Source organism: Halomonas sp. MMH1-48, assembly GCF_022348105.1.
In the GTDB taxonomy this organism is placed as follows: Bacteria; Pseudomonadota; Gammaproteobacteria; order Pseudomonadales; family Halomonadaceae; genus Vreelandella; species Vreelandella piezotolerans.
The window spans coordinates 228,172-284,280 of sequence record NZ_JAKRFL010000001.1 but is presented as its reverse complement, the minus strand read 5'-3'; the positions used below and the strand labels follow the sequence as shown (position 1 = coordinate 284,280).

At 58.4% G+C, this 56,109-nt stretch carries 53 protein-coding genes and 1 pseudogene (2 of these 54 cut by a window edge); 28 read left to right on the top strand and 26 right to left on the bottom strand.

Translation table 11 applies throughout. From position 1 onward, the window contains the following. A protein-coding gene (locus MHM37_RS01355) for a hypothetical protein (RefSeq protein ID WP_139527297.1) crosses the window boundary here: on the top strand, positions 1-279 show its 3' portion. 33 nt of this gene lie to the left of the window's left edge; the window shows 279 of its 312 coding nt (coding positions 34-312); the start codon falls outside the window, past its left edge; its stop codon occupies positions 277-279. A gap of 34 nt (positions 280-313) precedes the next feature. Here the strand turns inward: MHM37_RS01355 and MHM37_RS01350 are convergent, their stop codons facing one another. From MHM37_RS01350 to MHM37_RS01340, 3 genes are read right to left on the bottom strand one after another with little or no spacing between them, the layout of a single operon-like run. Continuing rightward, positions 314-982 carry an aminodeoxychorismate/anthranilate synthase component II gene (locus tag MHM37_RS01350; protein ID WP_239295656.1) on the bottom strand — a complete coding sequence of 223 codons (669 nt, stop codon included), beginning with the start codon at positions 980-982 and terminating at the stop codon, positions 314-316. Then, on the bottom strand, positions 979-2,403 hold the full coding sequence (locus MHM37_RS01345; RefSeq protein ID WP_239295657.1) for an anthranilate synthase component I family protein: 1,425 nt from the start codon (positions 2,401-2,403) through the stop codon (positions 979-981). Before MHM37_RS01345 ends, MHM37_RS01350 begins: the two co-directional genes overlap by 4 nt. Then, positions 2,400-2,666: a Trp family transcriptional regulator gene (locus MHM37_RS01340; RefSeq protein ID WP_139527300.1), complete on the bottom strand. Its 267-nt coding sequence runs from the start codon at positions 2,664-2,666 to the stop codon at positions 2,400-2,402. The genes MHM37_RS01345 and MHM37_RS01340 overlap by 4 nt, the downstream gene beginning before the upstream one ends. Positions 2,667-2,758: 92 nt before the next feature. Here MHM37_RS01340 and MHM37_RS01335 point away from each other — a divergent pair, with 92 nt between their 5' ends. Next, complete coding sequence (locus MHM37_RS01335; RefSeq protein WP_239295658.1) at positions 2,759-4,675, top strand: monovalent cation:proton antiporter-2 (CPA2) family protein; 1,917 nt, start codon at positions 2,759-2,761, stop codon at positions 4,673-4,675. A gap of 15 nt (positions 4,676-4,690) precedes the next feature. On the opposite strand, the gene MHM37_RS01330 is transcribed toward MHM37_RS01335, so the two are convergent. From MHM37_RS01330 to MHM37_RS01290, 9 genes are all read right to left on the bottom strand, one after another. Beyond that, positions 4,691-5,260 carry a hypothetical protein gene (locus MHM37_RS01330; RefSeq protein ID WP_139527302.1) on the bottom strand — a complete coding sequence of 190 codons (570 nt, stop codon included), beginning with the start codon at positions 5,258-5,260 and terminating at the stop codon, positions 4,691-4,693. A gap of 44 nt (positions 5,261-5,304) precedes the next feature. After that, positions 5,305-6,135, bottom strand: coding sequence for a class I SAM-dependent methyltransferase (locus tag MHM37_RS01325; RefSeq protein WP_239295659.1), 831 nt, complete (start codon positions 6,133-6,135; stop codon positions 5,305-5,307). 104 nt (positions 6,136-6,239) lie between these two features. Continuing rightward, entirely contained in the window at positions 6,240-7,949 is a 1,710-nt protein-coding gene (locus MHM37_RS01320; protein ID WP_239295660.1) for an AMP-binding protein, read from the bottom strand. A gap of 58 nt (positions 7,950-8,007) precedes the next feature. Next, entirely contained in the window at positions 8,008-8,919 is a 912-nt protein-coding gene (locus MHM37_RS01315; RefSeq protein ID WP_239295661.1) for a hydroxymethylglutaryl-CoA lyase, read from the bottom strand. A 9-nt stretch (positions 8,920-8,928) separates the two neighbouring features. After that, on the bottom strand, positions 8,929-10,968 hold the full coding sequence (locus MHM37_RS01310) for an acetyl/propionyl/methylcrotonyl-CoA carboxylase subunit alpha (protein WP_239295662.1): 2,040 nt from the start codon (positions 10,966-10,968) through the stop codon (positions 8,929-8,931). Then, on the bottom strand, positions 10,965-11,789 hold the full coding sequence (locus MHM37_RS01305) for an enoyl-CoA hydratase/isomerase family protein (RefSeq protein WP_239295663.1): 825 nt from the start codon (positions 11,787-11,789) through the stop codon (positions 10,965-10,967). The genes MHM37_RS01310 and MHM37_RS01305 overlap by 4 nt, the downstream gene beginning before the upstream one ends. A gap of 11 nt (positions 11,790-11,800) precedes the next feature. Further along, positions 11,801-13,408, bottom strand: a complete 1,608-nt coding sequence (locus tag MHM37_RS01300; RefSeq protein ID WP_239295664.1) for a carboxyl transferase domain-containing protein — start codon at positions 13,406-13,408, stop codon at positions 11,801-11,803. Positions 13,409-13,430: 22 nt separating this feature from the next. Further along, complete coding sequence (locus MHM37_RS01295) at positions 13,431-14,600, bottom strand: isovaleryl-CoA dehydrogenase (protein WP_153843691.1); 1,170 nt, start codon at positions 14,598-14,600, stop codon at positions 13,431-13,433. Between the two features lie 73 nt (positions 14,601-14,673). Beyond that, positions 14,674-15,078 (bottom strand): MerR family DNA-binding transcriptional regulator, encoded by a 405-nt coding sequence (locus tag MHM37_RS01290; RefSeq protein ID WP_139527310.1) that lies wholly within the window; start codon positions 15,076-15,078, stop codon positions 14,674-14,676. A gap of 311 nt (positions 15,079-15,389) precedes the next feature. On the opposite strand from MHM37_RS01290, the gene MHM37_RS01285 reads away from it, so the two are divergent. The 9 genes from MHM37_RS01285 to MHM37_RS01245 all read left to right on the top strand — a co-directional run bounded on the left by MHM37_RS01285 (position 15,390) and on the right by MHM37_RS01245 (position 24,561). Further along, positions 15,390-16,175 carry an ABC transporter ATP-binding protein gene (locus MHM37_RS01285; protein ID WP_153843692.1) on the top strand — a complete coding sequence of 262 codons (786 nt, stop codon included), beginning with the start codon at positions 15,390-15,392 and terminating at the stop codon, positions 16,173-16,175. Further along, the gene (locus tag MHM37_RS01280; protein WP_139527312.1) at positions 16,172-16,921 is read left to right on the top strand and encodes an ABC transporter ATP-binding protein; all 750 of its coding nucleotides are present in this window, start codon (positions 16,172-16,174) and stop codon (positions 16,919-16,921) included. Before MHM37_RS01285 ends, MHM37_RS01280 begins: the two co-directional genes overlap by 4 nt. A 126-nt stretch (positions 16,922-17,047) precedes the next feature. Beyond that, entirely contained in the window at positions 17,048-18,271 is a 1,224-nt protein-coding gene (locus tag MHM37_RS01275) for an ABC transporter substrate-binding protein (protein ID WP_239295665.1), read from the top strand. Positions 18,272-18,417: 146 nt separating this feature from the next. Continuing rightward, on the top strand, positions 18,418-19,305 hold the full coding sequence (locus tag MHM37_RS01270; RefSeq protein ID WP_239295666.1) for a branched-chain amino acid ABC transporter permease: 888 nt from the start codon (positions 18,418-18,420) through the stop codon (positions 19,303-19,305). Positions 19,306-19,307: 2 nt separating this feature from the next. Further along, positions 19,308-20,315 (top strand): branched-chain amino acid ABC transporter permease, encoded by a 1,008-nt coding sequence (locus tag MHM37_RS01265; protein WP_239295667.1) that lies wholly within the window; start codon positions 19,308-19,310, stop codon positions 20,313-20,315. Positions 20,316-20,555: 240 nt separating this feature from the next. Then, positions 20,556-21,710: an acyl-CoA dehydrogenase family protein gene (locus MHM37_RS01260; protein WP_239295668.1), complete on the top strand. Its 1,155-nt coding sequence runs from the start codon at positions 20,556-20,558 to the stop codon at positions 21,708-21,710. 47 nt (positions 21,711-21,757) lie between these two features. Next, positions 21,758-22,873 (top strand): enoyl-CoA hydratase/isomerase family protein, encoded by a 1,116-nt coding sequence (locus tag MHM37_RS01255; RefSeq protein ID WP_153843696.1) that lies wholly within the window; start codon positions 21,758-21,760, stop codon positions 22,871-22,873. A gap of 45 nt (positions 22,874-22,918) precedes the next feature. Next, positions 22,919-23,815, top strand: coding sequence for a 3-hydroxyisobutyrate dehydrogenase (gene mmsB, locus MHM37_RS01250; protein ID WP_239295669.1), 897 nt, complete (start codon positions 22,919-22,921; stop codon positions 23,813-23,815). A 119-nt stretch (positions 23,816-23,934) separates the two neighbouring features. Further along, positions 23,935-24,561, top strand: coding sequence for a glutathione S-transferase family protein (locus MHM37_RS01245; protein ID WP_239295670.1), 627 nt, complete (start codon positions 23,935-23,937; stop codon positions 24,559-24,561). A 123-nt stretch (positions 24,562-24,684) separates the two neighbouring features. Here the strand turns inward: MHM37_RS01245 and MHM37_RS01240 are convergent, their stop codons facing one another. Together MHM37_RS01240 and MHM37_RS01235 are read right to left on the bottom strand one after the other, a co-directional pair. Further along, positions 24,685-25,605: a 2-dehydropantoate 2-reductase gene (locus tag MHM37_RS01240; RefSeq protein ID WP_239295671.1), complete on the bottom strand. Its 921-nt coding sequence runs from the start codon at positions 25,603-25,605 to the stop codon at positions 24,685-24,687. Positions 25,606-25,869: 264 nt separating this feature from the next. Next, on the bottom strand, positions 25,870-27,735 hold the full coding sequence (locus tag MHM37_RS01235; RefSeq protein WP_239295672.1) for an EAL domain-containing protein: 1,866 nt from the start codon (positions 27,733-27,735) through the stop codon (positions 25,870-25,872). 266 nt (positions 27,736-28,001) lie between these two features. On the opposite strand from MHM37_RS01235, the gene MHM37_RS01230 reads away from it, so the two are divergent. Continuing rightward, positions 28,002-28,796 carry a 2OG-Fe dioxygenase family protein gene (locus MHM37_RS01230; RefSeq protein ID WP_239283677.1) on the top strand — a complete coding sequence of 265 codons (795 nt, stop codon included), beginning with the start codon at positions 28,002-28,004 and terminating at the stop codon, positions 28,794-28,796. 77 nt (positions 28,797-28,873) lie between these two features. Here MHM37_RS01230 and MHM37_RS01225 read toward each other — a convergent pair whose 3' ends face one another. Next, positions 28,874-29,401 carry an invasion associated locus B family protein gene (locus MHM37_RS01225; RefSeq protein ID WP_231125638.1) on the bottom strand — a complete coding sequence of 176 codons (528 nt, stop codon included), beginning with the start codon at positions 29,399-29,401 and terminating at the stop codon, positions 28,874-28,876. Between the two features lie 208 nt (positions 29,402-29,609). Here MHM37_RS01225 and MHM37_RS01220 point away from each other — a divergent pair, with 208 nt between their 5' ends. The 8 genes and pseudogenes from MHM37_RS01220 (at position 29,610) to MHM37_RS01185 (ending at position 35,553) form a co-directional block, all read left to right on the top strand. Further along, a complete protein-coding gene (locus MHM37_RS01220; RefSeq protein WP_139527323.1) occupies positions 29,610-30,407 on the top strand; it encodes a M48 family metallopeptidase in 798 nt (265 codons plus the stop codon). A 64-nt stretch (positions 30,408-30,471) separates the two neighbouring features. Continuing rightward, entirely contained in the window at positions 30,472-31,677 is a 1,206-nt protein-coding gene (locus MHM37_RS01215) for a GGDEF domain-containing protein (RefSeq protein WP_153843701.1), read from the top strand. Positions 31,678-31,695: 18 nt separating this feature from the next. Beyond that, positions 31,696-32,106 carry a DUF2784 domain-containing protein gene (locus MHM37_RS01210; RefSeq protein ID WP_239295673.1) on the top strand — a complete coding sequence of 137 codons (411 nt, stop codon included), beginning with the start codon at positions 31,696-31,698 and terminating at the stop codon, positions 32,104-32,106. A gap of 222 nt (positions 32,107-32,328) precedes the next feature. Further along, on the top strand, positions 32,329-32,535 hold the full coding sequence (locus tag MHM37_RS01205) for a ParD-like family protein (protein ID WP_139527326.1): 207 nt from the start codon (positions 32,329-32,331) through the stop codon (positions 32,533-32,535). Then, positions 32,528-33,315 (top strand): annotated as a pseudogene (gene map, locus MHM37_RS01200) (type I methionyl aminopeptidase). The gene MHM37_RS01205 and the pseudogene map overlap by 8 nt, the downstream one beginning before the upstream one ends. A 114-nt stretch (positions 33,316-33,429) precedes the next feature. Beyond that, the gene (locus MHM37_RS01195) at positions 33,430-34,734 is read left to right on the top strand and encodes a S8 family serine peptidase (protein ID WP_239295674.1); all 1,305 of its coding nucleotides are present in this window, start codon (positions 33,430-33,432) and stop codon (positions 34,732-34,734) included. Between the two features lie 64 nt (positions 34,735-34,798). After that, positions 34,799-35,038 (top strand): hypothetical protein, encoded by a 240-nt coding sequence (locus tag MHM37_RS01190; RefSeq protein WP_139527329.1) that lies wholly within the window; start codon positions 34,799-34,801, stop codon positions 35,036-35,038. A gap of 125 nt (positions 35,039-35,163) precedes the next feature. Further along, the gene (locus MHM37_RS01185; protein ID WP_139527330.1) at positions 35,164-35,553 is read left to right on the top strand and encodes a hypothetical protein; all 390 of its coding nucleotides are present in this window, start codon (positions 35,164-35,166) and stop codon (positions 35,551-35,553) included. Between the two features lie 24 nt (positions 35,554-35,577). Here the strand turns inward: MHM37_RS01185 and MHM37_RS01180 are convergent, their stop codons facing one another. Further along, the gene (locus MHM37_RS01180; protein ID WP_239295675.1) at positions 35,578-37,557 is read right to left on the bottom strand and encodes a DNA topoisomerase III; all 1,980 of its coding nucleotides are present in this window, start codon (positions 37,555-37,557) and stop codon (positions 35,578-35,580) included. A gap of 187 nt (positions 37,558-37,744) precedes the next feature. On the opposite strand from MHM37_RS01180, the gene MHM37_RS01175 reads away from it, so the two are divergent. Next, positions 37,745-38,995, top strand: a complete 1,251-nt coding sequence (locus tag MHM37_RS01175) for an AarF/ABC1/UbiB kinase family protein (RefSeq protein WP_139527332.1) — start codon at positions 37,745-37,747, stop codon at positions 38,993-38,995. Between the two features lie 6 nt (positions 38,996-39,001). Here MHM37_RS01175 and MHM37_RS01170 read toward each other — a convergent pair whose 3' ends face one another. Further along, positions 39,002-39,622, bottom strand: a complete 621-nt coding sequence (locus MHM37_RS01170; protein WP_239283639.1) for a GNAT family N-acetyltransferase — start codon at positions 39,620-39,622, stop codon at positions 39,002-39,004. A gap of 119 nt (positions 39,623-39,741) precedes the next feature. Here MHM37_RS01170 and MHM37_RS01165 point away from each other — a divergent pair, with 119 nt between their 5' ends. Beyond that, positions 39,742-41,562, top strand: coding sequence for an SEC-C domain-containing protein (locus MHM37_RS01165; protein WP_239295772.1), 1,821 nt, complete (start codon positions 39,742-39,744; stop codon positions 41,560-41,562). Positions 41,563-41,589: 27 nt separating this feature from the next. Here the strand turns inward: MHM37_RS01165 and MHM37_RS01160 are convergent, their stop codons facing one another. Further along, entirely contained in the window at positions 41,590-42,960 is a 1,371-nt protein-coding gene (locus MHM37_RS01160; protein WP_239295676.1) for an MFS transporter, read from the bottom strand. Positions 42,961-43,092: 132 nt separating this feature from the next. On the opposite strand from MHM37_RS01160, the gene MHM37_RS01155 reads away from it, so the two are divergent. The 4 genes from MHM37_RS01155 to MHM37_RS01145 all read left to right on the top strand — a co-directional run bounded on the left by MHM37_RS01155 (position 43,093) and on the right by MHM37_RS01145 (position 45,806). After that, positions 43,093-43,611, top strand: coding sequence for a peptidylprolyl isomerase (locus MHM37_RS01155; RefSeq protein ID WP_139527334.1), 519 nt, complete (start codon positions 43,093-43,095; stop codon positions 43,609-43,611). A gap of 137 nt (positions 43,612-43,748) precedes the next feature. Beyond that, on the top strand, positions 43,749-43,874 hold the full coding sequence (ccoM, locus tag MHM37_RS17060; protein ID WP_255303935.1) for a cytochrome c oxidase subunit CcoM: 126 nt from the start codon (positions 43,749-43,751) through the stop codon (positions 43,872-43,874). Between the two features lie 292 nt (positions 43,875-44,166). Next, positions 44,167-44,673 (top strand): hypothetical protein, encoded by a 507-nt coding sequence (locus tag MHM37_RS01150; RefSeq protein WP_231125641.1) that lies wholly within the window; start codon positions 44,167-44,169, stop codon positions 44,671-44,673. 29 nt (positions 44,674-44,702) lie between these two features. Further along, positions 44,703-45,806, top strand: a complete 1,104-nt coding sequence (locus MHM37_RS01145; RefSeq protein WP_239295677.1) for a GGDEF domain-containing protein — start codon at positions 44,703-44,705, stop codon at positions 45,804-45,806. Here MHM37_RS01145 and MHM37_RS01140 read toward each other — a convergent pair. From MHM37_RS01140 to MHM37_RS01115, 6 genes are all read right to left on the bottom strand, one after another. Continuing rightward, complete coding sequence (locus MHM37_RS01140; RefSeq protein ID WP_239295678.1) at positions 45,790-46,245, bottom strand: group 1 truncated hemoglobin; 456 nt, start codon at positions 46,243-46,245, stop codon at positions 45,790-45,792. The two genes, MHM37_RS01145 and MHM37_RS01140, sit on opposite strands and share 17 nt — an antisense overlap. Positions 46,246-46,334: 89 nt before the next feature. After that, positions 46,335-47,192 carry a DUF3034 family protein gene (locus MHM37_RS01135; RefSeq protein WP_139527335.1) on the bottom strand — a complete coding sequence of 286 codons (858 nt, stop codon included), beginning with the start codon at positions 47,190-47,192 and terminating at the stop codon, positions 46,335-46,337. A 17-nt stretch (positions 47,193-47,209) separates the two neighbouring features. Continuing rightward, positions 47,210-49,552 carry an EAL domain-containing protein gene (locus MHM37_RS01130; RefSeq protein WP_239295679.1) on the bottom strand — a complete coding sequence of 781 codons (2,343 nt, stop codon included), beginning with the start codon at positions 49,550-49,552 and terminating at the stop codon, positions 47,210-47,212. An 11-nt stretch (positions 49,553-49,563) separates the two neighbouring features. Next, positions 49,564-50,241, bottom strand: a complete 678-nt coding sequence (locus tag MHM37_RS01125) for a Cupredoxin (RefSeq protein WP_239295680.1) — start codon at positions 50,239-50,241, stop codon at positions 49,564-49,566. A 149-nt stretch (positions 50,242-50,390) separates the two neighbouring features. Then, positions 50,391-50,903, bottom strand: coding sequence for a transglycosylase SLT domain-containing protein (locus tag MHM37_RS01120; RefSeq protein ID WP_239283607.1), 513 nt, complete (start codon positions 50,901-50,903; stop codon positions 50,391-50,393). A 78-nt stretch (positions 50,904-50,981) separates the two neighbouring features. Continuing rightward, entirely contained in the window at positions 50,982-52,715 is a 1,734-nt protein-coding gene (locus tag MHM37_RS01115; protein ID WP_239295681.1) for a proline--tRNA ligase, read from the bottom strand. A 251-nt stretch (positions 52,716-52,966) separates the two neighbouring features. On the opposite strand from MHM37_RS01115, the gene MHM37_RS01110 reads away from it, so the two are divergent. Beyond that, entirely contained in the window at positions 52,967-53,401 is a 435-nt protein-coding gene (locus MHM37_RS01110) for a hypothetical protein (RefSeq protein WP_239283583.1), read from the top strand. 90 nt (positions 53,402-53,491) lie between these two features. Here MHM37_RS01110 and MHM37_RS01105 read toward each other — a convergent pair whose 3' ends face one another. Next, a complete protein-coding gene (locus tag MHM37_RS01105) occupies positions 53,492-54,697 on the bottom strand; it encodes a benzoate/H(+) symporter BenE family transporter (protein WP_239295682.1) in 1,206 nt (401 codons plus the stop codon). A gap of 132 nt (positions 54,698-54,829) precedes the next feature. Between MHM37_RS01105 and MHM37_RS01100 the strand changes: the two genes are divergently transcribed. Next, positions 54,830-55,417: a helix-turn-helix domain-containing protein gene (locus MHM37_RS01100; RefSeq protein ID WP_239295683.1), complete on the top strand. Its 588-nt coding sequence runs from the start codon at positions 54,830-54,832 to the stop codon at positions 55,415-55,417. On the opposite strand, the gene nfo is transcribed toward MHM37_RS01100, so the two are convergent. Next, positions 55,387-56,109: the 3' portion of a deoxyribonuclease IV gene (nfo, locus tag MHM37_RS01095; RefSeq protein WP_239295684.1), read on the bottom strand. It continues 138 nt past the right edge of the window; only the last 723 of its 861 coding nucleotides appear in the window; its start codon lies off the right edge, out of view; its stop codon occupies positions 55,387-55,389. The genes MHM37_RS01100 and nfo overlap by 31 nt on opposite strands.

Sequence of the window (56,109 nt, the reverse complement as noted above, 5' to 3'; positions counted from 1 at the left end):
GTCGATCACCACGGCTTGTTAGTTGGGCAGGTGGTCAACATTAGTGAGCGCCAAAATGCCGAGATACGTACACCCTACGGACGCCACTTTTGGGTGAAACCAGAGTCGTTGGCCAAGAGCCAGGGGCAGTGGTGCTTATTGAAGGATTTCAAGGCATATACGGCGGATAACACGGAAACGGTGTGGTCGGAGAGCGACCTGGACGCCGCCGCCGATGACACCTTTCCCGCCAGCGACCCGCCCTCCTTCACGCTGGGCGATGAGGGCAAAGGCCGCTAAAGGGCAGGCACCTGCAGATACAAGGCGGAATTCGTCAGTAGTGGTCAGAAAATAGAAAGTTGGCAATTAACTCTTTGCCGCCTTCGGTGGCAAACGACTCTGGGTGAAACTGAATGCCGTGAATGGGGTAGTCGCGGTGCTTCACGCCCATCAGCTCGAATTCACCCGCCGACTGCCAATGGCTTCGCTCGGCAAACTGCGCGGCGGTCAGCTCACCCACCGTGGCAGTGACTTCCAGGCACTCCGGCAGCGTTGCCGCATCGGCAATCAGCGAGTGGTAACGCATCACCTCGAGCTGGTCAGGCACGCCTTTGAACACCGAGCGATTATTGTGATGGATGGGGCTGATTTTGCCGTGCATCGGCAGCGGTGCTTTGATTACTTTGCCGCCAAACACATGAACGATGCCCTGCATGCCCAAACAGACGCCCAGTAGTGGCGTCGTTTTGCCCAGCTTTTCGATGACTTCGGCGCATACGCCAAAATAGCGAGGGTCATCCGGTGAGCCGGGGCCAGGCGAGATAATGATGCGGTTCGGTGCCATGGCTTCAATCGCCTTGAAATCGACCTGATTGTTGCGCTTCACCACGATCTCGAAGTGAGGCAGCTCGCCGCGATTCTTTTCAGTCGTCAGAATCTCCCCAATGAACTGGTACAGGTTATAGGTGAAGGAGTCGTAGTTATCGATGATCAGCACCTTCATGCGGGGCTCTCCGTTTCCATATCGTCCATAAAGGGGGCCAGGGCCTTGCGGGTGCCGGCAAATTTGCGACGAATCTCCTCGTATTCATCGTCGGCGTTGCTGTCATACACGTTGCCGCCGCAGGTTTGCACGTAGGCGTGCTCGCCGTTGACGAACACCGTGCGAATGGGGATCGCAAAGGTGCAGTCGCCGTTGAAGGAGAACTGGCCCACCGCGCCGCCGTAGGGGCCGCGCCCGTCGGTTTCCAGGTCGTCGATGATTTTCATCGCCTCGATTTTGGGCGCACCGGTGAGCGTGCCTGCCGGGAAGTTGCTGGCCAGCGCGGTAAACATATCTTCGCTCTCGGCAATAATGCCGACGATCTCGCTCGAAATGTGCTGTACGTGGCTGAAGCGCTTGATATCCATCAGGCTGCGCACTTTGACCGTACCAAACTGCGCCACTCGGCCAATATCGTTGCGGTGCAGGTCCACGATCATATTGTGCTCGGCGATCTCTTTGGGGTCGTTGAGCAGCGCGCGGGCAAGCTGGGTATCCTCCTGGGGCGTTTGGCCGCGCAGGGTGGTACCCGCCAGCGGGAACGTCTCCATCTCGCCCTGGCGCAGGCGGAACAGCAGTTCGGGGCTCGCGCCAATCAGCTTCTGCTCGCCAAACTTCACGTAATACATCTGCGGTGAGGGGTTGATGGTGCGTAACTGGTCATACAGTGCTAGAGTATCGCCCTGAATCCGAAAGCGTTTCTTGAAGCCCACTTCGCACTGGAAAACCTTGCCGTCGATGATGTCCTGCTTCACCTTGGCCACGGCCTTGGCGTGCTCGGCCTTACTCATGGTGTCGCCCAGCGCGGTAATGCGCAGCGGGCCTGCTGGCTCGTCGTCGGCGTCGATCAGCGTCTGCAGAAACGCGTAACGGCTATTGTCGTAGTAGAAGTAAGTGACTTCTCCGGTCATCTTGTCGAGAATCAGGCCGTCTTTGTACAGCCCAAAGCGGAACGTATCGAAGTCGTCGCTGGCTTTTAGCGTCAGCGACGGCTCGAAGTACTGCATGGCGTCGTAGCCCAGGTAGCCGCTCAACCCTCCCGCGTATTTACGAGAAATGATGTTTTGCGGAATGAGACTGCGCAGTAGTTCGTAGGGGTTGTCGCTGGGGTAGTGGTTGGCATCGCCGTCGCGGCTTTCGATGGTCAGTGTGTTGCCATTGGCATAGAGCGTGTACTCGGGGTCGAAGCCAATGATCGAGTGGCGCGCCATGTGGCTATCTTCGCCCAGCGACTCCAGCATGTAGCAGGTATCGAAGCGCCGCTCGATTTTCTGAAACAGGGCAAAGAAGTCGCAGTCTGCCGCCAGCGTGACGTAGTGGGGCTTACGTGGCAGTGTGAACGGCTGTGGGCCTGCCGCAGCGCCCGTATCGGTGGTGCTCATAGGTGTTCATTCCGTGAAGAGGCTAACATCGTCAGCGCGCGTGATCCGCGTGACACGGTCGCAATACCCACGCCCAGGGTTTCAGCGATTTTGCGATGGGGCACGCCTTCCCGCAGCAGCTTAAAAATCTGTAGGCGTTTGCTGATTTCTTGGTACTCTGCTGGCGTTAGCAGGCTGGCTAGTGCTTCGTCCATGGCGTCGGGCGTGTCGATCGCAAGCAGGTGGCGCACCAAGTCAGCTTGAAACGTATCGTGTAAGGACATCATGACACCGAGTGGTTACTCATGTACTAGCGTACTAGTACGTTAACTGATTGCTCAGGGAAGTCAAGTCGCAGCAACGTTAAGGAATCGTCATGACCGGCTATTTTATTCAAGCATTCATCTATTTAGTGGCGGCGGTGATTGCCGTGCCGCTGGCCAAGCGGTTCGGGCTCGGCTCGGTGTTGGGCTATTTGGTGGCTGGGGTGGTGATTGGCCCGGTGCTCGGGCTGGTCGGCCAGGAGACCACTATCATTCAGCACTTTGCCGAATTCGGCGTGGTCATGATGCTGTTTTTAGTCGGTATGGAGCTAGATCCAAAAGGCTTATGGGCCATGCGGGTGCGCCTTCTAGGCCTGGGCGGTTTGCAGGTGGTGCTGACCGCAGCGGCAGGCGCTGCGATTGCCTGGTGGCTTGGGCTCGTTTGGCAAACCGCGTTAGCCGTGGGGCTGATTTTTGCGCTTTCCTCCACCGCCATCGTGCTGCAAACCCTGAACGAAAAGGGCCTTTCCAAAACCGAGGGCGGCCGCAGCGCCTTTTCGGTGCTGCTGTTCCAGGACATTGCCGTCATTCCCATGCTGGCGCTCATCCCCTTGCTGGCGCTGCCCGAATTGATGGGCGCCCCCGGCGACGACCACGGACATGCGGGACTAAGCCTAGTGGCGCATTTGCCCGCCTGGGCGCATGCTCTCGTAGTCGTCGCCGCCATTGGCGGTGTGATTGTCGGCGGTTACTACTTGGGGCCGCTGCTGTTTCGCTACGTGATTGGGTCCGGACTGCGGGAAGTGTTTACCGCCTCGGCGTTGATGCTGGTGATTGGTATTGCCGCCTTAATGAGCCTGGTAAACCTATCGCCTGCTTTGGGGGCGTTTCTGGCCGGTATCGTTCTGGCCAATAGCGAGTTCAAGCACGAAATTGAAGCCAACATCGAGCCGTTCAAAGGGCTGCTGCTGGGGCTTTTCTTCATTACCGTGGGCGCAGGGATTAACTTTGACGTGCTGGCGGCGGAGTGGATCACGGTGCTGGGGCTTGGGTTAGCGGTCATCGTCGTGAAAGCGGCCATACTGCTGGCGCTGGCGCTGCTGTTCAAAGTACGCGGCAGCAACGGCTGGCTGTTCACGTTGAGTCTTGCTCAAGCGGGGGAATTCGGCTTCGTGCTGCTGACCTACAGCGTGCAGAACAGCGTGATTCCGGTAGCGCTCTCTCAGGTGCTCTCGCTGGTGGTGGCGCTGTCGATGTTCTTAACGCCGCTGCTGTTTATCGCCTATGACCGCTTGGTGCTGCCGCGCTATCAAACCGCCAAAAATGACCCCCGGGAGGCCGACACCATCGAAGAGCAGGCGCCGGTCATCGTGGCGGGCGTGGGGCGCTTTGGGCAGATCATCTGCCGTCTGCTGCGGGCCAATAACATTCCCATCGTGGCGCTGGATCATGAAATCGAGCAGATCGAGAACCTGCGCAATATCCGTATCAAGAGCTATTTTGGCGATGCAAGCCGCTCGGATCTGCTGGAAACCGCCGGTATCGAGCACGCGCGCTTGCTGGTGGTTGCCATCGACGACCGTGAGCGTGCAGTGGGTATCGTCAAGCACGTCAAACAGTTCTACCCCAATGTATGGGTGCTGGCCCGCGCCTTCGACCGGGGCCACGGCTACCAGCTACGCGAGGCCGGAGCCGACGACGTGATCAGCGAAACCTACCACTCGGCGCTGGAGCTCGGCGGTCATGCGCTTACTGCCATGGGTGTTCACCCCATGCGCGCCAAACAGATGACCTGGGCATTCGTGCAAAACGAAGATGCCCATGCCGACGAACTGTTCGAAGCCTGGAAAGAGATCGACGAAGGCATCAGCTTCAGCCCGCGCTATGGCGAACTCTTCATGAAGCTGGAAGAGGCGCTGAACTCAGCGATGCATCAGGAGTGGCAGCCGCCGCAACAGGAGGAAGTGCCGGTTTGGACGGCCCCCGCTCAGAACCGCGAGCAGTCAGGGGCTCCGGCGAGAAATGCCTAGGCAGGGTAATGTCGTTTAAAACGGTAGATGCAGCGATGCGCTAAGCATATTGAGGTGGCTGAGCGAGGGTGCATCGATACGCTCGTACTCCAAACGGCTGATGAGACGGTTAACGGTCATGGTGGCACCAAACCCTTGCAGTAGGGCAGTGCCGCCCTCTTCCTCGATGGGCTGGTCGGTGTCGCCGCGCCACTCGGTGAGGCCCGATTTGGCGTAAATGCTGAAAGCACCCATACGAATGCCGGCGACGATGGCGCCACCCAGGCTTAACGTATCCATGATGACCGGATTGGCACTGGAGGCGAGAGGGACTTCATCGCTTTCGCGGTAGGCGATTTCAGCGCCAATGTCTAGCTGGGGAAGCTGCCAGGGGCTGAAGCCAGCGGTGAGCCGAAAACCAGAGGTGTAGCTGTCCAAGCTGCTGAGATCGCTGCCTTCCAACACCACGCCGTTATCGAGGCGCATCCATTCGCTATTGGGGGCTGCATAGGAGAGAGCAGGAGCGTCATCATCGGCCAAGGTGGCTTCTAGGGGTAGGAGCATGCCGAACAGACTCAAGAGCAGGGTGCTTGCCAAGCGGTTCATTGGCGTTCCTCTTGTCCTTTCTCGTTGACGTTATCCCTAACAGCCTAGCAACGGGCGCTGATTTCCACCACGTTAATTGCGCCGTTGGCCAAATTTTCTAGCAAATTTTTTCCCATCTGCACAAACCTCTCACCGAACACCCACTGCGGCGAAAGCACAGCGGCATGCGCTGCCTGCTCTTTTTGCCGCTGGCGCTGGCGCCATTCAAGTGCCGTGTCGCTCCAGTCTTCGCAGTGTCGAATATCGAAGCCCGCCGTTTGCAGTCGCTGTGTCAATGCCGCCAACGTCAGCAAATGCGAGTGTGTCGGCTCTTCTGCCCAGGGCACCGGAAAACGCAGTGCCTCGCAGTGAGGGCCGCTGACCACCTCATGCATCACCAGCTGCCCGCCGGGGCGCAGCACGCGGCGACACTCGGCCAGCACGCGGTGGGGGGCAGGCATGTTCATCAGACTGTGTTGAAACAGCACCGCATCGAAGCAGGCATCCCTAAACGGCAGCGCGCGGGCATCGCCCGTCACACAGCGCAGCGTGCCTGCTGATGAAAGGGGAGCCGACGGTTTGGCGGCTAATTGGCTGATAGCGTCGTTAAGGGCGCTGAAGCGGTGGGTAATATCCAGCCCAGTGATATGTAAGCCCAGCGCGGCACCTTGGCGCATTAACCCTCCCAGCCCGGCACCCATATCCAACACCTGTGAGGCGCTCTGATCGAGCAGCCCCAATAGCCGGGCAGACGCCGCGATACCCCCAATATGCAGCTGATCCAGCGGGGCGAGCTGGTGCAGGGTGGGGCCCTCGGGGTAGTGGGCGCGCAGTTGGCGGAGAATATCCTGGTCGCGCAGCCCTTGGTGATAATGGTCAGCTAGGGGATGGGGCATGGGACGTCTCGCGTTGGGTCGACGGCTAATGGGCAGAGCCGCCAAAACGGGGCTTTCGTCATCACTGTCGAAAGCCCCGCGCTCAGGGTAGCTGGGATCGCCTGCTACTTTTCATCGAGCCCCAGTTCTTTGATCGAAATTTCGCGCATCTTGAACTTCTGTATTTTGCCGGTCACGGTCATTGGAAACTCATCCACGAACTTGAAGTAGCGCGGGATCTTGAAGTGGGTGATTTTTCCTTTGCAGTAGTCGCGCAGCTCTTCACCAGTAATCTCGCCCGCGGTGGCGCTGAGCTTCACCCAGGCAATCAGCTCTTCGCCATACTTTTTGTCCGGTACGCCGGTGACCTGTACTTCTGAAATGGCTGGGTGTGCGTACAAGAACTCCTCGATCTCTTTCGGGTAGACGTTCTCGCCGCCGCGTATCACCATGTCTTTGATGCGCCCGACGATCTGGATGTAGCCCTCGTCATCCATGGTGGCCAAGTCGCCGGTGTGCATCCAGCCCGCTTCATCGATGGCCTCGGCAGTGGCTTTGTCGTTGTTCCAGTACTTCAGCATCACGCTATAGCCCCGGGTACACAGCTCACCGATTTCGCCACGGGGCAGAATACCGCCGTTGCCGGGGTCAACGATTTTGGTTTCCAGGTGGGGCTGGGTGCGGCCCACGGTGGAAACACGTTTGTCGATGCTGTCGTTAGCGCCGGTTTGCGTGGAGACCGGGCTGGTTTCGGTCATGCCGTAGGCGATTTGCACGCCCTTCATGTTCATCTTGTCGATGACCTGCTTCATGATCTCCGCCGGGCAAATGGAACCCGCCATGATGCCGGTGCGCAGCGTCGAAAAATCGGTGCTAGCGAAATCCGGGTGTTCTAGCTCGGCGATGAACATGGTGGGCACGCCGTAGAGCGCGGTGGCTTTCTGCTCGTGAACGGCGTTCAGCACTTTACCCGGGTCGAAGCCTTCATCGGGATAGATCATCGCGGCGCCGTGGGTCATGCAGCCCAGGTTACCCATCACCATGCCGAAACAGTGGTAGAGCGGTACGGGAATCACCAAGCGGTCTTCGCTGGTGAAGCCCATGCTCTCCGCCACGAAAAAGCCGTTGTTGAGAATGTTGTGGTGCGAAAGCGTAGCGCCTTTGGGAAAGCCGGTGGTGCCCGAGGTGTACTGGATATTGATCGGGTCATCGAACTGCAGCGTCGCCTGCAGGTCGTCCACGTCGGTTTGGCTCACGTTGTCGGCTTCGGCGATGAAGTCTGACCAGCGCCACATACCGCTGTGCTTGTCGGCACTCAGGTTGATGATGCACTCCAGTTGCGGGAGTGTCTGCGACTGGAGCTGGCCTTCGGCGCAGCTGCTTAGCTCGGGCGCCAGCTCGAACAGCATCGAGGTGTAATCGGACGTTTTGAACCGGTGGGCGGTGACTAAAAAGCGCGCGCCAGACTGATTGAGCGCGTACTCCAGCTCATGGGTGCGATAGGAAGGATTGATGTTGACCAGGATCGCACCGATTTTGGCGGTAGCGAACTGGGTCAGCGTCCATTCGCTACAGTTGGGGGCCCAAATGCCCACGCGGTCGCCTTTTTTGACACCCAGCGCCAGCAGCGCCCGCGCGCAGCGGTTCACTTCCTGCTGTAGCTCGCGGTAGCTCCAGTGAATGTTTTGGTGTAGCGCAATCAGCGCGTCGTTATCGGGGTATTGAGCGGCAATTTGGTCGAACTTGTCGCCAATGGTCATGCCCAGAAGCGGCTTGTCGGCCGTGCTGCTGGTGTAGCTGGGCAAACGGCTAGAAGCGGGTGCAGGTGATACCATGATCGATCTCTCCGATATGTTTTTCTTGTCTGAACGGGAAGTGATGCGTTTCTAATTATTAGGTAGTGCGTGCGCTGCCCAGCGCCAGCGCAACTTTGGCGCTGGGCTGGCGCCCCAACTGCCGCGTGATCCAATCGCCGGTGTCGATCACCGCCTGAAGATCGATCCCCGTCTCGATGCCTAATCCTTCGAGTAAATAGAGGACGTCTTCGGTGGCCACGTTGCCCGACGCTCCCTTGGCGTAGGGGCAGCCGCCCAAGCCCGCCGTGGCGGCATCGATGACGCTGACGCCTTCTTCCATCACGGCATATAGGTTGGCGATGGCCATCCCGTAGGTATCGTGGAAGTGGGCGGCCAGCTTCTCGATCGGTACCTGCTGGCGGGTCGCGTCGATCATTCGCTTGGCGGCCAGCGGCGTGCCTACGCCTATCGTATCGCCCAGCGAAATCTCGTAGCAGCCCATCTCATAAAGCGCCTTGGCCACTTCCGCGACTTTTTCGGGGGCGATGTGCCCCTCATAAGGACAGCCCAGCACGCAGGAGACGTAGCCGCGCACGCGAATGCCTGCCTCGTTGGCGCGGGCAAGCACCGGTTCGAAGCGCGCTAAAGAGTCGGCAATCGAGCAGTTGATGTTCTTCTGTGAGAACGCTTCCGACGCGGCGCCGAACACCGCGACTTCCTCGACGCCTACCGCCAGGGCGCTCTCGAGCCCTTTGAGGTTAGGCGTTAGCGCCGAATACACCACGCCGGACTGGCGCTGGATACCGTGCATGACCTCGGTGGCATCGCCCATTTGCGGTACCCACTTGGGCGACACGAAACTGGCCGCTTCAATATGACGAATGCCCGCCTTCGCCAGCCGCTCGATCAGCTCGATTTTGGTGCCGGTGGGCACCAGGGTGCCCGGTTCGTTTTGCAGCCCGTCGCGGGGGGACATTTCGAATAGCTTGATAGACGTAGGCAGTGTCATGTTCGGCTCCTATTCGCTGGGGGCAAAGTCGAGTAGCACATCGCCCTGGCCGACGGTATCGCCTGCTTGGAAGTGGAACGTCTCGACGCTGCCATCGGCGGGAGCGGTCATGGTGTGCTCCATTTTCATAGCCTCCATCACCATCAGCGGCATGCCTTTCTCTACGGATACACCGGGTTCCACCAGCAGTGCCACTACGGTGCCGTGCATGGGGGCGGTGAGGGTGGATTCCGTTTCGTGGTGCCCGTGATCGATGGCATCGATGCGTCGCCAGAACAGGCGGGTTTCGCCGCTAGGTTCGGCCATTACGACGACGTGGTCGTCTTTGCGCGCCTGCAAACGACGGCGGTGGCCGTCGAGCGTGACGGCGACGGCGTCGCCGTCAAGCGGTTGTAGACTGGCGCTCAGCGTACTGTCGCCAATGGTGAGCTGCCACTGAGCCTCCAGGGGCGCGCGCTTTCCTTCGACGACCACGACGGTAGGGTCGCTATCCGGCGCTTGGGCACTCGACGGGTCACACAGTGCGATGCGGATGGTATGCGGCGCATTCAGCCGGAAACCGTCGTGGCGGTCCCAGGGGGAGTCGCTTTCGCACTCTTGGGCGAGCTGGTGCAGGCCAATCAGTGCGGCGCTGGCGTAGTCTTCCGTGGAGAACTGTCGCGGAGCAAACAGGGTGGCTTCGTTGCGTTCGATGAATCGCGTATCCAGCTCGACGTTCTTGAAGCCCGGGTGGTTGGCCAAGCGCTGCAGGAAGGCGCGATTGGTCACCACACCCTGCACGTCCAGGGCGGCCAGCGCGCGATTGAGCGTTGCCAGCGCCGCGTCGCGATCCACGCCGTGAACGATGAGCTTGGCGAGCATCGGGTCGTAGTGCATCGACACCGTATCGCCGCTCTCTACGCCGCTGTCCAGGCGTACTTGATCCGCGCCTAGCCCGGCACCTTCCAAGTCCAGCGCAAAGCGGGTCAGCAGACCGGTGGCGGGTAGGAAATCCTGCTTCGGGTCTTCGGCGTAAAGGCGTGCTTCGAAACTGTGGCCGGTAATGGTCAGTTCCTCTTGTCGGCAGGGCAGCGGCTCGCCCATGGCGACTCTTAGCTGCCACTCCACCAGGTCTTGGCCGGTAATCATCTCGGTGACCGGGTGTTCGACCTGTAGGCGGGTGTTCATCTCCATGAAGTAGAACGAGCCGTCGGCGTCTAGCAGGAACTCCACCGTGCCCGCGCCCACGTAGCCAATCTCTTTGGCGGCGCGAACGGCGGCGTCGCCCATGGCGGCGCGCAGTTCAGGTGTCATGCCCGGGGCGGGCGCTTCCTCGATCACTTTTTGATGGCGGCGCTGCACGCTGCAGTCCCGCTCGAAGAGGTAGACGCCGTTGCTGTAGCGGTCGCAGAACACTTGTACTTCCACATGGCGAGGCTGTACCAGATACTTTTCGATCAGCATGCGGTCATCGCCAAACGCGGCTTTCGATTCCCGGCGGCAGCCATCCAGCGCCGCTTTGAAGCCCTCGCCGCTTTCGACGACGCGCATGCCTTTACCACCGCCACCGGCACTGGCTTTGAGCATCACCGGATAGCCGATCTTATCGGCCTCGGAACGCAGTAGTGCATCGTCCTGGTCGTCGCCATGGTAGCCGGGCACCAGCGGCACGCCCGCATTCGCCATGCGCGCTTTGGCGGCAGATTTGTCGCCCATGGCGGCAATCGCAGAAGCTGGCGGGCCGACGAAGGTAATGCCCGCTTGCTCCAACGCTTTGACGAAGGTGCCGTTCTCGGAGAGGAAGCCGTAGCCCGGGTGAATGGCGCCGGTACCGGTGCGTTGGGCGGCCTCAATCACCGCGTCAACGTTCAGATAGCTTTCCCGGGCGGCGGCAGGGCCGAGGCGCACGGCTTCATCGGCGTCACGCACGTGGCGGGCGCTGGCGTCCGCATCGGAGTAAACGGCGACGGTCTTCAAGCCCATACGCCGGGCGGTACGCATCACGCGGCAGGCGATTTCGCCGCGGTTAGCCACCAGCAGCGTGTCGAATTTGGTTGGGGTCAACGTCATGAGCGTGGCTCCGCAGCGTGTTTGTGTTCTTCGGGGGACGTCCAGGCGGGGCGGCGCTTGTCGAAAAAGCTGGCGAGGCCCTCTTGGCCCTCGTCGCTCACTCGCAGCTTGGCAATCACCTGGCAGGTGTGCTCACGGGTGGCGTCGCTATCCGGTGCTTGGGCCACGGCGGCCAGCAGCGCTTTCGTTGCCCGCTGCGCTTGGGGAGAGCCCTGCAGCAGCGTGTCGATCATCGCGTCCATGGCGCTATCCAAGGCGTCGGGGTCTACCACTTGGTGGGCTAACCCCAGGGCGAGCGCAGTGGGGGCATCCATGATTTCCGCGCTCAGCGCGTAGCGGCGCGTCTGGCGCGGGCCAAGCGCGCGTTGCACGTAGGGGCTGATCACCGCTGGCGACAGGCCAATCTTGACCTCCGAGAGGCAGAACTTGGCCTTCTTGGAAGCGATGACGATATCGCAGCAGGCGGCCAAGCCCACCGCACCGCCAAACGCCGCCCCCTGTACGCGGCAAACGGTCGGGCAGGGCAGAGTGTCGAGCCCGTGCATCAGCGCCGACAGCTTGCGGGAGTCGGCGAGGTTATCTTCCAGGTCGTAATCGACCATGCGCTTCATCCAATTCAGATCAGCGCCTGCGGAGAAGCTTTTGCCTTCGGAACCGAGCACCATCACCCGAACGTCACCTGAGCTTGCCAAGTCATGCAGCTTTTCCAGGTGTGCGTTGAGTTCGGCAATCAGGCTGTCGTCAAAGGCGTTATGCACCTCTGGGCGGTTTAAGGTGAGCCGCGCCACGCCTGCTTCGATGAGTAAGGTCGAGTAAGCCATGTGTGCGCCCCTTACATCCGGAACACGCCGAAGCGTGTCTCTTTGACTTCCGCATTCATCGCAGCGGCCAGTGACAGCCCCAGCACGTCGCGGGTTTGTAGCGGATCGATCACGCCGTCATCCCACAGGCGGGCGCTGGCGTAGTACGGGTGGCCCTGGTGCTCGTACTGGTCACGGGTAGGCTTCTTGAAGGCCTCTTCATCCTCTTTGCTCCACTCACGGCCTTCGCGCTCGTACTGCTCGCGTTTTACTTGGGAAAGTACCCCCGCCGCCTGTTCGCCACCCATCACCGAAATACGTGCGTTGGGCCACATGAACAGCAGATTGGGGTCATAGGCTCGGCCACACATGCCGTAGTTCCCGGCACCGAAGCTGCCACCAATCAACACGGTGTATTTCGGCACGTTGGCGCAGGCCACGGCGGTGACGAGCTTGGCACCGTGCTTGGCGATGCCTTCGTGCTCGTACTTGGAGCCGACCATGAAGCCGGTGATGTTTTGCAGGAAGACCAGAGGGATCTTGCGCTGAGCGCACAGCTCGATGAAGTGCGCGCCTTTCACGGCGCTTTCCGAAAACAGCACGCCGTTATTGGCCACGATGCCGACCGGGTAGCCGTGGATGTGGGCAAAACCGGTTACTAGCGTGTCGCCGTAGTAGCGTTTGAACTCGTCAAAGTCGGAGCTATCGACGATGCGGCCGATGACTTCGCGCACGTCGTAAGGCTTTTTCAGATCGGTGCCGACGATGCCGTAAAGTTCGGACGGGTCGAGCTTCGGCGGCCTAGGTGGCTGCATGGCCAGCTGGCCGCGTTTTTGCCAGTTCAGCCGCGACACGCAGGCGCGGGCGAGTTGCAGCGCATGGGCGTCGTTTTCGGCGTAGTGGTCGGCTACGCCGCTCACTTTGGCGTGAACGTCCGCCCCGCCCAGGTCTTCTGCACTAATGCTCTCGCCCGTGGCGGCTTTCACCAGCGGCGGGCCGCCCAGGAAAATCGTTCCCTGCTCTTTGACGATGATCGACTCATCCGCCATGGCAGGTACATACGCACCGCCAGCGGTACAGGAACCCATGACCACGGCAATTTGCGGGATGCCTTCGGCGGACATCGTGGCCTGATTGTAGAAAATGCGCCCGAAGTGGTCGCGGTCGGGGAAGACTTCGTCCTGGCGGGGCAGAAAGGCACCGCCAGAATCGACCAGATAGATACACGGCAGGCGGTGCTTGCGGGCGATCTCTTGCGCGCGCAGGTGTTTTTTGACCGTCAGAGGAAAGTAGGTGCCACCTTTCACGGTGGCGTCGTTGGCCACGATGACGCATTCGACCCCCGAGACGCGGCCAATGCCGGTCACCACGCCAGCGGCCGGCACATCGTCGTCGTAAACGTGGTGGGCGGCCAGCGCAGAAAATTCCAAAAACGGCGAGCCTTCGTCAATCAAGTGGTCGATGCGATCACGTACGAACAGCTTGCCACGGCTCTCATGGCGGGCACGCGCCTTCTCACCGCCGCCTTGCGCAATGGCGGCGGTGAGATCGCGCAGTTGGTGGACTTCGCCGCGCATGGCGGCGTCGTTGGCTTGAAACGCATCGCTGCGCGGGTTGATCTGTGTCGAGAGTGTGCTCATAGCCCGGCCCCGGTTATTATTGTTAAAGACTTTCGCTAAACAGTTCGCGGCCAATCAGCATCCGACGGATTTCGCTCGTACCAGCGCCAATCTCATACAGCTTCGCGTCGCGCAGCAGGCGGCCGGTGGGGTATTCGTTGATATATCCATTGCCGCCCAGTAGCTGAATGGCGTCCAGCGCGACCTGGGTGGCTTTTTCGGCACAGTAAAGAATGACGCCAGCGGCATCCTTGCGTGAGGTTTGCCCACGGTCGCAGGCGGCGGCGACGGTGTATAAATACGCCCGGCAGGCGTTTAGGGTGGTGTACATGTCGGCCACTTTGCCCTGTACCAGCTGGAACTCACCGATAGACTGGTTGAACTGCTTACGCTCATGGATGTAGGGAATGACCACGTCCATGGCAGCCTGCATGATGCCGATGGGGCCTGCCGCCAGTACGGCACGCTCGTAATCCAAGCCGCTCATCAAGACACGAACGCCTTTGCCGACTTCACCTAGCACGTTTTCGGCGGGCACGCGGCAATCTTGGAAGACCAGCTCGCAGGTGTTGGAGCCCCTCATACCCAGCTTGTCGAGTTTCTGGGCAGTCGAGAAGCCCGGCATCCCTTTTTCGATGATGAAGGCCGTAATCCCTTTGGAGCCGGCATCCGGATCGGTTTTGGCGTAGACCACCAGCACGTCGGCATCCGGTCCGTTGGTGATCCACATTTTGTTGCCGTTGAGCACGTAGTGGTCGCCATCTTCTTTGGCGCGAAGCTGCATGGACACCACGTCGGAACCGGCACCCGGCTCTGACATGGCCAGCGCACCCACATGGTCACCGCTGATCAGCTTGGGCAGGTATTTGGCTTTCTGTTCGGCCGAGGCGTTGATCTTGAGTTGGTTGACGCACAGGTTGGAGTGCGCGCCATAAGAGAGGGCCACCGAGGCGCTGGCGCGGGAGATCTCTTCCATGGCAATGCAGTGGGCTAGATAACCCATGCCGCTGCCGCCATCCTCTTCCGGTACCGTAATGCCCAGTAGCCCCATATCTCCGAACTTCTTCCACAAATCGCTTGGAAATTCGTTGTTCTGATCGATCTCCGCGGCGCGAGGAGCGATTTCGCTGGCGGCAAAGGCGTTGACCTGCTCACGCAGCATGTTGAGCTCGTCGTCGAGGCCGAAATTGAGTTCTGTATAGTGGGAAAACATGGTCAATCACCTTGTCGTTGATTGTTAATGGTCGATGGTTAGCAGGTCGTTGGTTTGCGCGTTGCGTTTGCCGTCATTTCGAGGTGGCCGGATGCTTCTCGTTGAGCTCTTCCAGGGCCTGTCGGCAGCGGATCTCCGCACTCTCGAGCTCTAGCTGCACCATCGTGATGTCTTTCATCTGCTGCTCTAGCGCCGCTTTACGCTCGCTGATCTTACTCAGCATCAGGTGCAACTGTTTTTCACTGCCGCTGCGGGTTTCGTCCCACAGTTCGAACAGCTCACGAATCTCTGCCAGCGAGAACCCCAGCCGTTTGCCGCGAAGCGTCAGCTTCAGCCGTACACGATCTTTGCTGCTGTAGATGCGTGTCTGGCCGCGGCGGGTGGGGTGCAGCAACTCTTGATCTTCGTAAAAGCGAATGCTGCGCGTGGTGACATCGAATTCACTGGCTAGCTCGCTGATCGAGTAGGTCTTGCTCATGATCGTTATTCTCGTCGATAGGGGAATGTCCCTATGGAACACTGACCATGAGGCTAAAACAAGTTTACGTTAACGTAAAGCTGACCTTGGCAGCGGGTGCGTAACGCTGAATTTTTATAATTCGTTGTTAATTAAGAAATATAGTGTTTTATTTGGATGCGCCAGCATGGTGCGTAGACCAAAGTTGTAATTGTAATACCCACTGAGAGGTTGCTAGTTTGCAGCTACACCTTACGTTCAGGTAAGGATGCGTTGCTGGCTAACGAGTTTCGCTTCCCACCGTACAAGAACAACAAGAGGCGTATTACCTCATGCGTGCAGACGAAGTGACCAAGGGGCCAGTGCTCGAAACACGAGGGCTGACCAAGGAGTTTCGCGGCTTCACCGCCGTGGATAACGTCAACCTGCAAGTGCAGGAAGGACATATCCACGCGTTGATTGGCCCTAATGGGGCAGGAAAAACCACGGTGTTCAACCTGCTCACCAAGTTTCTCCCCCCTACACGGGGTGACATTCTCTATCGCGGCCAATCCATCACTAGCAAAAAATCCAACGAAATCGCCCAGCTGGGCTTGGTACGTTCGTTCCAAATTTCGGCGGTGTTTGCCCATATGACCGCGCTAGAAAACGTCCGCGTGGCGCTCCAGCGCCAGCTGGGCACCTCCTTCCATTTCTGGAAATCGGAAAAGTCGCTGGATCACCTCAACGACCGCGCCCTGGCGCTGCTCGATGAAGTAGGCTTGCGCGAATACGCCGATACGCTCACCGTCGAAATGCCCTACGGCCGCAAACGCGCGCTGGAAGTAGCGACGACGTTGGCCCTGGACCCCAGCATGATGCTGCTGGACGAACCCACTCAGGGGATGGGCGCCGAAGACGTCGATCGCATCGTGGCACTGATCAAGCGAGTCTCCCAAGGCCGTACGGTGCTGATGGTCGAGCACAACTTGAGCGTGGTCAGCCGACTGTGTGATCGCATTACCGTGCTGGCGCGGGGGGCGGTGTTGGCAGAGGGCGACTACGACAGCGTGTCGCGTAACCCCTTGGTGCGTGAAGCCTATATGGGCAGCGAAGCAGCAGAGGAGGCGACTGCATGAACACCGCTGAAGCTCTCGACTATCAAGATGCGCCCGACAATCAAAGCTTGGAAATGCTGCGCGTGCAGGACCTGCACGCCTTCTACGGCGAGTCGCACATTCTGCACGGCGTGAATTTTGACGTGAAGCGGGGTGAGCTGGTCACTTTGCTGGGCCGCAACGGCGCAGGGCGTAGTACCACGCTCAAAGCGATCATGAACATGGTGGGTCGACGCACGGGGTCGATCGTCATCAATGGCAACGAAACGCTACGCATGAAGCCGCACCACATTCCTCGGTTAGGCATTGGCTACTGCCCGGAAGAGCGCGGCATTTTCGCAAGCTTGGACGTGCATGAAAACCTGCTTCTACCGCCCACCGTGCGTTCCGGCGGTATGAGCCTAGACGAAATTTACGCCATGTTCCCCAATCTCTATGAGCGCCGTAGAAGCCAGGGCACGCGGCTCTCAGGCGGCGAGCAGCAGATGCTGGCCATGGCACGTATTCTGCGTACCGGCGCACGTTTGCTACTGCTCGATGAGATCACCGAGGGGTTGGCCCCGGTCATTGTGCAGAAGCTGGGCGAGGTGCTGGTGCAGTTGAAGGAGCGCGGTATGACCATCGTGCTGGTCGAGCAGAACTTCCGCTTTGCCGCGCCGCTGGCCGATCGCCACTTCGTGATGGACCACGGTCAAATCGTCGAAGAGATCACGGCAGAGCAGTTGCCGTCACGGCGGGAACACTTGAACAGCATGCTGGGGGTATGAATTGCACACTATCTAAACGGTAAGTACGGCCTTAAAAACAACAAACGCAGTACAGATGCTCCACACATCAACGCTTTAGAACGTCCGCATCATAAAAACAAAGGCCCTCGGGGCCAGGAGACGAACATGACCTTTATGAAAAAAACGCTGGCCGCCAGCATCGCCGTTGCCGCTGCCTCTAGCATGGCGATTTCGACCGCTAACGCCGAGATCAGCGATGGCGAGGTACGTATTGGCTATTTGGCCGATATGTCCGGCACCTATCGCGATCTGGCAGGCCCAGGTGGTCAAACCGCCATGGAAATGGCGGTGGCCGATTTTGGCGGTAGCGTGAACGGCTCGCCGATCGTGGTGTTCAGTGCCGATGACCGTAACAGCGCCGACGTAGGGGCCAACACCGTGCGCGAGTGGATCGATCAGCGCAACGTCGATATGGTCGGTGGCCTGGTGGCCTCATCGGTTTCCATTGCCGTGACCAAGGTGCTGGAAGAGAACGACGGTCTGGGTATCGTCTCTGGCTCGGCAGCATCCAGTATTACCAATGAACACTGCACCCCGAACCACATTCATTGGGTATACGACACCTATCCGCTGGCCAACGGTACGGCAAAAGCCGTCGTCGAACAGGGCGGCGATAGCTGGTTCCTACTGACCGCTGACTACGCCTTCGGTCATGCGCTGGAAGCCGACGTGACCAGCGTGGTCGAGGCCAACGGCGGCGAAATCGTCGGTGGCGTGCGTCATCCGTTCCCCACCAGTGATTTCTCCTCCTATATTCTTCAGGCACAAGGTTCTGGCGCGAAAATCGTGGGTCTCGCCAACGCCGGAGCCGACACGGTCAACGCCATTACCACCGCCAGCCAGTTCGGCTTGACCCAAAGCGGCCAGCAGCTTGCGGGCCTGCTGATCTTCTTGAACGACGTGCACGCGCTGGGCCTGGAGGCTACCCAAGGTCTGCTGCTGACCACCGGTTGGTACTGGGATATGGATGACGAGGCGCGCGCGTGGTCCGAGCGTTACTTTGAAGAGACCGGACGCATGCCCACCATGGTGCAAGCCGGTATTTACTCCAGCACCATGCACTACCTGAAAGCCGTGGAAGCCGCAGGGACAGATGACCCCGAAACCGTGCGCGCCAAAATGGCCGAAGAGCCGATCAACGACTTCTTCGCCCGTAACGGCAGCATCCGTGAAGATGGCCGCATGATCCATGACATGTACCTCGCTCAAGTCAAAACGCCGGAAGAGTCCACCGGCGAATGGGATCTTTACGAAATCCTGAGCACTATCCCCGCCGCAGAAGCCTACCGTCCGCTATCAGAAAGTCAGTGCTCGCTGGTGCAAAACTGAGGGGCTAAACGCCGCGAGTCAGGGTGTTGGTCGCCTTGGCTCGCCGCCAAGCAAGCCGTAACGGCGTAATGAAAAGGCGTTATTCACTATAAATGCGCTGGGGCGGCCCGCTGGGCTGCCCGCTTAGCGGCGAGGAGAGTCATACCATGACGATGATATTCGGCGTGCCAATGGCCGTGTTCATGGGCCAGCTAACGCTTGGGCTCGTGAACGGTGCCTTTTACGCACTGCTTAGTTTGGGCCTGGCGGTCATCTTCGGCCTACTGAAGATCGTCAACTTTGCCCACGGGGCGCAGTACATGCTGGGCGCCTTTGCCGCGCTGCTGGGCTTTCGTTATCTGGGCATCAATTATTGGCTAGCTCTGATTTTGGTGCCGCTGGTGGTGGGCGGTTTTGGCATGCTGCTGGAGCGTTTTCTGCTGCGTCGCATTGCTCACCTGGACCACCTTTACGGACTACTGCTGACCTTCGGATTAGCGCTGATTTTCGAAGGCACGCTGATCAACTTTTTCGGCGTTTCTGGAGCGCGTTACGCCACCCCCGAGATTCTGCAGGGCGGCCTGAACCTGGGCTTCATGTTCCTGCCGACCTACCGCGCATGGGTATTGGTAGCGGCGCTTGCTATGTGTCTTTTCACCTGGTTCATGATCGAGCGTACCCGTTTGGGCGCTTACCTGCGGGCGGGTACCGAAAACTCCCAGCTCATGCAGGCGTTTGGCGTGAACGTACCGCTGCTGATTACGTTGACCTACGGGTTCGGGGTTGGGCTTGCCGCCTTTGCAGGCGTGCTGGCGGCACCGCTGTACCCGGTGTCGCCCACCATGGGATCTAGCCTGCTGATCGTGGTGTTTGCCGTGGTGGTGATTGGCGGTATGGGCTCGATCTTAGGCGCTATTTTGACGGGGTTGGGTATGGGGATCATCGAAGGGCTGACCAAGGTGTACTACCCCGAAGCCTCTAACACCGTGATCTTTTTGGTCATGATCTTGGTGCTCATGTTACGCCCCGCTGGGCTGTTTGGTAAGGAGGCTTAACCATGACAACCACGTCTTCCTCTTCATCTTCGGCCACGTCGCTGCCCTCGGCAGTGCAGGAGCGCCAGCGGCGCGCCAAACTCCGCCGCAACATGTTTTATCTGGCGCTGTTGGTAGTGGGGTTGGTTGCGCCCTTCGTAGCGTACCCGGTCTTTTTGATGAAGATTCTCTGTTTTGCGCTGTTTGCTTGCGCTTTCAATCTGCTGTTGGGCTATGCCGGGCTGCTCTCGTTTGGCCATGCGGCCTTCTTGGCGACCGGTGGCTATGTGACGGGCTATCTACTGGCCAGCTATCCAGGCCTCACGCCCGAACTGGGTATTCTCGCAGGCACGGCGATGGCGACGCTGCTGGGGGCGCTGTTTGGCGTGCTCTCCATTCGTCGTCAGGGCATCTACTTTGCCATGGTGACGCTGGCACTTGCACAGCTGATGTTCTTCGTGTTCGTGCAGTCGTCGTTTACCGGTGGGGAAGATGGCCTGCACGGCGTGCCGAGAGGGCATCTGTTCGGGATGCTCGACCTGAGCAGTAACCTCGCCATGTACTACTTCGTGTTTGCAGTTTTCGTGTTTGGCTTTGCCGTCATTCAGCGCGCCGTTCACTCCCCCTTTGGGCAAGTTCTGAAAGCCATTCGTGAAAACGAGCCGCGTGCCGTGTCGCTGGGCTATAACGTGGATGCCTACAAGCTGTTGGCATTCGTGCTCTCGGCCGCGCTCGCGGGTTTGGCGGGTTCCACCAAGACCGTGGTGTTCCAGTTGGCCTCGCTCACTGATGCCCACTGGCATATGTCGGGCGAAGTCATTTTGATGACGCTGCTGGGCGGCGTCGGCACGCTGCTCGGTCCTCTAATGGGAGCGGGGCTGGTGGTCAGCTTACAGCACCTGCTGGCGCAGTCGCCGCTAGGTAACTGGGTGAGTGTGATTCTCGGCATCATCTTCGTGATATGCGTACTCAGCTTCCGTAGCGGCATCGTTGGCGAGCTGGCCAAGATGTACCGCAAGAACTTCAAATGATCGATTCCCGTTAACCGCGTCTGTCCGTGGATTGGGTGCCTTTGGGCACCCTTTTTTCTGCCTGATCGGAAGCGTTGGTCACCTTCTACGCCAAAGGTATTGGGGGATTGGGTTGCGCCGCACAAGCTAAAAATATAAGTTAACGTAAACGTCAACATTGCCAATAATGACAACACCCGTGTGTGACTGTCCCACTGCCTCAAAAGGGCGCAGGCCACCCACGCGCTGTGGAGATACGCCATGAATTTCGAGCTAAGTGAAGACCAGGTCGCCTTTTCCGATATGGCCCGAGCGTTCGCTCAGAACGAGCTAGAGCCCCACGCCGCCGAATGGGACGCAGAATCTTTTTTCCCCGTCGATGTGATTCGTAAAGCAGGGGAGTTGGGCTTTTGCTCGCTCTACGCCCCGGAAAGCGTCGGTGGGCTGGGACTTTCACGGCTAGATGCCAGCATCATTTTCGAGCAGCTCTCGATGGGCTGCACTTCCACTACCGCATACCTCACCATCCATAACATGGTGACCTGGATGCTGGCCGATTTCGGCACGCGGGAGGCCGTGGCGCAGTGGGGCGAAAAGCTGGCGACGGGGGAGCTATTGGGCTCCTACTGTCTGACCGAGCCCAATTCAGGGTCCGATGCAGCATCCCTCAAAACCACCGCAAAGCGCGATGGCGAACACTATGTGTTGAACGGCAGCAAGATGTTCATCTCCGGGGCGGGCAGCACCGACTTCCTGGTGGTGATGGCGCGGACCGGCGGTGAAGGCCCTGGCGGCGTTTCCGCCTTTGCGGTGGATGCCAAGAGCGAGGGCATCAGCTACGGCCGTAAAGAAGACAAGATGGGTTGGAATAGCCAGCCCACCCGTATGATTACCTTCGAAGACGTGCGCGTCCCCGCTAACCACCTGCTGGGTAACGAAGGTGACGGTTTCAAAATCGCCATGAAGGGGCTGGACGGCGGGCGTATTAACATTGCCACCTGTTCCATCGGCACGGCCCAGCAGGCGTTGAATAAAGCCCGCGAGTACATGCTCGAGCGCAAGCAGTTCGGCAAGCGTTTGGCCGATTTTCAGGCCCTGCAGTTTCGCCTGGCCGATATGGTCACCGAGCTCGTCGCCGCACGTCAGCTAGTGCGCATGGCCGCCACCAAGCTGGATGCGGGTCACCCGGATGCCACCACTTATTGCGCCATGGCCAAACGCTTCGCGACGGACGTGGGCTTCAAAGTATGCGATGAAGCGCTGCAGCTCTACGGTGGCAATGGCTACATCAAGGAGTACCCAATGGAGCGCTACGTGCGCGATACCCGCGTACACCGTATTCTGGAAGGCACCAACGAAATCATGCGGCTGATCATTTCCCGCCGCGTACTGGCCGACGGTGCCGCCGAGCTATAGTCGCCGGGGCACTTGCCACCGAGCCCCTTTCATAACAAGGACAAACGATGAGTTGCGTACTGTTTGAAGAGCACACCACCCAAGATGGCCATGTGATTGGCGAGATCACCTTGAACGCCGAGCGCTCGCTCAACGCGCTGACGTTGGACATGATCGAAGAGATCCTGCCGCGCCTGAGTCAGTGGCAATCTGACGATCGGGTCGTGGCCGTGCTGCTGGATAGCGCCGGTGAAAAAGCCTTCTGCGCCGGTGGCGATGTGGTCAATCTCTACAAAGCCATTCAAGGCGAGGGGGCCGCTGACTTCCCCGAGCGCTTCTTCGAGAACGAATACCGTCTGGATTATCAGCTCCATACGTTTCCCAAACCGGTGATTTGCTGGGGCAACGGCATCGTGATGGGCGGCGGCATGGGGTTACTCAGCGGCAGCAGCCACCGCATCGTCACCGAAACCTCGCGGCTGGCCATGCCGGAAGTCACCATTGGGCTGTACCCCGACGTGGGGGCGAGCTGGTTCCTCAACCGTTTGCCGGGCGGTGCCGGGCGGTTTTTGGCGATGACCGGCGGGCAAATCAACGCACCGGACGCGGTTCATTTAGGCCTGGCCGATCGCGCCATTGCCAGCCACCAACGTGGCGCATTGGCTGAAAAGCTGTTGGCCGCTAACTGGGGCGAGGGTGCAGAGACCGACGCCCACGGCGTGGTGAACCGCGTGCTACGCGAGCTTGAGCAAGCCTCCCAAAACGTCTTTGCGGAGATGGAAGCGCCGGTTTACAAGTCTGCTTCCATGATTCGTGAGCTAATGGACCACGACACCGTCGAGCAGATGGTCGAGGCCGTATTGGCCGTTCGGACCGACGACCAGTGGTTCAGCAAAGCGCAAAAAACTTTGGCCCACGGCAGTCCCGTGTCGGTCAAACTGATCCACGAGCAGCTCAGCCGCGCCAAACACATGTCGTTGGCGGAAGTCTTCCAATTCGAGCTGGCGCTTTCGGTGCAGTGCTGCCGCCACCGAGAGTTCCCCGAAGGGGTGCGCGCGCTGCTGGTGGATAAAGACGGTCAGCCAAGCTGGACCTATCCGGATGTGGCCTCGGTCGAACCTACTTTCATCGACGAGTTGCTGGCATCGCCTTGGGATACCAACCCGCTGGCAGACTTGGCATAACGTACCCTCATGCACCGCACATGACACGCTAACAAGGACAAAAAGATGACTACCGTTGCGTTTATTGGATTAGGCAATATGGGCGGCCCCATGGCCGCCAATCTGGCGAAAGCAGGCTTTACCGTGCGGGCCTTCGATCTCTCCGCTCAGGCGCTGGAGACCGCCCAATCGCAAGGCTGCGACGTTGCCACCACCGCCACAGAGGCCGCTACCGACGCCGATTTCATCATCTCCATGCTACCCGCAGGCAAGCACGTGCGGGGGCTTTACGTAGACGGCGACGCGCCGCTGTTCGACGTCATCAAACCCAGTGCCTTGGTGATCGATTGCTCTACCATTGACGCCGACACCGCCCGCCAAGTCGCCGCCGCCGGAGCAGAAAAGGGCATTGGTTTTATGGATGCGCCGGTCTCCGGTGGGGTAGGCGGTGCCCAAGCGGGCACGCTGACGTTTATCGTCGGTGGCTCGGAAGAGCAGTTCGCCCAGGCGCAGCCGGTGCTGCAAGCCATGGGTAAAAACATCTTCCACGCGGGCAACCACGGCGCGGGGCAGGTCGCCAAAGTGTGCAACAACATGCTGCTGTCGATTCTGATGGCAGGTACCTGCGAAGCGATCAACATGGGCGTCAAAAATGGCCTCGACCCCGCCGTGCTTTCGGAAATCATGAAGCAAAGCTCCGGCGGCAACTGGGCACTGAACGTCTACAATCCTTATCCAGGGGTAATGGAAAACGCACCCGCCTCGAAAGGCTACCAAGGCGGTTTCCAGGTCGACCTGATGATCAAAGACCTGGGCCTTGCCATGGATGTCAGCCAGCAGAGCGCTTCCCCGGTGCCCATGGGCTCCGCCGCTCGCTCGCTGTTCACCCTGCACAAGGCAGGAGGCAACGGCAAACTCGACTTCTCCAGCCTGCTCAAGTTGTATCAAGATAAGAGTGAGTAGTGAGTGGTAAACCGTGAGGCGATGGCGTAGCGCGGGGTAACGAGCAGCGCCAGGCACCCGCGAAGGGCGGCAACGCCCCCCTGGCCCGCCACTTCAATCTATCTAGCATAAGGACTGCCATGATTACGCTTTGGGGCCGCAACAACTCCACCAACGTCAAAAAAGTACTCTGGGTACTGGAAGAGCTAGCGCTGCCCCACGAGCAGATCGTGGCGGGCCTGCACCACGGCGTGAACGACACGCCGGAGTACCTCGCCATGAACCCCAATGGCCTGGTGCCGCTACTCAAAGACGACGCGACGCAAAGCGTGCTGTGGGAGTCCAATACCATTCTGCGCTACTTGGCAGCGCAGTACGCTCCTAATCATCTATGGATCGAAGAGCCCGCCAAGCGGGCGCAGATGGAAAAGTGGATGGATTGGTCCACCAGTCTGCTCACCCCCGCCCACCGCACCACTTTGATGGGGTACGTTCGCACCCCGCCGGAACAGCGCGATAGCGAACGGCTAAACCCTGCCATTGCTACCTGTGAAAAACTCCTCGCCCAGCTAGACACCGCGTTGAGCCAGCAGCCTTGGTTCTCCGGCGACGCCTTCGGCCTCGCCGATATCGCCATCGCCCCGTTCACTTATAACCTGCTCAACAGCGGCCTCTCCTGGCAACCCCGCCCGCACCTCCAGCGCTGGACAGAACGACTCGCCGAACGGCCCGCCTACCGCAAGATCGTGATGATTCCAGTCACTTAAAAACTCATTTTAAACTCGGAAGGTATCGTCGCCGCCGAAGAGGGTCAACCACCCTGTAGCGCGGCGTAACGAGCACCGCGAGGCACCCGCGAAGGGCAGCAACACTGCCCCTGGGCTGTTGTCTTAAAAGCCGACTTCCACTTGCGCCAACTCCCTATCCAACCCCTTCAATACCTCACACCTCAACCCATGCCGCTCAGCGCGCTCAATCAACGGCCCTAAAATCGCCCCCCGCTCGGTCAGCCGTTTGGCCTCAACATCCTGCAACATCGAGGCTTTATTGTTCGCGGTGTTCTCCACCACCTGCCACACCAGTTCCAACCAGGCGGCTTCACCCTCGCCACCGTTCGGCGGCACAACCCCTTCCTTCGCTAAAATCGCCGCGACTTCCCTCACCACGGCCACTACGCGGCCTGAATAGGCATCTCCACGAAGCTCCCCATTACGCACGCCATGCAGCGCCACTAACGGGTTAATCGCCGCATTCACCGCTAACTTCTGCCACAGACGGCTGCGAATATCGTTCACCGCTGAAGCAGTAAGCCCAGCCTCACTCAGCAGCACCGCTAAGGATGCCGCTAACCCGGCGTGCTGGTTATCTAAATCCCCCACAAACGTTGGCCCGCGCCCGGCGTGTACTACGCCATCATCTCCGGTTAAGTACGCCCCCTGAGTGGTGGTAGCGCACAGCACCGGCCCTGGCCACGTTTGGGTAATACGCGGCTGCGCATAAAAACCGTTCTGCCACAGTACCAGTGGAGTAGAAGGGGGCAGCGCGCTCTTGATACTCGACAGCGCCGCCTCGGCGGCCATGGCTTTGGTGGTGATGTGCACGAACGCAGGTGGTGCAGGCGTATCCGCCACCAACTGTTCAGCGGTAAGTGAGGTTAAATGCTGAACACGCACGTCGCCTTCCGGCGTGGTCAGCACCTGCCGCGATGGCAATGCACGGCGGCCAATTACCGCTACATCAACGAGCGGGGCTAGGGAGTGCGCTAACAAACGGCCAATGGCCCCAGGGCCAAGAATCCAGTGGGTGGTCATGGAGGAAGCATCTTCAGCAGCGAACGTGTTGCAAAGCTTACCTTTTTCGGTATGAAGAGGCTAAGAGTGAAAAGAACGGTGTGTGACTAGTTTCAATTGACGTCGATTCAAAAGATATGCCAATTCGTTCGGTAGTGTATTTGAAGAGGTCTAATCAAGACGATGAGCAAATGGTGGAGAACAATCCCGGTCATCAGTGGAAATCGCGCACAATCCACAAAAATAGAGCAACAAATGGAGCGGTAAGCCAAACCACAATAACCCTCAGCCCGATAACCCCCCAGGACCACCCACAAAACCGCTCAACAGCCGCTCGATTTCCTGGGCAGGCATCGGGCGGAAGAAGAAGAATCCTTGGATGAGATCGCAATGTAGGTCGCGCAGCAGGGAGAGCTGTTCGGCATTCTCGACGCCTTCGGCCACTACCTCTAATCCCAATCGATGACCGATGAGGATGGCGCCTTCCAGAATGGCTCGGTCTTTTGGCTGGATAGGCGCATCCTGAATGAAGGAGCGGTCGATCTTCAAGGCCGTGGCGGGGAAGTGCTTGAGGTAGCTTAGGGAGGAGTAACCAATCCCGAAATCATCGATCGCAATGCGTATACCGCGATGATAAAGACGCCAAAGGTCTTCGAGGACGGTCTCGTCGGCTTCGATGAGGATGTTCTCGGTCAATTCGATGCCGATATCCTGCGGGGCCAAGCCATGGCGCTGTAGCGTGTCCTCGAAACGTTTGAGGGCGCCGGGACGTGTCAGTTGCCGACCCGAGATATTGATGTCGATCCGGTGCTGATGAAACCCCTTGGCACGCCACGCTACCTGCTGGTGACAGGCTTCTTCGATGACCCAATCGCCGAGACGATGGATCAAACCGGAGCGCTCGGCCAGCGGGATGAACTCGGCAGGCGAGATCGTCGGGCCCTCGGGGGGCTTCCAGCGCAGCAACGCTTCGAGGTTCTCTATTCCTCCGCTGACCGCGGAGACTTGCGGCTGGTAGTGCAGGGAGAGTTCGCCATTATCCAAGGCCTCTTCGAGTCGCGACGAAAGATAGTGCTGGCGAACCAGCTCATCATGCAGCTTCTGCTGAAAGAAACGTACGGTACCGCGGCCCTCGAGTTTGGCCCGGTTCTTGGCCACATCGGCATTTCGTATCAATTCCCGTGACGATTCACCATTGTCAGGAAAGAGCGCCACGCCCAGGCAGGCCGTGACCTGACGCTCCCGACCATCCAAGACGAACGGTTTCCGAAAAACATTCTGAATACGACGAACCACGCGTTCGACATTGGTGGCTAAATGGCCGCAGGGAAAGGCCAGCACGAACTCATCGCTAGAGACGCGAGACACCAGGTCAGTGACGCGCTGGCACTCCCGCAGGCGTCGAGTCAGCTCCACGAGCAGGCGATCGCCCTGGTCATAACCAAGGGCATCATTGATCTCGACGAAGTGATCGATATCTAAATAAAGGGTGGCAAGACTGTTGCCCACACGGCGACAGGATTCCAGCAGGTTGTCCAGGTCCCTCTCGAAGGTCTGCCGGTTAGGGAGATGGGTGAGCCTGTCGAAGCGGGTGGCAAACTCCAGGTCCCGGTGGGCACGTTTCTGGTCAGAAAGATCGACATCCACGCAAAACAGCAAGGGGGCATCGGTATGCTCATTGAGCATCAGGTGCTGTGAATAGACCGATATCAGTTCGCCGGTTTTGTGAATGAGTTCGAGCTCTCCGGCGGGTATGGCGACGCCTTCTTCGATCCAGGCGCTATGCGCCTGAATCACTCCCTCACGCATAGGGCCCGGAATGATCAGGTCCTCCAGTAACTCTCCCAGGGCTTCTTCAGGTGTATAGCCATAGAGGCGGGTGCTGCCTTCGTTCCAGTAAATGACGCGTCGATCGCGGTCGTACCCTTGAACGGCCACTTTGGGAAGGCTTTCCAGCAGGGTGCGAAATCGTTGTTCACTTTCTAAGTATTGGCGGCGTACTAACTCGATCTCTTCTCTGCCTGCATCATGTAGATCGACGTCCTCCGCTGGCGGCGGCTTGGACACCTGAAACCGCTCATTGGAAAACGCCTTGGGGTGCTTCTTCGGACGTTCCAGATCTCTGTGATGTCGGGAATCGCGGGCAGTCATAGGATCCACTTAAAGAAAAACACTTTCAATGGCCATCATAAGGGTAACCATAAGGCATTTTGTTGTATTTATCCTACACCTATTGGTAGGAGATGAATTACTCCGATATAACGCCGACGGTCTGATCCTTTTGGCAACAAAATCACTCTTTTTACCTACATTTCTTTGACATATCCTTGCAAATCTTTTCATTTTTCTTCTGTTGGCCGGGGTATTGATACCGGCCGCACCGGGCAATTCCGCCCAAAGAACAGGAGAATACTCACATGAAACTCGATACTCTCACACACGGTGTCGAACTTCCCTCTATGTCTGTCCATCCCATTGCCGAGTATTGGCGTCCGGAAGTGATCGAGGCGCTGCGGCATCAGGATTGGGCGAAGACCGATCTTCGCGAGCGAATCGATCTGGCTGCCTGGCAGGGGTTCGTGGCGGACTTGCCCCGCGATCCTTATGTCAATCTTCGCTGGAAGCGGATGTCATGGCTCGCTCTGAATGATCAGGGAGAGGTAGAGGATATGGGCCAGTGCCCCATGGCACAGGGAGGCGCTTTCAACGATGCGGAAAGCATGGCGGATCGCTTGCGGTATTATGATCCGCTGACGCAAGCGTTTTTAGAACGCCCCGATGTCAAGGCTTTCGTTCTCGCCTGGGCAACGCTTTGGGGCATCGGTGCGCACGAACCCATTCTGATGCAGATCACTGGGGTTCGCGGGGAAGGTGCCGTCGACCCTCTTCAGGGGCAGGGGATTCATGCCGATGGCTGCAAGGCGCTTAGCATTCTGGTCCTCAATCGGGAAAACGTCGCGGGCGCCGAAAACCACCTCTTTGCCGACAAGGCGGGCACGCAGTCATTGGTCGATATCACGCTGAACCCTGGTGATATTCTTCATCTGCGCGACGATCGGCTGTTTCACAGTGTCGATGGGATCGAACAGCTCGATAGTGAGGCCCCTTTCGAGCGTTTTATCATCATTATAAATAGCCGATTCGTGGATGATTTCCAAAACCGGATATTGCGTCGTCATTTCCCAAAAGCGGTCCTCAATGAGCGTCGCTGACACTCGCGGTAACTTGAACAACGAGTAATCACAGCGCCCCCGGGGTTCCGGGGGCGTTTTGCGTCGAGTCACTGTTTTCAGGGAGCGACGCGGTTACTGGCACTGGTGAAGCCCATCAATGAAATATCCAAATCTATACGGTCGCCGCGGGGACCTATCATGCTGAGGGTGGCTGTCGTTCCATTGCGCAGCTGTTGCAGCATAGCGGGCTCGATGGGGGCGTCAGCGCGGCAGCCTTGTTCCTGACAAACCTGATAGGGGAACTGGATAGGCTCTCCATTATCCACCACTAACTGCAAGCCCGCTGCCAAGCGAACCCCCAGTGGCACGAAGAAGCTCATGACGGGTCCGTCGATTTGCGGGGGGTGTTCGAGCACGACCTGCATCAATGGTTGGTCGCCGCCGGGCTGTGTGACCATTTGTACCATCGCGCAGCGAGCCGGGCCTTGGCTATCTTGGCAGCGTACTTCCCAATCTTGAAACGACTCGGTCGTGACATTACTTCCAGGTGCTGATCCCGGCTGTTGGCCGAAGGCGCTGGATGAAAACGCCAAGATCGATAACAGTCCCATCGTGCATAAGGTTTGAGTAAACCGGTGTGGCATTGCCTAATCTCCTATAGGTTTATGGATGGTGGATGAGGCTACCACCATGCCTGCTTGCTCCCTCGATATCCAGCGTAGTGACGATAGGCGCCAGGGTCGAGTGGGGACGCCTCTCTTCGACGCTAGTTGCTAACCTTTAGTAAGCTGCTTTGCCAGCGAAGCGACGTATACTCTGCGTCATGTTTCTCGATTTAGGCGACCTTTACGCATGTGTCTTCGATGTGTCAGACCCGTTTTCTTCCTCGCTCTATTGGCTTTGCTGGCGGGCTGTGGAGAAACGCCCACCGGGCGCTCCCAGCTGGCTCTAGTACCCGGCCCGTTAATGGCGGATATGGGCGCCGATGCTTTCGATCAGTTACGCAACACACAACCCATCAGCCGTGATGCGCAAGCGAACCAACTCGTCCAGTGCGTGGCGCGTTACGTGGTGGCCGGTGCCGAGGCGAGCTACCCTGGGCTCGATTTCCCTGAACGCTGGGAGGTGGTGGTATTTGAAGACCCTTCCCCCAATGCGTTTGCGCTGCCGGGCGGGCGGATCGGTGTGCATAGCGGCTTGCTGCGAGTGGCGCAAACCCCTGCACAGCTAGCTGCCGTCATGGGGCATGAAGTGGCTCACGTACTGGCCGACCACGGCAACGAACGCTTGACCCAAGAGCTGGGCATCAAGGCCGTGCTCGTAGTGGTAGGGCTGTTGGGAGAGGGCGAGTTTGGTAACCAGCAACTGATGCAGGCGTTGGGCGTGGGCGCTCAACTGGGCATTAGCCTGCCGTTTAGTCGTACTCACGAAGAGGAGGCCGACTTGATGGGCCTTGAGATCATGGCTCATGCCGGGTTCGACCCTCAGCAGAGCGTGGCGTTATGGCAGAACATGGCGGCTGCGGGTGGGGGGCAGCCGCCGGAATTCCTGTCCACCCACCCTGCCCATGAATCGCGCATACGGGCACTGCGAGGGGCGCTGGAAGAGGCCGATGCGACTTACCGCACGGTTGCTCCAGCGCAGTGTTGAGCAGAGCAGCCACCTTGTATTATCGAATTGAAAAATGGCGGAATAACGTGGGGAGTGTGGCGCTGTGCCGTTACAAAAAAAGCAGGATGTGGTGCATGGGCTAACCGGCCAATTTTGCGATGCTAGGCGTGAGCAGAGGTATCGTTGGTCTATCCAAGAACGCGTGCGAAGCGAGTTCCGTCTTGCCGTGAGCGTGGCGGCTGGTGTGTTTGGCATGTTTGCCATCGCGGATTACTACTTGTTGGGTCTTACCCGTGCGTTTTATACGCTGTTGGCCCTGCGCGTTGTGGTGGTCAGTCTATGCCTGTTGGTGGTGTATTTGGTGCGGCAGGGTAGCAAGTGTGATGACCGTCGTTGGCTACATGCCATACCGTTGTGGGTATTCGCCACGGGTATCATTTTGATCGTGCCGTTGCGTCCTGAGAGCCTATCCACGCAAATCACGGCCGTAGTGGTAGCCACGATGGCGTTCTATCTGCTGATTCCCAATCGCTTGATGATCGTGACGGCGGCAAGCCTCTATCTAAATATTGGCTTTTTAGTGGCGGCGGTGCTGTTTGCTGATGTGGCACCCGTGCCGACACTGTTGATCTCGTTGCTGCTGATCATGGGCATGGTGGTGGGGTTTTTTGCCTTGCTGCGCCTGGAAATCTTGCAGCGCAAGCAGTATGCGCTATTGCATGAAGAGCGCGATCAAAATAGCCAGCTTCATCAAGAAATCGCCCATCGGAAGTCGTTAGAAGAGCAGTTGAGGGTGCTGGCTGAGCGGGATGCGTTGACGAAACTCAATAACCGGGGCCACTTTATGAACGTGGCTAAACAGCTGCTGCAGAGCTGCCAAGCCGATCGTACGCCGTTCAGCCTATTGATGATCGATGTGGATCACTTCAAACACATCAACGACACCTGGGGGCACAGCTATGGCGATGGGGTGCTGGTCCGTATTGCCGAGGTCTGCGCCAACGCGCTGCGCCCATCGGATGTGATCGGACGCTTTGGTGGGGAAGAGTTCGTGGTGGCTCTGCCGAGCACAAGTGCTGCCGAGGCGGAGCACATCGCCGAACGCTTGAAGCAGCGAGTGGCGGCATTGGTCTTTAAAGATGGCGTGAGCGAACTGACACCGAGCGTCACCATCGGCGTAGCCACCAAAGATGCAGAAGCGAGTGGATTGGAGGCGTTGATCAAACGCGCTGATGAATTACTCTATGAAGGCAAACGCGCTGGTAGAGACCGCGTGGTGGTAGGCCGCGAAGGTCTCAGTCCCCGTTAACCAACCGGCTTTGATGTGATGTTGCCCAGCCAATGGCTACTACTTGCCGATCTCGTGCTGATTCTCCACGTGCTGTTCGTCGCTTTCGTGGTGGTTGGCGTGGTGGCTATTTACGTTGGGCGAGGATGCCGCTGGGCGTGGGTCCATCATCGTCCGTTTCGGTTACTCCATTTGAGCGCCATTGGTTATGTAGTGGCGCAGGCATGGTTAGGAGTGGTATGCCCGTTAACTACCCTGGAAATGGCGCTACGCGCCGAGGCGGGCGTTGCTACCTATGCAGGATCGTTTATTCAGCACTGGTTGCATCGTTTGCTTTATTTCTCCGCGCCAGAATGGGTGTTTGCGGTGGTCTACACGCTGTTTGGTGGATTAGTGCTGGCCAGTTGGTGGGTCGTCCCACCGAGGCGGCGAGGTAAACCACAGGGTTAAACACTCTACATGGTGATATACATTTGAATAACTGGCGGTTAGCCAGCAATGCCGTGCCGATTTCGAGAGACAGATGTAACCTCCCCTCCCAATAGCGCCACCCCTGACACCGTTGGCCCTCGGCAGGCCATCTTGTTGATGGCAGCCGTCACTTGTTGCGCCTATTTTGAAAATATATGATACATATATATTGTGTATTCATTTCATATATTGGGTGGCGTGATGGGTATCGTGAAGATTGACGATCAGTTGCATGAAGAGTTGCGCAAGGCGAGCACGGTGATGGTGCGGTCAATCAACGCACAGGCGGAGTATTGGATCAAAATAGGCATGCTGGCTGAGGCAAACCCCAGTATGTCTTTCACTGACATTATTCATGAACAAATGAAGCAAGCCGACGTGGATGTCAGGAAGGTGATGGGTGAGTAGGGTTGCGCTGAAAAGTCCAGCAGAGCTTGCCTTGATGCGTGAGGCTGGAAAGCTGCTGGCGCAGGTATTTCACTATCTCGATACGCGCATCGTGCCGGGGATCTCGACGATGGCTATCGACCGCTGGGCCGAGCGTTACATTGTCGATGAGCTGCACGCCCGGCCGGCGAGCAAGGGCCAGTACGATTATCCCTTCGTATTGAATGCCTCGGTGAATCACGTGGTATGTCATGGTATCCCATCCGACACCCAGATATTGACATCGGGGGATATCGTTAATGTGGATATCACCCTGGAAAAAAACGGCTTTATTGCCGATTCCAGCAAAACGTATTTGGTAGGGGACGTGACGCCCAACGCCAAGCGTTTGGTGGATAAAACCTATGAAGCCATGTGGCAGGGTATCCATGCGGTCAAGCCCGGTGCCACATTAGGCGACGCGGGGTACGCCATTCAGTATCACGCTGAACGCCACGGCTATTCGGTTGTACGTGAATATTGCGGCCACGGCATTGGTCGTGAGATGCACGAAGAGCCTCAAGTGCTGCACTATGGTAAGCGGGGCAAAGGCCTTACGCTGCAAGAGGGAATGGTGTTCACCATTGAGCCCATGATCAATATGGGCAAAGCCAAAATCAAAACCAAGCGCGATGGCTGGACCGTTGTCACCAGCGACAAAAAGCTCTCGGCGAGTGGGAGCACACCGTGGCTGTGACGGCGACGGGGGTTGAAGTGCTGACGCTGCGCGATGACGAACACCTACCCGCCCTCGGCGATTAGCGCGGCGTCATCATCCTCTTCTGGCGAAGCGTCCCATGTGCGTTAAGCTGAAACGGCAGGTGCTAACATGTGCTTGTCGTACTGCGCTAATGCTCAAAGAAAAGGATGTCGACGATGGCGAAAAAACCAACGGATAAGGGCAATATGCCCACACAGCAGCCACGCGCCACGGTTGCTTGTGGCCCTGAGAAGCTGCTGCTGGACGCCCTGGAGCGCGGAGGGAGCTGCCTGGAGACCGGGCGCTTTCTCATCAGCTACCGCGATGGCCAAGTGGAAGAGGGCATCCAGGCATTGAAAGCCCATCACCTACGCGTCGCGGATGCCCGTGACTTCAACGATCAAGCGGTGAGCCTCGAGGAAGCCGGAGATGCCGAGGCAATGGTGTTTCCTGAGATCGGCGTGGCGCTGATTGGCGGTGATGCCATCGAGCATCATGGCATGGGCGTGCTGGATGCGCTTGCGGCAGATAGCCCCATCGAGATCATCGAGCCGGAGTATTTTGCGTTCTCGGAACACTCGGAGTATCTGCGTGGCTTCTTACGTGCTGCCACTACTATCGCACAGGATTTGGGCGTAGAACTGGATAGCGAAGAGGCCCCGTCCGAACTAGAAACAGCGCTGCGGCCGACCTGGGGGTTAAGCCGATGCAAGGTGCCGCAAAGCCGCTGGAGCGGGGCGGGCATCAAAGTCGCTGTATTGGATACCGGCATGGATCTGGGCCACACCGATTTTGCAGGCAGGGAGTTCGTTACCCGCTCGTTCGTTGGAGAGGCCGTCCAGGACATGAACGGGCACGGTACCCACTGTATCGGCACCGCCTGCGGCCCTCAGGCTCCTGCCGGTACGACGCCGCGCTACGGCATCGCTTACGACGCGCAGATTCAGGTGGGAAAAGTCCTCACTAATGCCGGCAGCAGTACCGGAGCCGGCGTGCTGTCCGGTTTGAACTGGGCGATTGCCAATCGGTGTGAAGTGATTTCGATGTCGTTGGGCAGCCAAAGCCCGGTACAGGCGGCCTACACTCATGCCGGGGCCGCGGCGCTGCGTAACGGCTGCCTGGTGATTGCCGCCTCGGGGAATGCCGCGACGCAAACGGGGGCACCGGCCAATTCGCCCACGGTGATGTCGGTGGCGTCTCTAGACCCCAGCTTATCGCCCTCTAATTTTTCCAATTACGGAAAAATTGAGATTGCGGCCCCTGGCCGCGATGTTTTTTCATCGTGGCCACGGCCCACGCGGCATAAATCGATCAGCGGCACCAGCATGGCCGCGCCCCACGTGGCGGGCTGCGCGGCGCTTTGGGCACAGTCGGATGCCTCGCTGCGTGGCCGCAAACTCTGGGAGCAGTTAGTGGCTTCTGCTAAAGCGTTGCCTCTGCCTGACGCTCAGGTAGGCGTTGGACTGGTGCAGGCCCCTTAACTCTCACTATGCGCTGGGTGTCTAAGCTCCAGCGCCCAGCGCACGACTTGTGGAGAGACACTCAATGGCAACGGTCACGCTATGGCTAATCACGATCTCCAGCGATCAACCGATTCAAGACATCGCCACCCGCCTCAGCGCCGAAGGGCTCACGGTCCGTGAGGTGCTAGAGGAAATTGGCTGCATTACCGGTGCTGCCGACGATGCCACCGCGCAGCGGCTTAAACAGGTGCAAGGGGTGTTAGATGTTGCTCCCGATGTACCCATGGATCTTGGCCCACCGGGGGCAGATGAGACGTGGTGACGACCACTATTATCATCCTGTTAACTAACCGAAATTCCTATGGTCATGCGCTAAAGTAGCTTCTGTACTGAGGCGACGTCAGCATTGGACGACGTTCATTTCGCTAAGTAGTGAAGGGCTACGTCATGCCTCCCATTTCCATCGATGTGCAATTCACTGAGCTCATGAATCAGCTCCGTCACTTAGGTGCCATTCGGTTTGTGATGATGGGAGTTTGTGCCGCCTTTACTATTGGGCTTCTAACGGCACATTACTCACTGCTAGATGAATGCAACATGCAAGCAATCGAGCGCGCGTTTCATACTCGAATGATCGGCATTATCATCATCGTACTCTTCGCCATCTTCGAGTTATCAGCAAGCTGGCAATACAAACAATTTGCTGATCGAGCGAAAGCGTTAGAGGGCGAAAATGGCGCTGTGTTCAAAGACAGAAAAGTACGCTTATTTGGCCTTGTCACACTCATATCGCTGATCGTTTACGCGCTGCTTCTGGTAGTTTGGTGGTTTTTGTAGCAACGCGTCGCCAGGCGGGAGTGCCTAGACCGTTGCTTTCTTGGTTCGCCGCTTCCCCGCCGCACTGCTGCGGCTCCCCGTGGTTTTCTTACTGCCGGTACTCTTGTTGCCAGTACTTTTACGTCGCGTATAGCTTTTCTTAGAAGTACCGCTGCGTTTGACGGGGCTAGCCGCCTCGCCTTGTGCGTTTTGTAGGCTGTGGCGCAGTTTGGCCGCGTCGCTTTGGCCGAGCAGCGCGCGTAGGTCTTCTAGCAACGCGTGTTGAAAGGCGTTGGGGTCGTCTTGCTGTTCGGAAATGGCCCGCAGGCGCTGCTCCCAAAGGGCGGTACGTTCCGGCGTGCTGACGGCGCTGGGCAGGGCGGCGATGAGCGCGCAGCCGAGTTTGGTGGCGCGTAGGGCTTTTTGCTGTCGCACCAAGTAGCCTCGCTGTACCAGGGTTTCGATGATGCCAGCGCGAGTGGCTTCGGTACCCAGGCCATCGGTGTCACGCAGCGTGCGGCGCACCTCTGGATCCTCCACGTAGCGGCCAATGTTCATCATCGCTTTGATCAGGCTGGCATCGGTGAACGGCTCCGGCGGCCGGGTTTCTTTCTCTTCCACGCCTGTGCCAAGGACCTGGCAGGCCTCGCCTTTGGTGAGCGGCGGCAGCGGCGGGGCTTCTTCGCGGGTGGTGAACAGCGGCTTCCAGCCAGGGTCGAGAATGCTTTGCCCGCGGGCGCGAAAGACTTCGTTTAGCAGAGTGAACTCGGCTTTCACTTCGAAGGTGCGCAGCGGACGGTAGAACTGCGCCATGACGTTGCGCACGATCAGCCGGAATACATGGGCTTCGGTAGCGGAAAGCTGGCTGACATCGGCGGGTTTTCCCGTCGGAGCCAACGCGTGGTGCGCGCCTACCTGCTTGTCGTTCCAGGCTTTCGAGCGCAGGGTGAAGTCGGCCCCGTCGAGCCATCCTCGTAACATGTCGTCATTCTGGCAAGCACCACTTAGGCTGCGCTGGGCAAGCGCCAGGTGCTCCTCGGGCAAGTAGCGGCAGTCGGAGCGAGGGTAGGTAATCAGCTTGTGCTGTTCATAAAGCCGCTGACAAATATCCAGCACCATCTGGGCGGAAAGCCCGTGTCGACGGGCGGCATCAACCTGGAGGGCTGAGAGCGAGTAGGGTAGCGGGGGCGCTTGGCGTTTCTCCTGCTGCTCTAGACTGCTGAGTGTACCATGCGTGCCGGGGAGCTGGGCGGCCAGTGCATCAGCGGGCGTGCGGTCCGTCAGTCGGCCTTGATCATCCAGCGGTTGATGGGCTTTCGGTGCCCACCACGCGCGCAGCTGCCCCTGCGCCACCTGTAAATCTACCCAAAGCGGGTAGAACGGGTAGGGCTTGAAGGCGCGGATGCTGTTGTCTCGCCGCACGATCAGCCCCAGCACCGGGGTTTGTACCCGGCCCACCGAGAGCACGCCATCGTGCCCGGCCTGGCGGCCGGTGAGCGTCCAAGCGCGCGTCAGGTTGATGCCGTATAGCCAATCGGCCCGGGAGCGAGCCTGGGCGGCCTGAAACAGCGGCTGAAACTCAGCATTCGACCGCAGGCTGGCTAGCGCTCGGCTGACCGCTGGGCGGTTGAGGTCGCTAATTAAAAGCCGCTGCACCGGGCCACGGTACTTCAGATGTTCGATCACCTCTTGCACCAGGAGTTGACCTTCACGGTCTGGATCGCCTGCGTGCACCACGCTGGTCGCCTGTTTGATCAGTTTGCGAATCACCGCGAGCTGGCTGCGGGCTTTGGGGCGCGGGGCGAGTTGCCATGTGCCGGGCACGATGGGCAGCCGGTCGAGGCGCCACTGTTTATCGGCAGGCTCGTAGGCTTCAGGTGGGGCTTGCTCCAGCAAGTGACCCAAACACCAAGTCACCGTGGTATCGCCGCACACAATCGCGCCTTCCTGGCGCTTGCCGCCACCGGGCAGGGCGTCGGCAATGGCACGGGCGAGGCTGGGTTTCTCGGCGATAATCAAGCGCATACGGTAGGGCCCCTGGCAGCGGTCTTCGACAGAGGGTCATGGTAGCAGAAGCCGCCCGGCGGTTGGGCGTGAGGCGTGAAAATTTATACAGCTACTCGAAGGGTGTCGCGTAAAATTTTGGCGTATAGTTTTTGTATAAAATTAGCGAATTGAGTAAGCTGATACTAAATCTTGAGAGATCAGGTTCATGCGCGAGCGCGGTAGAACACGACGGTTATTCGGGCTGGGTGCCCGCACGGGAGGGGCTTTGCTTAAAACGCGGCTGGGAGGCCAAGCGGATTGGCGGTCGCTGGGCGAGGCGCTTTTTGAAGGGCTTTCGGAATTGAAGGGCCCGGCCATGAAGCTGGCGCAAATCATGTCCCAGTGGGATGACCTGCTGCCACCCGATCTTGCCAACGAGCTGGCGCGTCTACAGCGTCAGGCTGAACCCATGCCCTGGACTAAGATTCACGAGGCGCTGGTGCTCCAGTACGGCGATATCGACCAGCACTTCCATGAGATCGAAGAGCGCCCCTTCGCCAGTGCCTCCATGGGGCAGGTTCATAAAGCGGTCACGCTAGACGGCGAGACGGTGGTGCTCAAAGTGCAGTATCCCGGCCTTGCCGACGTGTTGGAGAGCGATTTAAAGCAAGTCAAGCGCATCATGGGGCTGGGGCGCTGGTTCAAGGTGCCCCAAGCACGGCTGGATGCGCTGTTCGAGGAGCTGGCGGCGGGCCTGCGTGACGAGCTGGATTACCACGCCGAGGCCGAGGCGCTGGCTCGCTACCGGGAGCGCTACCGTGATAATCCCGCGCTGGTGATCCCTGAGCCGCTGTTCGAACTCTCTGGCCAGCACGTGCTGGCCATGCGCTTTGTCGACGGCACGCCGCTGCGCGATTTAGAAAGTGCCGACGACGCTACACGGCAAAAGGTGGCGGTGGCACTGGCAGATTGGATCACCGAAGAGCTGTTTACCTACCGTGAACTGCACGCCGATCCCCATGCGGGTAACTTCGCTTGCGACGACCAGGGCCGTTTGGTGATTTACGATCTAGGTGCGGTGATCCCCGTCCCCGAAGCGCGGCTCAAAGCCATGATGCAGCTACTGGATGCCACCCTGGCTCGAGACCCGCTGGCCATGGATGAGGCGCTAATGAAGATGGGCGGCCGCCAGGGCCAAGGGGCACCGCTGGCACTATATCGGGAATCCGCCGAGTGCATTACGCCGCTGTTCGCGCCCGGCGAGCAGGATTTTAGCGACGTGCGCGTTCACCGCCGCTTGCGGGAACTCACTCCTAAAGTATGGGCGGCCATGGACCGCCTGCAGCCACCGGCAGATACGCTTCTGCTCTCACGTGCGCTCAATGGCCACTACTGGAATCTGGTGCGCTTGAAGGCGCGTTTGGACATGCATGGACGCACCGAGCCGCTGCTGCGCTGGGCTAGAGGTTCGGCATGAGCCGTATCAGCTCGTCAATGGCTTGAGCCAGAACACCAGGGTCTTTTCGGTCTCCTGGTCATGGCCGCGATCTTTCCAGGCAAAGCGTGCCCGCAGGTTTGGGTAGCGCTGGTAGCCTTGGCTCTTCCAAAAGCCGTTCAGCGGTGCATATGCTGGCGGTTTGTCAGGATGATCGACCTCGCGCTCGACGGCGCAAAAGGCCGCCGTTTCGAATCCTCGAGCCTTGGCATGAGCTTCCCGGGTTTGCATGAACGCTTTGCCAATGCCTTGACCACGATAGTCGTGTAACAGCACCGACTCGCCGTAATAAAAGACACCGGTGGGGGCGATGCCCGCCGTTTCGAAAGGCTGACGAAATGCCTCCACCTCGTTGACCAGCGGTTGGCCCGTGGAGGCCCCCACGAGGCGTTCACCATCGAAAGCGAGCACGAACAAACTGGCCGGATTGTCTGCGTAGCGGCCCAGGTAATCTGCCTCGTAGTCCAGATCACCTTCGTAAAGGTAAGGGTAGTCGTGAAAGACCTGGATGCGCAGCCGCGCCAACGCGTGTAGGTGAGGGGCTATGGCGCGTCCCTGGCGAGTGATTAGCTGAAGATCGTTCATCGCGTCGTCGCTCTTGTCTAGCATCGTTGTCGTTACACTAGCAGGACCAGGGGCGAGGGCCAATCCTCCTGCGTGTGGCGCATCGACCGTGTTAGACTATGCCGCCGAATAGTCGGTGACCGATCAACGTGTTGGAGATGGCAATGCTAGCGGTATGGGTCGATCAACTGCTGGGATTTGCCTCAGGGGCACTCTCGGCAATCAGGCAGCAGGAACACTACCCCGATTTCATGACCTGGGTGCGTGACCAAGGCGCTGCCTGCTTCAACGATAACGTGGCGACAGCACAAGCCTTGGCGCCCATTCTATGGTCGCAGACACCCTTGGAAAGGTTGAATTTTGCCTGCGAACCCTTGGCGACGCCAGGTCGCAACGAGCCTTGCTGGTGCGATTCAGGGCGCAAATACAAGCAGTGCTGCTACCGCGTCGAGTTTCCAACGGACATTCCCGAGCAGATGATGTGGATGCTGTCGCTGCGCGAGTGGAAGGGCGCCACGCTGAAAGCTGCGCTGGAGAGCCAGCAGGCACCGGCGCAAGCCCTGCTGGAAGCGGGATTAATTGCCGCTGAGAGTGGTCAAACGGGCCGCTCTATGCAGATTTTAGAGTCGCTGTTCGATGGCAGCGACTGGTCGCGCCTGCCTGAGCAAGCCGAGCCCGCTTTCGAGATTCTGTTGGATATCTACCAAGAGCGCGGTTTTACTCGCAAGCGCGCCGATTTACTGGACGACGTCATGGAGCGTGGGCCGCTCTTCCTGCGTGGCGTCGCCCTGGAGCGGCTATGCTTGATGCACTTGGATAACGATGATCTAGACAGCGCCCGGGCGGCGTTCGTAAAAGCCCAACAGGCGCTACCCGATTCTCCAACGCTGGCGTATATCGAAGCCATGCTGCTGCTCCACGAAGGCCATGAGGCCGAGGCTAAGGAGCGTGCCAACTTTTGGTATCGCCGCTTGGTACGTCAGGGCGATCTGGAGGAAGACCAGCTCGACTTCTTGGCCGCTTTGGCGGATAACCCGGGTGCCACGCTGGCCGATCAGCTATTGAGCGCCGAAGAGGACATGGCCACGCCGCTGGTCTCCCTCCAAGCGCTGTTGGCCGCGCTGCCCGTGGCGCCAAAGCTTTCGATTGAGCAGAATCCGGATTCGGGACGGTTGCTTTACACCACCTCGGCTCGTGAAGAGACGCTGTTTGCTGCCTGGCACGAGCAGTTCCAGGTCATGGTAGACGAGGACGTGGCCCTGGGCTTCCGTGACGATCCTTGGGGCAATGCCGTGGAGTGGATGTCGGCGTTGTGCGCACATCCGGAGTGGCTAGACGCCCCTCAGGTGGTGCAAGATCTGACGTTGGCACTGACCAGCCGCTTCGGCAGCTTGCCGTGGATGGCGCCGTCGCTGCTGGAGCCGCTGGCCCTGCGGTTGTCACGCTGGTTGGAACAGGCGCGCGCGGCTGGCGAAGGCAGCCTATGCTGGGACGATGCCGATAACGCCATTTTGCTGCGCACCGGTTTGGCGCTGGTGGTAGGCATGGAGCGCGGCGCTCGCCAGCACTCCCGAGAGCTGGCCGAAGAACTGCTGACCATCGATCAAGAGGACAGTTTGGGTTTGAGAGAACTGGTGCTCGATCAATTGCTACGCGACGACCGTAACGCAGAAGCGCTGGCGCTGACCGAAGAGCCCCAGAAAGACGATGGCTCACTGTTGCTGGGGCTGCTCATGGGACGCACGCTCGCGCTTTATCGTTTAGGCCAGCAAGACGCGGCGGAGTTGGCCATTCAAGCCGTCAAGGCCCATAATCGCCACGCGCTGGAGATGATTTGCGCCGAGAATCCGAGGCCTTCCATGCCCCATGCCGATGGCCAAGTGGACCCGGGTTCACGGGCGGAAGCGTGGCAGTATCGTACGCTGATGCGTGACCAGTGGCGCACAACGCCTGGGGCGCTGGAGTGGCTGGCCACTCACTGCTGATGACGGCTCGTCTCGTTGGACGAGCGGCTAATCACGTGCGCCGCTCGTCGGAGCGGCCACCAGCTGCTTGTCGCGGCTTATCCATATCGCCAGCACGATGGCAGGCAAGCCAAGCAGCGTCGCGATGACGAAAAACGTTGGATAGCCTTGAGCGCTCACCACGATGCCGCCAAAGCCGCTCAGGAATTTCCCCGGTAGTGTCATTAGCGATGAAAACAACGCGTATTGTGTGGCGGTATAGGCGCGCGAGGTCAAGCTCGACAAGAATGCGATAAACACGGCACTTGCCAAGCCGTTGGCCAGATTATCGCCGATGATCGTCACCACCAGCATGGGTAGCTGGTTACCGACCAGCGCGAGCACTGCAAACAATAGGTTGGTGATCATCACCAGCCCCGCACCCACTATCAACAGCGCTCCAATACCGTACCGGGCGACTAGCAGTCCCCCCAAAATCCCCCCTGTGATACTCATGGCGATCCCAAACACATTGGTGACGTTAGCAATGGTCGCCAGCGAAAAGCCCAGGTCGATATAGAGCGGATTGGCCATGGAGGCCATGGCCAAGTCGCTGATACGAAACACGGCAATGAAGATTAAAAGAGCGATCGCTTTCACGCCGAAGCGACGAAAGAAATCGGTAAACGGGCAAACGATAGCGCCAATGGCCCAGGCCCCCAAACGTCGCAGTGTTTTAGGCTGCCCCCGGCTGGCACGAATGAAGGCGCGTACTTTGGGTTCATGGATGAGCTGCACGGTTAACGAGGCCCGCTTGGGTTCGGGGCGAATCAACACGGTCATCACGCCAATGCCCACCAGCGCCGCCATGGTCAGATACGCCGCGTGCCACGAAACCGCCGAGGCCACGTAGAGCGCCCCGGCGCCCGCTGCTAACAGTCCGCCGCGATAACCGATGATGTAGGTCGATGCCATGGCTGCCTGCACATCGTCATCGGCGGATTCGATACGATAGGCATCGATGGCAATGTCCTGCGTAGCGGAGCCAAATGCCACCAGTAGTGCAAAGGCGGCCACCCAACCCAGATTGCCTACCGGCTCTAGCCCCGCTAGCCCGATGAGGCCAGCAGCAATCATCCCTTGGGCGAGCAACATCCATCCCCGGCGTTGCCCAAAGGCGCGGGTCAGTAGCGGTAGTTCGAGCCGGTCTACCACCGGGGCCCAGAAGAATTTGATCGAATAGAGCATGCCAATCCAGGCGAAAAAGCCGATGGCGGCAACGTCGACGCCGTCGCTGCGCAGCCAGGCCGAGAGTGTCGAGAACACCAATAAAAAGGGCAAGCCTGCCGAAAAGCCTAAAAACAGCATGGTGATCACGGGCGCTTTGCAGTAGATGCCAAGCGCCGCCAGCCAACTGCGCTGGGGTATCGGGGTGGGCATGAAAGGGGCTTCTCCAGAAAGAAAACATCGGTGACGTGGCCCGCTGGAAAACCCGACGATGTTAGACTGTGCCAAGGATTCATGGTCAGCGTGCCATGACAAAGGCGACAGCTTACCGGAGAGGAGTTTTCCATGTCGATTACCGCCCATCAGGTAGTGACCTTGCACTACGTACTCAGCGATGTGCTCAGCGATGGTAGCACCCGCGTGCTGGATGACTCCCGTGCACGTCAAAAGCCGCTGGAGTACCTTCACGGTCATGACAATATTCTGCCGGGCCTCGAGCGTGATTTAGCCGGTAAAACCGCAGGCGATGAAGTGAGCGTCACGCTAACGGCGGCGGATGCGTATGGACTGCGTAACGAAGCGTTGGTGCAGAAGGTGAGCCGCGCTTCGTTTGGTGGCGCGGACATCGAGCCCGGTAGCCGTTTTCAAACGGAAGGCGAAGCGGGGCCACAAATCGTGACCGTGCTGGCCATTGACGGTGATGACGTCACCGTGGACACCAATCACCCCCTGGCTGGCCACACACTGCGCTACCAAGTGAGCATTCTTGACGTGCGTGAGGCAACCCGTGCCGAGCTTGCCAAGGGCCACCCGCTGCCGCCGGGCACCGAACATAGTAAAGTGGAAGATCGCAAAGTGTTGTAAGCCCCCCCTAAAAACTGACCTGCATCAAGTGCACGGCTGCCTTTGAGGCGGTCATTTTGAAAGCTTGATCCAGGTCAGTTTCCTCTTGGCTTAACGCAGTACGATGGCCCCATACATCACAGCGGGAGGGGAACATCATGTACTGGGACGACGCTGTTATTTTTGGCTTGGCCACGGTCGCCTTAGTGATCGCTTTCATGGTGGGGTGGGTAGGCTTCGTGATTCGTGACCACCTGCGCAAAGACGAACGCAAAAAACCGTGATTGCAACGACTCTCATGTGCAGATAGCTCGCAGCGTGATACTGCTTTCGTCAATCGACGGTATCAGTCGTCAGGGGAGGGGGCTTACGCCAAGGTGTAAGCTTCCTGTTGCCGGCCCTTTTGGGTCGGCTTTTTTGTGCTTTTTACTTCACTGATTCTCATTGGCCACGGACCCCCAAAGGGAATCGATTGAGCCGAAAGTGTTAATAGACGTTGAAGAGCATTGGCCTTCTTGCTCTGGTAAAGTGCATGGATCTTATCGTGCACTAAACCAAACTAGGAAGCTGCCTGCTATGAATGCTGTTCCGTCTCGTCTGCCCCTGCGCTTCGGTAGGGCGTGCTCCAAAGCAGCCATGGTGCTCGTTACCTTATTACTGGTTGGCGTGTCGCCCGCGGTTCAAGCACAAGCGCTGAGCTTGATCAATGGGGAGTCCACGCAAAAGGTAGCACTGGGTGATTTGCGTGATCGTGCCGATACCGCCTTTACCGTTTTCGATCCTTTCCAAGGCCGTGATGTCGACATGCGCGGCATCTCTTTCCGTGATTTTTTGATCGAGCATTTTGGCGAGGTGCCGCCGACATTGCACTTTACCGCCTGGGATGATTACGAGGTCAGTCTTGGCGGCTGGGACGACCCGAGTTGGTACTTGGTGACCATCGAAGATGGCGAGCCCCTAAGCCTGCGCTCGCGGGGGCCCATCCGGCTAGTCGAGCGGGAGTATTCTGGACGAGATATCGAAAACTTGCGCGACTTCAACGACTGGATTTGGATGATTCGCAGCATTGAGGCACAGTGGTGACCTCTCCAGATCCAAATAAGCAGCAAGGCTTGTCAGTTCGCTGGGGGGTGCATCGGCTGTTTAACTGGCTGTCGCTGAGTCTGATGAGTTTCGTGGGCCTGATGGTACTGATCGTTTACGAAGCGCGCTGGGTCTACCCTGAAATCCAAGCCTATTTCAGCCAGACCGGCAGTCTCACTGGCCAGCAGTTGGCGACCCGTGCGCGAGGCTATGTGCAGCGCGCTCAAGAGGAGCTGTTGGTCGCCGCCTCACCTCTCGAAATCAATAGCGCTCGTCACTCGCTGGAACTTGCCTACGGTCTGTTCGACGTGGACGTTTACCGTCAAAAATATGCCTGCACCGAACCCAGCTTGGCACTCATGGATGAACTTGCCGAGCTCCTCGATACTCAGCAGGTCGACCCCTTCGATGCCGCTCATGCCCTGTTCATTCCGGTTCAGTGCCTGACTCGCATCGAGATGAATCAGCTAGACCAACGCGGTGTGGTCATCAATGATTTTTCATCCAGCACTCGTCGGCACCATCAGATACTGACGTATTCAAGCGTGCTAATTTTTGCGCTGGGCCTGCTGTTTTGGATCATGCACCAACGCCAGCTTAAACGCACCGAGCGGGCGAATTCGGAAAAAATTGCCTGGATGGCTAGGGCCATGTGCGATCCTCTGACCGGCATTGGCAATCGCAGCGCGCTCTACCAAGACGTTGCGGCGTATACAGGCTGTTCGATGGGCTTGATCCTGGTCGATATCGATTTCTTCAAGCAGTATAACGATGCTCTGGGCCACCCGGAGGGGGACCGCCTGTTACGGAGGCTCGCAAGGCTACTGAAGAGCGCATTGGGAGAACAGGCGCGCCTTTACCGGCTCGGGGGTGATGAGTTTGCGGCACTACTGCCATGCCCCAACGACCAAATGCTGGTGCATCATTGTGAAGCACTGCAATTGGGACTGGAAGAAGCCCAGTGCCACCATCCAGCGCATCCCGACAATAAGGACGTGACGTTGAGTATTGGGGGCGCCCGCTTTGTGGCCGACGCTACTTCGTTCGCGGCGGCCTATGAAGCGGCCGACAAAGCGCTTTATCAAGTCAAAACCGCAGGGCGCGACGGCTGGCAAATTACTGCAAGCGCATGACGTCGTCGTACATGGGGGCCAAACGGCCCAGCATGTCGTTGCGGGCGGCTAGCGGTACGTTTTCATCCGCCATGGCGGCGTCGAGATATTCCACCACACGATTGAAGTGGGCGTTGGTGATGCCCATGGTTTGGTGGGCGCGGTCCATGGGTGGGCCATCATACTGACAGGGGCCATCGGCCACATCGCAAAGTTGCGTCGCAAGCGAAGCTGCAAACAGATCGATGTTGCTATTGGCGAAGTAGCTGACGATCTCGTCGTCATCGGCAATGCGGTAAAGCAGATTCTCGACCACTGCATCGATGGTCGCCTGTCCACCCATGCGCTCATAGAGCGTGACGTTCTGGGGCTGATGTGCGCTGCAGCCTGTGATGAGCAGCGCTCCAGCGAATACGCTGGCCATGGTCGTGCAGCGTAACGCGCATAGTGATCTCATCATGAAAAATCCCATGGCGGCTCCTTTCGTGATCTTTTTGATTAGGCGTTGTAGGGGGTGGGGCATAAGCCTGGTGGGTCGGTGTGAACGATTTAGAACGCTGCTTGCAGCGAGAGGTAGCCGCCACGCTGAGACGGCAGCCCGGCGATATCGCCTAAATCCAACCACGCGCCGGTCAACGAGACGTGTTTATTGAAGAAGTAGGCACTGTAGACACTTTGCCAATCCTCCTCTTCGGCAACGCTCAGGTTGTCGGGTTTTTGGCGGTATTCGGTCCCTACAATCCAGTTGGGAGTGACGAAGACCCCAACACTACCTTCCGCCATCCATGCGTGACCGCCTTGATCCCCGCCAAATCCTAACAGGCCGCCCTGGTTGGCTGAGGTGTTGCGCAGCGTACCGTTGATCAGCACGTTACGCCCCAAGAAAGCATTGAAGAGCAGTTTGCTGGCACTCAAGTAGGTATCGGTACCGTTCACGTCATCGGCACCGAGGGCCGTTGGTACGCTGCCGTCCACCAGACGTTTATGCATGACGCCAGCGCTCCATATGCCAAGCGGGTGATACAGCACGTCGCCGAATAGGCGTACTTTTGCGCCGTAAATGTTCTGCTCCAGTTCTCCACCTAGCGTCGACAGCTCGAACGATTGGCGAGCAATGGAGAATTCCATGCGATCATGGAGGTTTAGGCTGGCGCTGGTCACAGTGAGTCGATAGTCATCGACCCAGGCGCGTGTTGCCGCAGCGGTTACGCCGATTTCATCGTCGCTTGCGGTGCTCGACAGCACGGCCCAGGGGGAGAGGCCGCCCCCGGCTGCTCCCTCAATGGCACTGACGGCACCGGTGCCTAGAATACGGCTGCCCGCCATGCTGGCAGTAGCGACCAACAGCGTACTGAGCGCGGTCGCCGTGACGATAGCGCGCCGTTTTGATGAGCCAGTCTTGCGCATAACGTTCCCTTTTTTAATTAGTGAGCCGTCTCGGCCGAGAGTGACAACGGCTTGAATTCGTCTAGCCAGTCGGTGATGGCTTCCGCGGGCATGGGTTTGGCAATCCAATAGCCCTGAAGATAGTCGCAGCGTAGGTGGCTCAATATCTCGGCACTGGCGCTGTTTTCTACCCCTTCCGCAACGATCTTGAGCCCTAAATGGTGGCCCATCTCGATGGTCGAACGGACGATGGTGAGATCTTCTTGCTGGGTATCCAGCTTCAAAACGAACGATTTATCGATTTTGAGCTCATTGACCGGTAACCGTCTGATTTGCGCCAGGGATGAATAGCCGGTGCCATAGTCATCAACGGCAATCGTAAGCCCCATTTGGCTAAGCGCCATTAACGTTTCAGTCGCAGCATCAACATCTTGCATGACGGCGCTTTCGGTGACTTCCAGTGCAAGCTGGTCAGGCGACAGGCCGTAAGTCTCGAACAGCTCGTGGATATGCATTGACAGGCCAGGATCGATCACGTCGCTTGCCGAGAGGTTGATGGCCACCGAGAGATGGCAACCTTGACGTTTCCAGTCGCTAAGCTGCTCACATACGTGGTCTAGCATCCAGTCAGTGAGTAAGCCAATATTGCCTGAGCGCTCGGCCAAACCGATGAATTCGTCCGGGGGAACGAAACCGAGCGTGGGGTGGCGCCAGCGCATCAGCGCCTCGAATTGGCAAACGTTGCCCGTGGTGGTGTCGACTTTGGGCTGATAGGCCATCCATAGTTCACCGTTGTCTACCGCTTCCTGAAGATCACGAATCAACATGAGCTGGCGCAGGTGCTGTTCGTCTTGGCCCTCCACGTAGCGCTCGTGGGAGTGACGATGGCGACGCGCTTTATCGAGGGCAATGTCCGAGCGACGCAGTAGCAGTTGGGCGCCGTCGCCGTGGGTGGGATAACTGACTTCACCGACAGACAGCGATGGGACGATCAGCGATTTTTCCAAGCTAATCGGTTCGCTGATCTCTTCGATTATCTCTTCACGTTTGCGCTGGTCAAGCTCGGGCGCGTCGATCATCAGCATCATCTCGTCGCCATCCAGGCGATACGCCTTTTCGGCGGGGGCGGGCAAGCGGTGCAAACGTTCAGCGAGGGTCACCAGAAGATGATCGCCGAGCTCGTAGCCGAAGGTATCGTTGATGTCGCGAAAGTCATTGATGGATAAACGCAGCAGCGTAAAAGGTGTCTTCAACCGAATGAAGCGTTGGATGTCTTCAAAAGCGCTGACTCTGTTGGGCAGATTAGTGAGCAGATCGTGACGCGACTGATGCAGCAGCGTGGCTTCACGCTCGGCAATGTCCCCCTGCATGGAGAGTAGCGTTTTGGCTAATTGATTGGTCTCGGTCACCGAGCTGCCGCTAGCGATAGTGTCGATATGCTCACCCTGGCCAATGCGTTTAGCCGCTTGGGCTAGACCAATCAGTGGCTTGCTGATGCTTCGTGCGCTCCAGAGCGCCACGACCAGCGTCAAAAGCAGCATTAGCGCAACGATACTCAGTAGCTGCCACTGCAAGCGACTGTAAGCCGCCAGTAGCTCGTCGCGAGAGAGCTGAATGAGCGCGAATGTTTGGAAGTTTGGGTCTGCCATCAAGGTCGTCGCATAAGAGAAGTAGCCATTCTCCTGCGACAGTTGATGATTGGGCGTGTAAGCACCCTCTATCAGTTGTTTTCCGCTATCGCTCATCAAGCTGACGGCCAACTGATCGCTATGGGAGCTGGCGAGGTAACTGATATCGCCACTGGCGTCATAAGTGACAATGCTGACTTCCAAGCCGGTGAGTGCATTGAGCTCTGAGGTCACGTTCTCGTCGATCAAAAACCCCATGCCGACCCAGCCAATCAGATTGGGTGCGCGTACCGGTAGAAGCACGAACTCGTAAGGTTCGCCATCATCGATCACCACACCGACTCCGCTGCCGGTTTGCTGGGCACGTTGAAACAGGTCTGGAAACGGCATGGGGCTGTTTTGGGCATGGTGGCTGCTGGCTAGAACGTTACCGTTCAAATCGCTCAGCATCACCAAGTCGGCCTTGGCACGATCGCCATGATTGGCCAACACCGAGTAGAGCGTGGCCGTATCCTGGGTGGCAACGGCGCTTTTAAAGCCAAAGTCCTCGGCGAGAATGGCCACGTTACCTAGTAACTGCTCGCCGCGAATGTTCAGCAACTGCTCAAACACCCTGGCACCAACCTCCAAGCGCTGATTGCCTTTGGTTAACGCATCGTTTTGGGTCGCGCGCAAAAACGCGATCCCCGTTGCTAGCTGTGAAATGATCACGACCGTCAACAGAACGAGCGTTAATCGCGTGCGAAAGCGCATGGTTCCCTCGTTCAGTGACTATGCGTAGCGTTTTGAAAACGCTGTTGCAGCGGCGAGAGTGTAGGGGCGGGCGGAGGCACTGCGTTGAGCTCCAACGCCACGGTCAAAGTGTCAGCATCGCTGATCTCACCTTCCCACCATACGTTCTGACTATCGTCCATGCGGCTATGCCATACGCGCATTCGGTGGGCGCCGTCAGGAAGCGCTGGGAGTGAAAGACGGCCTTCGCTGTCAGTCAGTGCTGCATAAGGCGCATCGCTGACCACGATGAACGCCTGCATTTGGTCGTGAATGTTGCAACCCAGCACCACAACGCCGGCTTGGTCAAAGTGAACGGGCGGCGGTGTTTCGCTGAGAAACAACTCGAGCTCGAAGGTTTTCGCAGGTGAAAAAGAGAAAACGTGGTGCCGTGTGGTATCTTCGTTCGGAAACGCCACATAGCTGCCGGTAGGGATCGTTGTGACTCGGGGGTTAAAGGAGGCATTACGCTGAACGATATTTTTCGTCTGAATGTCGCTAGGCGCGGCAGGCTGGTAATAGACCTCCACTACGGCATTTTCCAAGGGGATGCCATCGGTGTCGGTGACGCTTACATTCGCGGCCTGTGCAGAAAAGCTCGTCATGGTCGTCAAGCAACCAAGCGTCCATAGAGTGAGGGTAAAACGCACGCCTTGACGCAATGTAAGCATGGGGAGTTACCTAAGTAAGTACGAGATGGCCAATCATGTAATGATTATGTGGCAAAGTCATGTTGATGCACTAACGATCTACTCACAGAAAGTAAAAAGCGTCAGCATCCGACTCTATATCGGCACCTGCAAGCTCGGCTTGAGGATGCCTAGCGCCAGTGGTTTTGCCACGCATCGAACACCCGTTCCGGGTACCACGTTTTACCTAGACTGCCATTGTAGCGAGCGAGTGCGCGGGTAAAGTCGCCCCGTTCGATGGCTAGATAGTGGGCGAGAATCGTGCAGCCATAGCGCAGATTGCGGTTGGGATCGGTGAGATCGTCCATGGGTAGGCCAAGCTCTTCTACCCAAAATGGCATGATCTGCATCAAGCCGACGGCACCCGCAGAAGACACTGCCTCGGCGTTAAAGGCGCTTTCTACCTGGATGAGTGCCAATACGAGATCGGGCGGTAGCCCGGCGAGCCGAGCTTCTTGGTAGAGGCGTGTCAGTAGAGCGTGGCGCCGCTCAGGCGAGGCGACAAATCTGGCAAGCGGCGCATCCTTGCGGCTGCGCCACTGCTGTAACTGCCACTGACCATAGGGCGTTCGTAGATCGGCGGCTTCCAGCGTAGCTCGCAGTGGTGGCTCCGCCACGCTGGGCGAAGCGATGGCGGTCATCATTAGGATGACCGCCATCGTCCTTATCACATGTCGCTGCCGCCAACGCCCCCGAAAAGAGCTCAGTGACATACGTGCTGATTACTTAGCGCTAATAAGGCCCGCTTGTTCACGCAGGAAGTCCACAATGTTGTCGGCAGGGATCATGGTGGCCTCGCTGTCGCGACGTCCTTTGTACTCCAACTCGCCGTTGTCCAGGCCGCGGTCGCCGATCACCACGCGGTGCGGCACACCCATGAGCTCTAAATCGGCAAACTTCACACCAGGACGCGTATCCCGGTCATCTAGCAGGACGTCCAAACCTGCTTCGGTCAGCGTTTGGTAGAGGCGCTCGGACTCTTCGCGCACACGCTGTGATTTATGTGCATTCATTGGCACCAGCGCGACGTGGAAGGGGGCGATGGCATTGGGCCAAATAATGCCGGCATCGTCGTGGTTCTGTTCGATCGCCGCCGCGACCACGCGCGTTACGCCAATGCCATAGCAACCCATCCATGGATGGCTGGTTTTGCCATTGTCGCCCAGCACGCTGGCATTCATCGCTTCAGAGTACTTCTTGCCAAGCTGGAACACGTGGCCGACTTCGATGCCGCGCTTGATCGAGAGCGTGCCTTGGCCGTCAGGTGACGGGTCGCCTTCTACCACGTTACGAAGGTCGGCGACCTGTGGCAGAGCTGCATCGCGTTCCCAGTTGATGCCAAAGTAGTGTTTTCCGTCGATATTGGCACCTGCGCCGAAATCGCTCATCAGGGCCACGCTTCGGTCGATGATGATCGGCATTTCCAGGCCGACCGGGCCTAGCGAGCCGGGACCTGCCCCCACTGCCGCACGGATTTCTTCCTCGTTGGCCATGGTCAGCGGGGCTTTTACCTGGGGCAGGTTCTCGGCTTTGACTTCGTTGAGTTCGTGATCACCGCGCACCAGCAGGGCAATCAGGCCGCCTTCAGCTGCATGTACCATCAAGGTTTTAATGGTCTTTTCAATAGGCAGCTTGAACTGCTCCACCAGCGTGGCAATGGTTTTGGCATTGGGGGTATCGACCAAGCGCATCTCCTCGCTGGGAGCGGCGCGCTCGACATTGCTGCCGAGTGGTGCGGGCAGCGCTTCGGCTTTTTCGATGTTGGCGGCGTAATCGGAGGCATCCGAGAAGACGATATCGTCTTCGCCGGAATCGGCCAGCACATGGAATTCGTGAGAGCCTGTGCCGCCAATGGAGCCGTTATCGGCAATCACCGGGCGGAAGTCGAGGCCAAGGCGAGTAAAAATGCGCGTATAGGCGTCGTACATACCCTGGTAGGTCTCTTTGAGAGATTCCTCGTCCAGGTGGAAGGAGTAGGCATCCTTCATGATGAATTCACGCGAGCGCATCACGCCGAAACGCGGACGAATCTCATCACGGAATTTGGTTTGAATCTGGTAGAAGTTCACCGGCAGCTGCTTGTAGCTGGCGATCTCTTTGCGCACGAGATCGGTGATGACTTCTTCATGAGTGGGGCCTACGCAGTAATCGCGCTCGTGGCGATCTTTCAAACGCAGCAATTCCGGGCCGTACTGCTCCCAGCGGCCAGACTCCTGCCATAGATCGGCGGGTTGAACGGCAGGCATCAATACTTCTTGGGCACCGGCCCGGTTCATCTCTTCACGCACGATAGCTTCCACTTTGCGCAGAGTGCGTAGCCCCAGGGGCAGCCAAGTGTACAGGCCCGAGGTGAGACGGCGGATCATCCCGGCGCGCAGCATTAACTGGTGGCTGATGACTTCAGCATCGGCCGGGGTTTCTTTTAATGTCGCAATCAATAATTGGCTGGCGCGCATGGGTGTGAGCATTCCTTGGTTAACAGTGGTGACGCTGAATGTTGTATCGAACGTAGCGCTTAATCGAGCGTTGAATCGCGCATTGTACGGCGAAGCGGGTAAGGCGGCAAAATCCTAATCGGCTCGGTGAGCGTGCGCGGTAGCGGAAGTGTGCTAGAATCGAGCGGCATTTGAGTCGATAGTCGTTGATTTGACCATAACAAGCAGCCATGCGTCGGCTATCGGAACGTTTAGTTTTCGAGGGAACCTCCATGCAGCAAGCAGTTCGCCGTTGGTTAACGGGGGCCGTTATAGGCGTCTCCATTGTGGCATTGAGCGGTTGCGGAACCATGTTTTACCCTGAGCGTAAAGGGCAAATGAGCGGCGATGTCGATCCAGTCGTGGCGATTGCCAACGGTGTGGGTTTGCTGTTTTTCATTGTGCCTGGAGTAATTGCTTACGCCGTCGATTTTTCGAATGGCACCATCTATCTCCCTAGTGCGAGTAGCGCATCGGTAGATGTTCATCATTTAAACGACGCGATGGACATGGCCTCTTTGGAGAAGCTGCTGTCAGAGAAAGCCGGTCAGCCCGTGAGCTTGGAGAACGAGCTGCTGGTGATCGAGGAGATGGACAGTTTGGATGAGGCTCTGGCCATGGTGAGGATGTCCGGCGTGTTGGATGAGGAGCGGCTGGCCACGATGTGAATGGTCGGCGTCTGTATACCAACGCCCCTCTTAAACGCCCCTGTCAGTTCATTACCTGACAGGGGCGTTTATCTTTTGCTGCACAGTTTTTTACGATGTTGCTTTCGCTGAGGTTATTTTCAATACCGTCAAACCGGCTACCAACCCCCAAAAGGCTCCCCCGATCCCCAGCAGCGTAATGCCTGAACCGGTCAGCAAAAAGGTCACGATGGCTGCGTCGCGCTGCTCGCTCTTTTCAAACGCACTTGCCAACCCTGCGCTCAGCGTGCCAAGCAGGGCAATACCCGCCAGCGCTAGGATAAGAATACTCGGTAATGCATTGAAGATGCCGGTGACCGTGGCGCCAAATATACCCATCGCCACATAGAAAACGCCTGCGGCAACGCCAGCGGTATAGCGTTTTTTAGGGTTTGGGTGCGCATCTGGCCCCAGGCAAACCGCAGCGCTAATGGCGGCCATGTTCAACGCATAGCCGCCCAACGGGGCGAGCAGCAGCGTAGCGCCGCCTGTCCATGTCATCAGCGGCGAGCTATTGGGCTGGTAGCCTGCTGCCCGTAAAACCGCAACACCCGGTAAATTTTGAGTCGCCATAGTGATCACGAACAGCGGAATACCGATACTCAGCATCGTCATTGGGTTAAACACCGGGACAGTAAAGACGGGGAGCGTGGGTGTTAGCGGAATATCCTGGGTGCTGATTTGGCCTTGCAGTAGCGCCATCATGACACCAATGAGCAACACGCCAGGCACCGCGAGCGTCGGCCATAAACGCCTGCCAGCCACCCAGGCCGCCAACATGACCATCGGCAGCAGCCACTGGCGTTCCATCACGTTGAATAACTCCAGTCCAAAGCGCAGCAGAATACCGGCCAGCATGGCGGAGGCAATGGCACTAGGAATATGGCGCATCAAGCGCTCGAAAAGCCCCGTGACGCCGCACAACGTGATCAGTAGCGCTGAAAACAGAAACGCGCCGATAGCTTCTTCGATTGGAATGCCGGGCAGGTTCGTGGCTAGAAATGCTGCGCCTGGCGTCGACCAGGCCGTCAACAGCGGCATTCGGTAGCGCAGCGACAGGCCCAGTGAGGTCACCCCCATGCCAATGCCCAGCGCCCAAAGCCACGAGCTAATTTGCGCCGTGCTGGCGCCGGCGGCCGTTGCGGCTTGAAAGATAATCGCCGCCGAGCTGGTGTAACCAATCAATACGGCAACGAAGCCCGCAATGACGGTTGATAGACTACTATCGCGCCATAGGCTAGGCGCAGGTTCGTCGTGAGTAGTGGAGGGCGTTTCCATGGGTGGCCTCGTGCAAGCTGGGGTGGCACTATGTGCGTCATAACGCACAAGCGCCACGTTACCACTGTGCGTTATAGCGCACAACTGGGGTTGAGACTGGGTTTGAAACAGGACCTGAAACAGGAGAGAGGAATGGCAATCGAACCGCACACCATTGCTGCACATATTGCGGGGACAGTGCGTCAGTTGCGCAAAAAGCGCGGCTGGAGCCTTGACCGGGCGGCCGGTGAAACGGGGGTGAGTAAAGCCATGTTGGGGCAGATAGAGCGCGGTGAGTCTAGCCCTACTGTTTCGACGCTCTGGAAGATTGCCAGCGGCTTTCGGGTATCTTTCTCGACACTGTTCGATAATGACAAACCCGCGTTAGGTGAGCTACACCGAGACGGTCGAGAGTCCGTCTGGGGTGATGACAGCGCCGGTATGCAGGCGCGCTTGCTGTTTCCCTACGACCCTCTGCTGGGGTTCGAGATGTTCATGATCGAACTTGCCCCTGGAGCGATCAGCGAATCATCGGCCCATGCCAGCGGCGTGGTGGAACACATCGTGATAGTGGAAGGGGAGATGGAGCTGCGCATTGATGAGCGCTGGCAAACGCTGCGGGCTGGCGAGGGGCTGCGTTTTTTTGCTGACCGGCCCCACGCCATGCGCAATAACACGGAGGGCCGGTTACGCTTTCACGATGTGATTCATTATTTGCCCGGCGCGGCGTCGGGCATTTGAGCGCGCAGCCAGTTGAGTTCCTCGGCCCAGATCTCGGGCTCGATGGTCTCCAGAATCATCGGGATGCCTTGGATGCGCTGGTCTTGCATGATAGCGCTAAAAGCGTCCAGTCCGATATTGCCCTTACCTAGGCTGTGATGTCGGTCGACGCGGCTGGCAAAAGCGCTTTTGGCGTCGTTCAGGTGCATGCCGCGCAAGTACTGGAAACCCACGACCTTGCCAAGCTCATCCAGAGTGGCCTGTGTTGCGTCGCGGGTGCGGAGATCGTACCCAGCAGCGAAGGCGTGGCAGGTATCGATGCATACGCCTACCCGTGCTTTATCATCGACTTGCTCAATAATCTCGGCCAGGTGCTCGAAGCGCCAGCCGAGGTTGGTGCCTTGACCTGCGGTATTTTCGATCACCGCGGTCACGTCCTGGGTATCCGCCAGCGCTTCATTGATCGAGTCGGCAATACGTGACAGACACTCGGTATCGCTGATTTTGTTCAGGTGGCTGCCGGGGTGAAAGTTGAGCAGCGTCAACCCTAGCTGCTCGCAGCGCTGCATCTCGTCTAGAAACGCGGCACGGGATTTTCTAAGCCCCTCTGACTCTGGATGGCCCAGATTAATCAGATAGCTGTCGTGGGGCAGAATTTGCTTTGGGCCAAAGCCGTGGTCTTGGCAGGCCTCCTTGAAGGCGGCAATGGCCTC

Coding starts and splice junctions, on each gene's coding strand:
- MHM37_RS01295 (WP_153843691.1), bottom strand. CDS start 14,600: ATGTTTTCCCACTATACAGAACTCAATTTCGGCCTCGACGACGAGCTC.
- mmsB (WP_239295669.1), top strand. CDS start 22,919: ATGACTACCGTTGCGTTTATTGGATTAGGCAATATGGGCGGCCCCATG.
- MHM37_RS01270 (WP_239295666.1), top strand. CDS start 18,418: ATGACGATGATATTCGGCGTGCCAATGGCCGTGTTCATGGGCCAGCTA.
- MHM37_RS01160 (WP_239295676.1), bottom strand. CDS start 42,960: ATGCCCACCCCGATACCCCAGCGCAGTTGGCTGGCGGCGCTTGGCATC.
- MHM37_RS01340 (WP_139527300.1), bottom strand. CDS start 2,666: ATGTCCTTACACGATACGTTTCAAGCTGACTTGGTGCGCCACCTGCTT.
- MHM37_RS01220 (WP_139527323.1), top strand. CDS start 29,610: ATGTGTCTTCGATGTGTCAGACCCGTTTTCTTCCTCGCTCTATTGGCT.
- MHM37_RS01335 (WP_239295658.1), top strand. CDS start 2,759: ATGACCGGCTATTTTATTCAAGCATTCATCTATTTAGTGGCGGCGGTG.
- MHM37_RS01190 (WP_139527329.1), top strand. CDS start 34,799: ATGGCAACGGTCACGCTATGGCTAATCACGATCTCCAGCGATCAACCG.
- MHM37_RS01135 (WP_139527335.1), bottom strand. CDS start 47,192: ATGCGCAAGACTGGCTCATCAAAACGGCGCGCTATCGTCACGGCGACC.
- MHM37_RS01195 (WP_239295674.1), top strand. CDS start 33,430: ATGGCGAAAAAACCAACGGATAAGGGCAATATGCCCACACAGCAGCCA.
- MHM37_RS01260 (WP_239295668.1), top strand. CDS start 20,556: ATGAATTTCGAGCTAAGTGAAGACCAGGTCGCCTTTTCCGATATGGCC.
- MHM37_RS01350 (WP_239295656.1), bottom strand. CDS start 982: ATGAAGGTGCTGATCATCGATAACTACGACTCCTTCACCTATAACCTG.
- MHM37_RS01205 (WP_139527326.1), top strand. CDS start 32,329: ATGGGTATCGTGAAGATTGACGATCAGTTGCATGAAGAGTTGCGCAAG.
- MHM37_RS01230 (WP_239283677.1), top strand. CDS start 28,002: ATGAAACTCGATACTCTCACACACGGTGTCGAACTTCCCTCTATGTCT.
- MHM37_RS01210 (WP_239295673.1), top strand. CDS start 31,696: ATGTTGCCCAGCCAATGGCTACTACTTGCCGATCTCGTGCTGATTCTC.
- MHM37_RS01105 (WP_239295682.1), bottom strand. CDS start 54,697: ATGGAAACGCCCTCCACTACTCACGACGAACCTGCGCCTAGCCTATGG.
- MHM37_RS01130 (WP_239295679.1), bottom strand. CDS start 49,552: ATGCGCTTTCGCACGCGATTAACGCTCGTTCTGTTGACGGTCGTGATC.
- MHM37_RS01305 (WP_239295663.1), bottom strand. CDS start 11,789: ATGGCTTACTCGACCTTACTCATCGAAGCAGGCGTGGCGCGGCTCACC.
- MHM37_RS01315 (WP_239295661.1), bottom strand. CDS start 8,919: ATGACACTGCCTACGTCTATCAAGCTATTCGAAATGTCCCCCCGCGAC.
- MHM37_RS01285 (WP_153843692.1), top strand. CDS start 15,390: ATGCGTGCAGACGAAGTGACCAAGGGGCCAGTGCTCGAAACACGAGGG.
- MHM37_RS01290 (WP_139527310.1), bottom strand. CDS start 15,078: ATGAGCAAGACCTACTCGATCAGCGAGCTAGCCAGTGAATTCGATGTC.
- MHM37_RS01235 (WP_239295672.1), bottom strand. CDS start 27,735: ATGACTGCCCGCGATTCCCGACATCACAGAGATCTGGAACGTCCGAAG.
- ccoM (WP_255303935.1), top strand. CDS start 43,749: ATGTACTGGGACGACGCTGTTATTTTTGGCTTGGCCACGGTCGCCTTA.
- MHM37_RS01155 (WP_139527334.1), top strand. CDS start 43,093: ATGTCGATTACCGCCCATCAGGTAGTGACCTTGCACTACGTACTCAGC.
- MHM37_RS01320 (WP_239295660.1), bottom strand. CDS start 7,949: ATGGTATCACCTGCACCCGCTTCTAGCCGTTTGCCCAGCTACACCAGC.
- MHM37_RS01165 (WP_239295772.1), top strand. CDS start 39,742: ATGCTAGCGGTATGGGTCGATCAACTGCTGGGATTTGCCTCAGGGGCA.
- MHM37_RS01150 (WP_231125641.1), top strand. CDS start 44,167: ATGAATGCTGTTCCGTCTCGTCTGCCCCTGCGCTTCGGTAGGGCGTGC.
- MHM37_RS01180 (WP_239295675.1), bottom strand. CDS start 37,557: ATGCGCTTGATTATCGCCGAGAAACCCAGCCTCGCCCGTGCCATTGCC.
- MHM37_RS01125 (WP_239295680.1), bottom strand. CDS start 50,241: ATGCTTACATTGCGTCAAGGCGTGCGTTTTACCCTCACTCTATGGACG.
- MHM37_RS01345 (WP_239295657.1), bottom strand. CDS start 2,403: ATGAGCACCACCGATACGGGCGCTGCGGCAGGCCCACAGCCGTTCACA.
- MHM37_RS01170 (WP_239283639.1), bottom strand. CDS start 39,622: ATGCTAGACAAGAGCGACGACGCGATGAACGATCTTCAGCTAATCACT.
- MHM37_RS01175 (WP_139527332.1), top strand. CDS start 37,745: ATGCGCGAGCGCGGTAGAACACGACGGTTATTCGGGCTGGGTGCCCGC.
- MHM37_RS01120 (WP_239283607.1), bottom strand. CDS start 50,903: ATGATGACCGCCATCGCTTCGCCCAGCGTGGCGGAGCCACCACTGCGA.
- MHM37_RS01330 (WP_139527302.1), bottom strand. CDS start 5,260: ATGAACCGCTTGGCAAGCACCCTGCTCTTGAGTCTGTTCGGCATGCTC.
- MHM37_RS01100 (WP_239295683.1), top strand. CDS start 54,830: ATGGCAATCGAACCGCACACCATTGCTGCACATATTGCGGGGACAGTG.
- MHM37_RS01280 (WP_139527312.1), top strand. CDS start 16,172: ATGAACACCGCTGAAGCTCTCGACTATCAAGATGCGCCCGACAATCAA.
- MHM37_RS01265 (WP_239295667.1), top strand. CDS start 19,308: ATGACAACCACGTCTTCCTCTTCATCTTCGGCCACGTCGCTGCCCTCG.
- MHM37_RS01275 (WP_239295665.1), top strand. CDS start 17,048: ATGACCTTTATGAAAAAAACGCTGGCCGCCAGCATCGCCGTTGCCGCT.
- MHM37_RS01110 (WP_239283583.1), top strand. CDS start 52,967: ATGCAGCAAGCAGTTCGCCGTTGGTTAACGGGGGCCGTTATAGGCGTC.
- MHM37_RS01185 (WP_139527330.1), top strand. CDS start 35,164: ATGCCTCCCATTTCCATCGATGTGCAATTCACTGAGCTCATGAATCAG.
- MHM37_RS01115 (WP_239295681.1), bottom strand. CDS start 52,715: ATGCGCGCCAGCCAATTATTGATTGCGACATTAAAAGAAACCCCGGCC.
- MHM37_RS01255 (WP_153843696.1), top strand. CDS start 21,758: ATGAGTTGCGTACTGTTTGAAGAGCACACCACCCAAGATGGCCATGTG.
- MHM37_RS01245 (WP_239295670.1), top strand. CDS start 23,935: ATGATTACGCTTTGGGGCCGCAACAACTCCACCAACGTCAAAAAAGTA.
- MHM37_RS01325 (WP_239295659.1), bottom strand. CDS start 6,135: ATGCCCCATCCCCTAGCTGACCATTATCACCAAGGGCTGCGCGACCAG.
- MHM37_RS01310 (WP_239295662.1), bottom strand. CDS start 10,968: ATGACGTTGACCCCAACCAAATTCGACACGCTGCTGGTGGCTAACCGC.
- MHM37_RS01140 (WP_239295678.1), bottom strand. CDS start 46,245: ATGATGAGATCACTATGCGCGTTACGCTGCACGACCATGGCCAGCGTA.
- MHM37_RS01240 (WP_239295671.1), bottom strand. CDS start 25,605: ATGACCACCCACTGGATTCTTGGCCCTGGGGCCATTGGCCGTTTGTTA.
- MHM37_RS01225 (WP_231125638.1), bottom strand. CDS start 29,401: ATGCCACACCGGTTTACTCAAACCTTATGCACGATGGGACTGTTATCG.
- MHM37_RS01300 (WP_239295664.1), bottom strand. CDS start 13,408: ATGAGCACACTCTCGACACAGATCAACCCGCGCAGCGATGCGTTTCAA.